This is a genomic window from Janthinobacterium sp. P210006 (assembly GCF_036231885.1).
Taxonomy (GTDB): Bacteria; Pseudomonadota; Gammaproteobacteria; order Burkholderiales; family Burkholderiaceae_D; genus Janthinobacterium; species Janthinobacterium violaceinigrum.
In genome coordinates, this window is sequence record NZ_JAZARD010000001.1 from 455,808 (window position 1) to 513,478 (window position 57,671).

Genomic DNA, 57,671 nt, shown 5'->3' on the forward strand with positions numbered 1-57,671 from the left:
ACGACAACGATGTGCTGATGCACGACCAGACCATCGTCTACGCCGTGCATGACAGCATCGGCCACCTGGGCATCTTCGTCTCGGCCAAGGTGGGGCACAAGGAACACCAGAAATTCGCCAGCAATATCGACCTGATCAATCTGCTGCCGGCCGGCATCTACGAAGCGCGGATCGTCGACAAGACGCCCGACACGCCGAACGCCGACCTGGCCAGCGGCGACTACGTGCTGCAGGTCGAACACCGCGGCATCGAGGACGTGCGCGCCATCGTGCAGCCTAGCGTGGAAAACGACCGCAAGTTCGCCGCCGCCGCGCGCGTGTCCGAAGTGAACCTGGCGCTGTACCGCACGTTTGCGCAGCCGTGGGTGCGCGCCATGGTCACGCCGCAGTCGGCCCGTTTCCTGCAGCTGTCGCATCCGCTGCGCGTATCGTACGAGCGCTGGACCGACCACAATCCGCTGGCCAAGCTGGTGGCCAGGGAGGCGGAAAAAGTGCGCGCCCACCGCCAGCCGGTGGCGCCCGACAATCCGCTGCTGGCCATGCAGGAAGCCATCTCCGGCGCCATCACGGCCGGCTTGAACAGCTGGCGCGACTGGCGCGATACGGTGCAGGAAACCACCTTCGACCTGGTGTACGGCTCGCCCCTGGTGCAGGCGCTGACGGGACAAGCCATCGGCGACACTACGCCGCCGCGCCCCCATCCCGGCATCTCGCCCGAGCATTGCGAATACGTGCGCTGCGAAACGCGCAAGATGGACGAGGACATGCAGCGCGGCGGCCTGGTGGAAGCGGCCGTGCGCGCGCTGTTCTACATCTACCGCTTCCGCATGATCGCCGACGAGCGCCGCGTCAACCTGGCCTTGAAACTGATCAAGCCGCAGTACACGCAGGATTTCAGCATGGAGGAATTCCGCGGCATCGTGCGCCAGCAGGCGCGCTTGATGCTGCATGATTTCGATGCCGCCATCGCTGCCTTGCCGACCTTGCTGTCGCGTGCGGAACCGGATGCCATCGGCGCGCTGGGCGAATGGCTGCAGCAGGTGCTGCAGGTGCCCGAAGCGCCGACGCCGGACGAGGAAGCGAGCCTGCAGCAGATGCTGGAGGTATTCGACCGGGCCATCCAGGCGCAAGGCAAGGCGCTGCCGCCGGCCGCGCGCGCATCCCAGCCGGCATCGCAGCCTGCTTCCCGGGCCAAGGCCAAGGCCAAATCCGCCAAAAACATTACCCCTGCCTAGAAGACCACGATGACTACTATTCAAGACGATGATTTGCATATCGTGCGTAACCGCACCTTCGACCAGATCGCCATCGGCGACAGCGCCAGCATCACCCGCACCCTGAGCATGGACGATATCGCCCTGTTCGCGGTGATGTCGGGCGACGACAATCCGCAGCACCTGGACGCCGAATTTGCCGCCTCCAGCCGCTACCAGGGCGTCATCGCCCACGGCATGTGGGGCGCGGCCCTCATTTCCGCCGTGCTGGGCACGCGCCTGCCCGGCGCCGGCACCGTCTACACGGGCCAGACCCTGCGCTTCCTGCAGCCCGTGCGCGTGGGCGATACCCTGGCCATCAGCGTCACCGTCACGGCCCTCGAGCCGCGCAGCCGCCACGTGACCCTGGCATGCCGCTGCGTCAACCAGCATGGCGCCGTGGTGCTCGACGGCGAGGCGCAGGTGATCGCGCCCGCCGAACAGATCGAACGCCAGCGCGCCACCCTGCCCGAAGTGCGTCTGCACAACGGCGACGGCACGCGGCGCCTGCTGGAACATGCGCGTACCCTGGGCCCCATCAAGGTGGCCGTGATCCATCCTTGCGATGAACTGAGCCTGTCGGGCGCGCTCGACGCGCATGCGGCCGGCCTGATCACGCCCGTGCTGGTGGCGCCCCGCGCGCGCCTGGAGGCGGTGGCGCTGGAAGCTGGCCTGAGTCTGGCCGGCATCGCCATCGAGGACGTCGAGCATAGCCATGCGGCCGCCGCGCGCGGCGCCGAACTGGCGGGCAAGGGCGAAGTGGAGGCGCTGATGAAGGGCAGCCTGCACACGGATGAACTGATGTCGGCCGTGCTAGCCGCCAGCGCCGGCCTGCGTACCAAGCGCCGTATCAGCCACTGCTTCCTGATGCAGACGCCCGCGTATCCGCGTCCTTTCATCATCACCGACGCCGCCATCAATATCGCGCCCAACCTGGCCATGAAGGCCGACATCGTGCGCAACGCCATCGACCTGGCGCACGTGATCGGCGTGGCCCAGCCGCGCGTGGCCATCCTGGCTGCCGTGGAAACGGTGAACGCGGACATGCCGGCCACGCTCGATGCCGCCGCCCTGTGCAAGATGGCCGACCGCGGCCAGATCACGGGCGCCATCCTCGACGGCCCGCTGGCTTTCGATAACGCCGTCTCGATCGCCGCCGCCACCGTCAAGGGCATCGTCTCGGAGGTGGCGGGCCGCGCCGATATCCTGTTGGTGCCCGACCTGGAAAGCGGCAACATGCTGGCCAAGCAGCTCGAATACATGGGCGACGCGGACAGCGCCGGCATCGTGCTGGGCGCGAAGATCCCCGTCATCCTGACCAGCCGCGCCGACTCGCGCGCCAGCCGCATCGCCTCGTGCGCCATCGCCGTGATGCTGGCCAACCATTACCGGAGCACGCCGCCATGAACGCACCCGTGACACATGCAGACGGCACCCTGATCCTGGTGCTCAATTGCGGCTCGTCGAGCATCAAGTTCGCCCTGTTCGAACAGGCGGACGGCGTGCTGCCGCAGCAGGCGCAATGGAGCGGCAAGGTCGAAGGCATCGGCCGCGAACATGCCACTTACCGTGCCGGCGGACTGCCTGCCGTCCCGCTGCAGCTGGACCCGGCGCAGCCGCACCACGCGGCCCTCGAATACATCCGCGCGCAAGTCGTGGCGCAACTGGCCGGACGCCCGTTGCGCGCCGTGGCGCACCGCGTGGTGCACGGCGGCAGCAAGTATTTTGCCCCCGTGCGCATCGATTTTGCCGTGCTGGCGGACCTGAAAAGCTTCGTCCCGCTGGCGCCCCTGCACCAGCCGTTCGCCCTGGAGGCGATCGAGGTGCTGCTCGAATCGCGCCCCGATATCGCCCAGGTGGCGTGCTTCGACACGGCGTTCCACCACACGGTGCCGCAGGTCGAGCAGATGCTGGCCCTGCCGTACGATGCGTGGGAGCGGGGCTTGCGCCGCTACGGCTTCCACGGCCTGTCGTACGAATACCAGTCGCTGGTGCTGGAGCAGCGTTTCGGCCCCGTCGCGCGCGGCAAGGTCATCGTGGCCCACCTGGGCAGCGGCGCCAGCCTGTGCGCGATGGACAATCTGCACAGCGTGGCCACCACCATGGGCTTTTCCGCGCTCGACGGCCTGATGATGGGCACGCGCTGCGGTTCGCTGGACCCGGGCGCCGTCATCTACCTGATGGAAATCGAAAAACTGTCGCTGGAAAAAGTGGCGCACGTGCTGTACCACGAATCGGGCTTGCTGGGCGTGTCCGGCGTGTCGGCCGACCCGCCCGTGCTGCTGGCGCAGCAGGACCGGCAGGATGCCACGGGCGAGCGCATCCGCGCCGCGCTGGCCCTGTACATCCGCCGCATCGTGCGCGAGATCGGCGCCCTGACGGCCGTGCTGGGCGGGCTGGACATGCTGGTGTTTACGGCCGGTATCGGCGAGCACAGCGCGGAGCTGCGCCAGCGCATCTGCGCCGAGCTGGGCTTCATCGGTCCCGTGCTCGACGGCGAAGCGAACGCGCGCAACGCCAGCCGTATTTCCACCGATGCCAGCCGCATCGTGGTGGGCGTGGAACCGGCCAACGAGGAATGGGTGGCCGCCCGCCACGCGGCATTGGCCGTGTGCGCATGAGGTCCTGAACGCCGGCAGCGTGCTCAATGGAAAATTTGCCGAATTGCACATATTTTCCGTTGAGTGCGCTAACGCACTGTGTGGTTGCTGCTTTGTCTTTACTATGAAGTCATGCCATCGAGCTGCTGTCAACCACAGCCCGATGCCTGGCAAATTTGGAACATTTTGCCCGCCTTTAGTAAAAATAACTCGAATCCATATTGAAAGGTCTCATCATGAACAAATTACTCGCCGCTCTGATCGCCACCCTGTTTGCTACCGCTGCCTTCGCTCAAACCGCACCCGCAACGGAAGCGGTCGTGAAAGCCCAGGCTTCCGCACAAAAAGATGTCAACAAGGCTGCCGCTTCGGAAGCCAAGGTCGATGCCAAGGCTGACGCCAATGTCGCCAAGGCAGAAATGAAGGCCGACGAAAAGAAAGCCGACGCCCACCACAAGGCGAATAAAACCAAGGCCAAGGCCCACGACAAAGTCGTCAACGCCGATGCGGAAGACAAGCTGAAAGCGGAAGCCAAGGCAGACAAAACCGATGCCAAGGCCGATGCGAAAGCCACCAAGGCTGCCGTGAAAGCGAACGCCAAGGTCGCCAAGGAAAAAGTGGAAGCGAATGCCGACAAGGCCCTCGCCGCCACCAAGACGGAAGAAGCGAAGGCCAAGGCCGACGCTGAAGTCAAGGCTGCCGCCGCCAAGTAATTCCCCGTTTGCAGGCCCCGGCCTGCATGCCCAAAAAGACAGCTTCGGCTGTCTTTTTTTCGTCCGCGGCTTTTCGCGGCCGCCGCTTGCCAGCCTTGATCTGGCGCAAATGCTCCGCTTTTCGTCATGCCATAGTGAGCTGGCAAATAGACGAAGGAGACATCATGAGCACCGCTAAAACGAAAAAAGCACCGGCTACCGGTTCCGCCGAAGGCATGTCCGCCATGTCTTCCATGCAGGCGATGCCGGTCGAGGGCGACATCCATGCCGGCGTTGCCGCCGGGAGCAGCGACGCCGTGCCGGGGGCGCGCCTGGGCGTGTCATACGCGGACCAGCAGGCCGCCACGCATGCCGCAGCCGCAGCCGGAAGCATGCCTGGCGGTGGCATGCAGCAGGCATCGCAGGGCATGGCCGGCGCCAGTTGCATGCACGTGGGCGATGGCGGCGGCATGGGCGGCGACCGCGATGATGGCGGTGGCGGTGGCGGTGGCGGCATGGGCGGCGGCGGAGGGCAGGGCGGCGGCACGCCGCAGGTGCGCACCTGCGCCACGATGGATGTGCACCGCCGCCTGCTGACGGAAGATCCATCCTATGCGAGCGTACGCGCCGATATCGAAAACCTGGCCGGGCTCTATGAGGGCGGCGGCAGCGTCGCCGGACGTTCCGGCGTGACGCAGATACCGGTGGTGGTGCACGTGGTGTGGAACACGGCCGCGCAGAATATTTCGGATGCGCAGATCGCCAGCCAGATCGACGTATTGAACCGCGATTTCCGGCGCGTCAACCCGGATGTGAACGGCACGCCGGCGCCGTTCCTGCCGCTGACGGCCGATGCGCGCGTGGAGTTCGCGCTGGCCACGACCGATCCTCATGGCGCGGCGACCAGCGGCATCGAGCGGCGCCAGACGACGGTGGCATCCTTCGGCGCGGACGATGCCGTCAAGTCGCAGGCGACGGGCGGCATGGATGCCTGGCCGGCCGACAGCTATCTGAATATCTGGGCTTGCCAGCTGGGCGGCGGCTTGCTGGGCTACGCGCAGTTTCCCGGCGGTCCGGCCGCCACCGATGGGGTGGTGATCCTGCAATCGGCCTTCGGCACGACCGGCACGGCGGCGCCGCCGTTCCACCTGGGCCGCACGGCCACGCATGAAATCGGCCACTGGCTGAACCTGAACCATATCTGGGGAGACGACGGCACGGGCTGCTCGGGCACGGACAATGTGGCCGATACGCCCAACCAGGGCGGGCCGAACACGGGCCAGCCGTCGTTCCCGCATATTTCCTGCAGCAATGGACCGAATGGCGACATGTTCATGAACTACATGGATTACGTCGACGATCCCGCCATGTTCATGTTCACGGCGGGCCAGGTGGCGCGCATGCAGGCTTGCCTCGACGGACCGCGCGCCAGCATCGGTACCGGGACGGGCGGGACTGGCGGCACGGGCGCCACGCCGCGCCAGAGTTCCTCGCCCGTCGTGGCCTGGGGCGCGAACCGCCTCGACGTCTTCGTGCTGGGCACGGACCGCGCGCTCTACCACAAGGCCTGGAATGGCACGGCCTGGACACCCTCCGTGACCGGTTACGAAGGGCAGGGCGGCATCGGCACCAGCGCACCGCAGGCGGTTTCGTGGGCGCAGAACCGGCTGGACGTGTTTGTCACGGGCACCGACAGCGGCCTGTTCCACAAGTGGTGGAATGGCACGGCCTGGGGACCGTCCCTGACCGGTTATGAGGCGCTGGGCGGCTTGTGCGTGGGAGATCCGCGCGCCGTGGCCTGGGGGCCAAACCGCCTCGACGTGTTTGTCGTCGGCACGGACCGCGGCCTGTACCACAAATGGTGGAACGGCAGCGCCTGGGGACCGTCGCTGACGGGGTATGAAGCCATGGGCGGCATTTGCCTGGGCCAGCCGGAAGCCGTGGCGTGGGGAGCGAACCGCCTGGACGTGTTCGTCATCGGCACGGACCATGCCCTGTACCACAAGTGGTGGGACGGCACGGCCTGGGGGCCGTCGCTGACGGGCTACGAGCGCCTGGGCGGCATCTGCACTTCGTCGCCCAAGGCCGTGGCGTGGGGGCCGAATCGCCTCGACGTGTTCGTCACGGGCACCGATGGCGCCCTGTACCACAAGTGGTGGGATGGCGCGAAATGGGGGCCGTCCAACGATGGTTTCGAGCGCCTGGGCGGCATCTGCGTGGGTGAGGTGGAAGCCGTGTCGTGGGCGCCCAACCGACTCGACCTGTTCGTCATCGGCACGGACAGCGCGCTGTATCACAAGGCGTGGAACGGCAGCGCCTGGAGTCCGTCGCTGACGGGATTTGAGAACCTGGGCGGCATCAGCACCTCGCGTCCGCGCGCCACGGCCTGGGCGCCGAACCGCCTGGACGTGTTTGTCACGGGCACGAATGGCGCCCTGTTCCACAAGGCGTGGAACGGTACGGCCTGGTCGCCCTCCGTGAGCGGCTATGAAAGCCTGGGCGGCGTGGTATCGTGTTTCTGACGTTCATGTTTTAAACGGGAGGCGGCATGCACGGCATGACGATGGCTTTGCCCAGCGGTAGCTGGACGCATTCCTTCGAGGAAGATACGGACGGTATCGAGGTGTACCGGCCCACGGCTACATTCCCCTTTCCGCCCAGCCGCAAGGGGCGCAAGGTGCTGGAGTTCGGAAGCGGAACCGGGAACCTGGCAGGCGGGGAGGCGAGCATGACCAGCATGGCGCCCGGCCCCGATGACCGGCCCCGCGCCGGCCCCGTTGCCCGGCTGCGTCCGCTGGGCATGGGCCGCTATGCCGTTGAGGATGCCGCCGGGAAGCAGGACGTGATCGACATCGTCGAAGCGACGCCCGACGTGCTGCGCCTGTCGCGGCGCTAAGGCTCGCTGAGTTCGCCGGGCTCGCCGCGCAGCTTGTATGCGAGCGCCGTGCGGTTGCCCATGCCGAGTTTCTGGTAAATCGCATGCAGCTGGTTGCGGACGGTGGCCGGCGACTTGCCCAGTTCCCTGGCGATGCTTTTATACGGCAAGCCTTCGGCTGCCATGGCCGCGACCAGCCGCTCGGCCGGGGTCAGGCTGCCGCATGGCAGCGTGCCTGAAATATTGTTGCTCATCCCTGTACTCCTGTGTTGGGGCGGCATGCCGATGGCATGCCTGCAGGGATAACGGAGGCGGACGGGGAATATGCAAAATTATTGCAGGGCCGGTGACGCTGGCCGGAGCTGGAGCCGGAGCCGGAAGCCGGGACCGTAGCACGAGCCGAGGCAGGGACCGTGGCAGGGACCGTGGCCAGGGACCGTGGCCAGGGCAGGCGAAAAAAAAGACAGGCGAACCTGTCTTTTTCTGCACTGCGCACGGCCTCGCGGCCGACCCCGTCAGCTTATCAGCCTATCGCCGTCATCGAGACCGGTTTCAGCTTGGCTGCCAGCGCCTTGCCTTTCTTCGCGCGCTTGCCGAAGTGGTCGGCCAGGGCTGTGGCGCCCAGCGATGCATCCTGTGGCTTCGATCCCCGGCCGATGCCCGAGACCACCACGCCGCGCTGGGTGATCGGCTGCACGGCCAGCAGCTTGTCCTTGGCGTCCAGGTCGATCAGCTTGACGCCGGTGCCGCCCTTGGACAGGGTTTTCATTTCATCGAGGCCGAACACCAGCAGGCGCGCGCCTTCCGTCAGGCAGGCCAGGGCGCTGGCCGCCTCGGGGATGACCTTCGGCGCCAGAGGCACGTCGCCGTCATCGAGGGTGATGAAGGCCTTGCCGCCCTTCAGGCGGCTCGTCATGTCACCCGCCTTGGCGATGAAGCCATAGCCGGCGCTCGTCGCCAGCAGCAGGCTGGTGGCGCCATTGCCCGCAAAGTAATGGAGGATGCGCACGGCGTTGCCGGGCGTGCCGCCGCTCAGGTCGCACAAGGTCGTGATCGGCACGCCGTCGCCGCGCGCGTTGGGCAGCGCCGAGACGGGAACCGAGTAAATCTTGCCGTTGTTGCCAAAGCCCAGCAAAGTGTCCACCGTGCGGCACTCGAAGGCGCCATGCAGGCTGTCTCCTGCCTTGAAGGTGAATTGCGCCGTATCGTGGCCGATGCCGGTGCGCGCGCGCACCCAGCCTTTTTCCGAAATGATGACGGTGACCGGTTCATCGACCACCTTCTGTTCGGCCACGGCTTTCTGCGCTTCCTCGATCAGGGTGCGGCGCGCGTCGCCAAACTGCTTGGCGTCCGCTTCGATTTCGCGGATGATGGCGCGCTTCATCGAGCCCGGGTTGTCGAGCAGGTCTTGCAGCGACTTTTCTTCCTTGCGCAGCTCGGCCAGTTCCTGCTGGATCTTGATCGTTTCCAGGCGCGCCAGCTGGCGCAGGCGGATTTCCAGGATGTCGTCGGCCTGGCGTTCGGACAGCTTGAACGCTTCGATCAGGGCCGCTTTCGGTTCATCCGAATTGCGGATGATCTGGATCACCTTGTCGATATTGAGCAGGATCGCTTCGCGCCCTTCCAGGATATGGATGCGGTCCTTGACCTTGCCCAGTTTGTAGCCGGTACGGCGCGTGACGGTCTCGAAGCGGAAATCGATCCACTCGCGCAGGATGTCGCCCAGGCCTTTCTGGCGCGGACGGCCATCGCCGCCTATCATCACCAGGTTGATCGAGGTCGACGATTCCAGCGACGTATGCGCCAGCAGCATCAGCATGAATTCCGTCTGGTCCTGGTTCTTCGATTTCGGTTCGAACACCAGGCGCACGGGCGCGGCGCGGCCCGATTCATCGCGGATGGTGTCGAGCGAATTGAGGATCAGCGCCTTCAGGGCCACCTGGTCCGGCGACAGCGCCTTCTTGCCCAGCTTGATCTTCGGATTGGTCAGTTCTTCGATTTCTTCCAGCACCTTTTGCGACGAGGTGCCGGGCGGCAGTTCCGTCACGACGGCTTGCCACTGGCCGCGCGCCAGCTCTTCGATCTTCCAGCGCGCGCGCACCTTCATGCTGCCACGGCCGCTCGCATACATGTCCTGGATCTGCGAGGGCGGCGTGATGATCTGGCCGCCGCCGGGGAAGTCGGGGCCCGGCATGATGGCCATCAGTTCGGCGTGCGTGATCTTCGGATCGCGGATCATGGCCACCGCTGCCTTGGCCACTTCCGCCAGGTTGTGCGACGGGATTTCCGTGGCCAGGCCCACGGCGATGCCGGAAGCGCCGTTCAGCAGCACCATCGGCAGACGGGCCGGCAGCAGCTTCGGTTCTTCCGTCGAACCGTCGTAGTTGGGCTGGAAGTCCACCGTGCCCATGCCGATTTCATCCATCAGCAGCTTGGCGATCGGCGTCAGGCGTGCTTCCGTGTAGCGCATGGCCGCAGCGCCATCGCCGTCGCGCGAGCCGAAGTTGCCCTGGCCATCGATCAGCGGGTAGCGCAAGGAGAAATCCTGCGCCATGCGCACCAGCGCGTCGTACACGGACTGGTCGCCGTGCGGGTGCAATTTACCCAGCACGTCGCCGACCACGGCCGCCGATTTGCGCGGCTTCGCCGTGGAGTTCAAGCCCAGCTCGTTCATCGCATACAGGATGCGGCGTTGCACGGGCTTCTGGCCATCGCACACGTCGGGCAGGGCGCGGCCCTTGACCACGGAGATGGCGTAGTCGAGATAGGCGCGCTCGGCGAAGGTGGACAGGGTCAGCGCTTCGCCGTCGAATACCGGTTCATCCGGCTCGATCGGCTCAGGCTGGGCATCGTCAAATAAATTGGTTTGTGTGGACATGGCGCTTGTTTCGGTATTAAGTGGTTGCGGTGGAATTCGTGGAGCTGATTATGACAGCCCGGATTTGGAAAAGGACTTGCCGTACGTCAGATACATGTAGCGCAAGGTGAGATACAGCACGGCCACGGCCAGTTCGACGCTGTTATGCATCATGGGCATGGCGCGGACGGACGGCGCCTGGGCGGCCAGCAGAAAACTGCCGATCGATGGCGCCAGTACCAGCGGCCACATCGTCTTCCAGCGGAAATCGCTGGGAGAAAACAGCAAGCCCGCGCACGACCAGACATACAATGCGGCGCCGACGAGGGCGGCCGGCAGCTGCTGCACATGCAACTGCAGCAACAGGCCCGCGCAACCGATCAGCCACGCTGCGCGCAGGCGCGGCAAGAGCGCCTCGGGGAAGCGGCAATCGCCATACAGGCCCGTGGCGCTGCGCAGGGCCAGCGCGGCCAGGCAAAACATCAATGGCATGGCTTCGCCGATGGCCAGCGCCGCCGGACCTCTGCCGCTCATGAACATGCCGACGAACAGCGACAGGCCCAGGGACAGGAGCAGCAGCATGCCATGCAGCAGTTGGCGGTTCATCGCATAGGCAAGCAAGGCCGACGCGCACAAGCCGGCCGAGGCGACGAGGCGCATCGTGTCGCTGCGTTCGGGCAGGAAGAGCAGCAAGGCCAGCAGTACATAGGGCGCGATCCAGCCCAGCTGCCGCAAGCCTGGCCGCGCCCACAGCACGGGCAGGCGTTCCTGCAGCCCTTCCTGCAGCGCGTCCAGGCGCGTGAACAGCGGCGCCGGCCAGCGCAAGGCATGCACGGCCAGCAGGGCAAAGGCCAGCACCTGGAAACCCAGCAGGCTGGCATAGGCGCCGGTGTCGCCCAGCTTGAAACCGCCCGCATCGAGCACGCCGGCCAGCATGAAGTGCAGCACGAAACCCAGGCCGCCCGATGCCAGGGCCGTCTGCTTGAAATAGCGCTTGGAGAATACCGCCTGCTCCCATTGCTCGAACAAATCCATATCGAGCTTGTAGGCCAGCATTTCGGCATGCTGCCAGCGTATCGTCTGCAACAGCTCGCGCAGCTGCTGATTGAATTTTTGGTCGAACAGCTGGCGCGCATAGGCTGATGGCGCTTGCTGCGACATGATGCAGTCCAGGCCCGGATAGCTGTCGCGGTTGTCGCTGAAGTGGGCGAACGAGCGGTCTGCCCGGTAGCGCTGCACGGCAGCGCGTACCAGGTCGCCATGGCTGCGGCCCAGGTAGGCAAAATCGTGTTCCCAGCCCAGCTGCTCGAACAGGGCCTGGCGCAGCGGCAGGTCGTAGCCGGCGCTGGCGCAATAGCGCAGCGCGCACAGGTCGAATTCCTCGCGCACGTCAAGGTTGAGCAGTTCCTCGCGCTCCAGGAAGCCGGGCAGCAGAGCGGCCCCGTTGCGGCGCCGCGTCTGCTCCAGGAATGCCTGCCACAGGCTGGCCGCTTCCTGGACCGGGTCGATGGCGACCACGCCCCATTGTTCCGGCGGTGGCGCCAGTGCTGGCGCGGGTTCTGCTATCACGCCCCACAGTTCGGCGCCCGTGTCTTGCGCGGCGTGGTCGACGATGCCCCACAGATCGGCCGGTTCCGCGGGCGCCGCTTCGGCCTGCTCGGTTTCGACGCGCGCAGATTCGTCCGTCGCTTCAGGCGCCGCCACGGGCGCCGTATGTCCTTGCTCCTGCAGGTCGGCGGCAAACAGGTGCGCGTGGCGCAGCGCATATTCATACGCGTCGCGCAGCTCCTGGAAGGCGGCCGGATCGTCGTCGGGACGCGTCACCTTCAGGCGTTTCGCATACGCACGCTTGAGGGCGCGCTCGTCGCCGGTCGGCTCCGTGTCCAGGATATCCCACAGGCTGCGCTGCTCGTTGTGCATGCCGCCGTCCATCTACAAAAAGCTCTCGCTCTCGACCTGGCGCAGCACGTCATCCAGTGCCTGGCGCGCCTTGCGGATGGTGCTCGGGTCCTGCGTCTCCAGCGCCGCCTGGAAATTGGCCGTATGCGCGGCCAGGTACTGGCGCACGTCGCCCAGCGACTGTTCGTACAGGCGGTCGGCGCGCGTGACCAGGGTGCGGTTTTCCAGCTGCTCGCGCGGGTGGATCTTCAGGTCGGCCAGTTCAAGAAAGCGCTGCTCGATCTGTTCCGGCGTCATCACGCCCGCGTTGTCGCTGATGACCATCTTGTGCTTTTCCTGCGTGGCCAGCACCGTCACTTCCGCTTCCAGCACGCCGCTGATGTCGTAGGTGAAGCGCACGTCGATGCCGATCTCGCCCGCCTTTTTCGCGGGAATCGGGAAGCTGATCTTGCCGAGGAAGACGTTGTCGGCCACCAGGCGCGATTCGCCCTGGAAGATCGCCACGTTGATTTCCTTCTGGTTGTCGTAGATGGTGGTGATGTTTTCCGTGCGCGAGACGGGCACCACGGAATTGCGCTCGATGATGGGCAGGTAATGTCCGCCTTCGTACTGGTTCGCGCCGACCTGGCGTGAAATCGAAATGCCCAGCGAATACGGCGCCACGTCCGTCATGACCACTTCATCGAGGGCGGCGTCGCGCATCTTCAGGCCCGCCTGCACGGCAGCGCCCAGCGCCACGGCTTCGTCCGGGTCCAGGTGGATGGCGGGGAAGCGGCCGAACATGCGCGACACCAGCTTGCGTACCAGCGGCATGCGCGTGGCGCCGCCGGCCAGCACCACTTCATTCAATTCCGCGGCGCGGATGGTGGCGTCGCGCAGCGCCCGTTCGACGGGCAGGCGCAGGCGCGCCAGCAGCGGTTCGCACAGCTGCGCCAGCTTGTCTTCGTTGATCTCCCAGCTGTATTCCTTGTCCTGGTAGCGCGTGGCCATGCGCACGGACGGCTGTTCCGACAGCAGGCGCTTGACGCGCTCCGCTTCATCGCGCAGCAGCTGCTGCTGGCGCGGGTCGAGCAGGCGGCTGCCGACGGCGTCGCGCAGGCCGCTGCCTTCCAAAAAGGCGTCGACCAGCACGGTGACGAAGTCTTCGCCCCCTAAAAAATTGTCGCCGGCCGAGGCGCGCACTTCCATCACGCCTTCGAACAGTTCCAGGATCGACACGTCGAAGGTGCCGCCGCCCAGGTCGAAGACGAGGAATTTGCTTTCCTGTTCCTTGTCGCGGATGCCGTAGGCCAGCGCGGCGGCCGTCGGTTCGTTCAGCAGGCGCTCCACGCGCAAGCCCGCCAGTTGGCCGGCGATGCGCGTGGCCTTGCGCTGCGCATCGCTGAAATACGCGGGCACGGTGATGATGGCTTCCTCGACCTTGTGGCCCAGGAAGGCTTCCGCATCTTCCTTCAGCGCGCGCAGTACCATCGACGACAGCTCTTCCGGACGGAATTGCTGCGTGCCGAGGGTGATTTTCTTTTCGCTGCCCATGTAGCGCTTGAAGACGGCCGCCGTCAGCTGCGGGTGCGTCTGCAGGCGCTCGCGCGCGGCGCGGCCCACCAGCACGGTGCCGTCGTCATCGATGCTCACGCACGACGGCGTCAGGTGTTCGCCCAGCGCATTCGGGATGATGGAAGCCTTGCCGTCGCGCCAGATGGCGACCAGGCTGTTGGTGGTGCCCAGGTCGATGCCGATGATCATCAGATATCCGCCTCCGCCTCATTGCCGTGTTCCTCGATCCAGGCACGGCGTCCTGCGGCCTCGCCCTTGCCCATCAGCATATTGAAGCGGGCGGCGGACGTCATGTGGTCGATTTCACCGAGCGTGACGGGCAGCAGGCGGCGCGTGTCCGGGTTCATCGTCGTTTCCCACAGCTGCTCGGCGTTCATCTCGCCCAGGCCCTTGAAGCGCGAGATCGACCAGGCGCCCTGTTTCACGCCTTCCTTGCGCAGCTTGTCCTCGATGGCCAGCAGTTCGCCGTCGTCGAGCGCGTAGATTTTCTGCATTGGCTTCTTGCCGCGCGCCGGCGCGTCCACGCGGTACAGGGGCGGACGGGCGATGCAGATGTGGCCCTTGTTGATCAGCGCGGGGAAGTGCTTGAAGAACAGGGTCAGCAGCAATACCTGGATGTGCGAGCCGTCCACGTCCGCATCGGACAGGATGCAGATCTTGCCGTAGCGCAGACCGGACAGGTCGGGCGTGTCGCCGATGCTGTGCGGGTCGACGCCGATGGCGACGGCAATATCGTGGATCTCGTTATTGGCGAACAGGCGGTCGCGGTCCGTTTCCCACGAGTTCAGGACCTTGCCGCGCAGGGGCAGGATCGCCTGGAATTCCTTGTCGCGGCCCATCTTGGCCGAGCCGCCCGCCGAGTCGCCCTCGACGAGGAACAGTTCATTGCGCGCGATGTCCGACGATTCGCAGTCCGTCAGCTTGCCGGGCAGGACGGCCACACCCGAGGATTTCTTCTTTTCCACTTTCTGCAGCGAGCGCTGGCGCGATTGCGCCTGCTTGATCACCAGTTCGGCCAGCTTCTTGCCATAGTCGACGTGCTGGTTCAGCCACAGTTCCAGCGGCGGCTTGGCGAAGGTCGAGACCAGGCGCACGGCGTCGCGCGAATTGAGGCGTTCCTTGATCTGGCCCTGGAATTGCGGGTCCAGCACTTTCGCCGACAGCACGAATGAAGCGCGCGCGAACACGTCTTCGGGCAGCAGTTTCACGCCCTTGGGCAGCAGCGAGTGCATTTCGACGAAGTTTTTCACGGCGCCGAACAGGCCGTCGCGCAAGCCCGATTCGTGCGTGCCGCCATTCGAGGTGGGAATCAGGTTGACATACGATTCGCGCACGATGGCGCCTTCTTCCGTCCATGCCACCACCCAGGCGGCGCCTTCGCCTTCGGCAAAGCCTTCCGAGTCCGGGCCCGCATATTGCGCGCCTTCGAACAGGGGAATCAGGGTTTCGCCATTCGAGACCTGCGCCAGCGATTCGGTCAGGTAGCCGCGCAAGCCTTCCGCGTACAGCCAGGTCTGCGTATCGCCCGTTTTCGCGTTGGTGAGCGTGACGGTGACGCCGGGCAGCAGCACGGCTTTCGAGCGCAGCAGGCGTTGCAGCTCGGTTTGCGAGATGTTCGGCGAGTCAAAATACTTCGCGTCGGGCCAGGCCGTCACGCGCGTGCCGGACTTCTTGCCGTCGCGCGGGGCGGGGCGCGAATTCAGCGGTTCGATCACGTCGCCATTGGCAAATACCATGTGGTGCAGGCCGTTGCCGTCGCTTTCCTTGCGCCAGACGGTGATTTCCAGGCGCGTGGACAGCGCATTGGTGACGGACACGCCGACGCCGTGCAGGCCGCCCGAGAACGCGTAGGCGCCGCCCGAACCCTTGTCGAACTTGCCGCCCGCGTGCAGCCGTGTAAACACGATTTCCACCGTCGGCACGCCTTCTTCCGGGTGCAGGCCGACGGGAATGCCGCGGCCATTGTCTTCCACGGTGATGCTGCCATCCGTGTTTTGCGTGACGGCGATATGCGTGCAATGACCGCCCAGCGCCTCGTCGGAGGCATTGTCGATCACTTCCTGAATGATGTGCAGCGGATTTTCAGTGCGGGTGTACATCCCCGGGCGCTGCTTGACGGGTTCCAGTCCTTTCAGGACACGGATGGATGATTCGCTGTAGTCGGATGCTGGTTTTTTAGTGGCCATACGTGTTCAAGCTAATAAAGACAGTGGTTGGAACGCCAGGCCAGGGCACTGCATGGCGCAATGACAGCGGCGGCGATAGCTGTATGAATATACAGTATATCCCGTCCAGCGTCACTGGGGGAGGGCAGTGCGGCAGGCATGGCGTCCTTGTGCGGACGCTCGCGCATTCTATCTTGTCCCGCGAGCAATAGCGCTACTCCAGGGCAACAACAGTGCGCTGCGCGCGTGGTTTGGCGCCAATTGTGATGGATTTTATGCGGTAAAGCCCCCGTTTTTACATCTTGTTTACAGCTGCCTCCCCAGTCTTTACGAATTTTTTAGACCCTTTTGGCTAATCTGCACACTATCAAAACAAACCTGAATGAGGGTGGGAATGGATATCGTGTATCTCGGCTTGATTGCCGTGTTTTTCGTCGTGGCAGCCGGCTTTGCCGTCGCCTGCGACAAATTAGGGAGCGTCAAATGAACGCGTTTTATGTGCTGGGCGCCGTCGTGTCGGCTGGCCTGTTCGTGTACCTGCTGGTGGCGCTGCTGAAGGCGGAGGAACTGTGATGACGACGCAATCGATATTGCTGCTGGTGGCTTTCCTGGCCGTGCTGCTGGCCGCCGGCTATCCGCTGGGCCTGTACATGGCCAAGGTGGCTGGCGATGGCCCCGTGCGCGGCTTGGGCTGGCTTCAGAAGCTGGAAAACCTGCTGTACCGCTGGTCCGGCCTGCCTGCCGACAAGGCCATGGGCTGGAAAAGCTACGCCATCGCCCTGATCGTCTTCAATACCGTGGGCGCCGTCTTCGTGTACGGCCTGCAGCGCCTGCAGGGCTTTTTGCCCTTGAATCCCCAGGGCCTGGGCGCCGTCAGCCCCGATTCCTCGTTCAATACCACCGTCAGCTTCGTCGCCAATACCAACTGGCAGGGCTATGGCGGCGAGCAGACCATGAGCTACCTGACCCAGATGCTGGGCCTGGCGTGCCAGAACTTCTTTTCGGCCGCTACCGGCATTGCCGTGATCTTCGCGCTGGTGCGCGGCTTCGCCTCGCGCTCGGGCAAATCGATCGGCAATTTCTGGGTCGACCTGGTGCGCTCCACCCTGTACATCCTGCTGCCGCTGTCGCTGGCCCTGTCCGTCGTCTTCATGGGCGAAGGCATGATCCAGAATTTTTCCGCCTACAAGGAAGTGACCCTGCTCGACCACGTGGCGTATGAAACGCCGAAAGTGACGGCCGACGGCCAGCCCGTGCTGGACGCCGCCGGCAAGCCCGTGATGGAAGCGCAGGTGGCGACGACGCAGACGATCGCCATGGGCCCCGTCGCGTCGCAGGAATCGATCAAGCTGCTGGGCACGAATGGCGGCGGCTTCTTCAACGCCAACTCTTCGCATCCGTACGAAAACCCCACCGTGCTGTCGAACTTCCTGCAGATGCTGGCCATCTTCATCATTCCCGCCGGCCTGTGCTTCACGTTCGGCCGCATGGTGGGCGACATGCGCCAGGGCTGGGCCGTGCTGGCCGCCATGACCCTGATCTTTGTCGTCATGACGGCCGGCGTGATGAGCGCCGAGCAGCAAGCCAATCCCGCCTTGCAAGCGCTGGGCGTGGACCAGCAGGCCAGCAGCCTGCAATCGGGCGGCAATATGGAAGGCAAGGAAACGCGCTTCGGCATCAGTTCGTCGACCCTGTTCGCGGCGGTGACGACGGCGGCATCGTGCGGCGCCGTCAATTCCATGCACGATTCCTACATGCCCCTGGGCGGCATGGTGCCGCTGCTGCTGATGCAGTTCGGCGAAGTGATTTTCGGCGGCGTGGGCACGGGCCTGTACGGCATGCTGATGTTCGCCATCCTGGCCGTCTTCATCGCCGGCCTGATGATAGGCCGCACGCCTGAATACCTGGGCAAGAAAATCCAGGCCTATGAAATGAAGATGGTGTCGCTGGCCATCCTGGTCACGCCGGCCCTCGTATTGACGGGCACGGCGATTGCCGTGATGGTCGAACCGGGCACGGTGGGCGTGGCCAATCCGGGCGCGCACGGTTTTTCCGAAATCCTGTACGCCTTCACGTCGGCGGCCAACAACAACGGCAGCGCGTTTGCCGGCCTGTCCGCCAACACGCCGTTCTATAACGTGATGCTGGCGATCGCCATGTGGTTCGGCCGTTTCGGCGTAATCGTGCCTGTGCTGGCCGTGGCCGGTTCGCTGGCGGGCAAGCAGCGCCTGTCGGTCAATGCCGGCACCATGCCCACGCACGGCCCCATGTTCATCGGCTTGCTGATCGGCGTGGTGGTGCTGGTCGGCGTGCTCAATTACGTTCCCGCGCTGGCCCTGGGCCCGATCGTGGAACACCTGCAACTTTTCACAAAATAAGAGGCTACCATGTCACGCACAAGCCTGACCTTGTTCGATTCCGCACTGATTGGCCCCGCCATCGTCGATGCGTTCAAAAAACTCGACCCCCGCACGCAGTGGCGCAGCCCCGTGATGTTCGTCGTCTACGTGGGCAGCATCATCACCACCCTGCTGGCCATCCAGGCCCTGAATGGCCAGGGTGAAGCGCCGTTCGGCTTCATCGTCGCCGTCGCCGTCTGGCTGTGGTTCACCGTGCTGTTCGCGAACTTCGCCGAAGCGCTGGCCGAAGGCCGCAGCAAGGCGCAGGCGGCCTCGCTGCGCGCCTTGAAACAGACGGTGATGGCGAAAAAAATGCAGACGCCGAAATACGGCACGCCCTGGCTGCCCACGCCGGCCACCGACCTGCGCAAGGGCATGACGGTGCTGGTCGAGGCGGGCGACGTGATTCCCGCCGACGGCGAAGTGACGGCCGGCGTGGCCTCCGTCGACGAGAGCGCCATCACGGGCGAATCGGCGCCCGTGATCCGCGAATCGGGCGGCGATTTTTCCGCCGTCACGGGCGGCACCCGCGTGCTGTCGGACTGGCTGCTGGTGCGCGTTTCCGTCAATCCGGGCGAAGCGTTCATCGACCGCATGATCGCCATGGTCGAAGGCGCCAAGCGCCAGAAGACACCGAACGAGATCGCCCTGACGATCCTGCTCGTGGCCCTGTCCATCGTCTTCCTGATCGTCACCGTGACCCTGCTGCCGTATTCGCTGTTTTCCGTGGCGGCGGCCGGCAGCGGCACGCCCGTCACGATCACCGTGCTGATCGCGCTGCTCGTGTGCCTGATCCCGACCACCATCGGCGGCCTGCTGTCGGCCATCGGCGTGGCCGGCATGAGCCGCATGATGCAGGCCAATGTGATCGCCACGTCGGGCCGCGCCGTGGAAGCGGCGGGCGACGTGGACGTGCTGCTGCTCGATAAAACCGGCACCATCACCCTGGGCAACCGCCAGGCGTCGAGCTTTGTACCGGCGCCCGGCGTGACGGAGCAGCAACTGGCCGACGCGGCGCAACTGGCTTCCCTGGCCGATGAAACGCCGGAAGGCCGCAGCATCGTCGTGCTGGCCAAGCAGAAGTTCAATATCCGCGAACGCGAGATGGGCAACCTGCACGCCACCTTCGTACCGTTCACGGCGCAAACGCGCATGAGCGGCGTGGATATTCCGGGCGAACAGCAGGTGCGCCAGCTGCGCAAGGGCGCGGCCGATTCCATGAAAAAGTATGTGGAAGCGCTGGGCCAGCCGTATCCGGCCGAGGTGGCGCGCGCCGTCGACGATATCGCGCGCCGCGGCAGCACGCCGCTGGTGGTGGTCGACGACGGCCGCGTCATGGGCGTGGTGGAACTGAAGGATATCGTCAAGGGCGGCATCAAGGAGCGCTTTGCGGAATTGCGCCGCATGGGCATCAAGACGGTGATGATCACGGGCGACAACAAGCTGACGGCAGCGGCCATCGCCGCCGAAGCGGGCGTCGACGATTTCCTCGCCGAAGCGACGCCCGAAGACAAGCTCAAACTGATTCGCAGCTACCAGTCCGAAGGCCGCCTCGTGGCCATGACGGGCGACGGCACCAACGATGCGCCTGCGCTGGCCCAGGCCGACGTGGCCGTGGCCATGAATTCGGGCACGCAGGCGGCCAAGGAGGCGGGCAATATGGTCGATCTGGATTCGAATCCCACCAAGCTGCTGGAAATCGTCGAGATCGGCAAGCAGATGCTGATGACGCGCGGTTCGCTGACGACGTTCTCGATCTCGAACGACATCGCCAAGTACTTCGCCATCATCCCGGCCGCCTTCGTGGGCACGTATCCGCAGCTGAAGGCGCTCGACATCATGCACCTGGCCAGCCCCGCCTCGGCCATCATGTCGGCCGTGATCTTCAATGCGCTGATCATCGTCGTGCTGATCCCGCTGGCCCTGAAGGGCGTGCAATACCGCGCCATCGGCGCGGCCAGCCTGTTGCGCCGCAACCTGCTGATCTACGGCCTGGGCGGCATCATCCTGCCCTTCATCGGGATCAAGCTGATCGACATGCTGCTGTCCGCCCTCAATTTAGTCTAAAGGAACCATCATGAGCACTATCGTACGTCCCGCCCTGGTCCTGTTTGCCGCGCTGACCGTGATCTGCGGCGTCGTCTATCCGTTTGCCACGGCCGGCATCGGCCAGCTGGCTTTCAACGATGAAGTCAACGGCAGCATCGTCGAGCGCGGCGGCAAGCCAGTCGGCTCGAGCCTGATCGGCCAGTCCTTCACCTCGCCCAAGTACTTCTGGGGCCGGCCATCGGCCACCGCGCCGATGGCGAACAATGGCGCCGGTTCGGGCGGCTCCAACCAGGGACCGAGCAATCCGGCCCTGGTGGACGCCGTCAAGGCGCGCATCGCCGCCCTGCAGGCAGCCGATCCCGGCAACCGCAACCCGATCCCCGTCGACCTGGTGACGGCGTCGAGCAGCGGCCTGGATCCGGAAATCAGCCTGGCGGGCGCCCTGTACCAGGCGCCGCGCGTGGCCCGCGTGCGCGCCGTGCCGCTGGCGCAGGTGGAAAACGCCATCGCCAAGGTACAGAAAACCGCGTATATCGGCTTTTTCGGCGAACCGCGGGTCAATGTGCTGGAACTGAATCTGGCATTGGATGCCATGGCAAAGTAAGCTGGCAACGGTGCGCAGGCTGGCGCAGGCCGGCGTAGGTCGGCTTAGCGCAGCGTAAGCCGACATTACCACCGGCGCAGCCAACAATGCCGTCGGATTACGCGCTGGCGCTAATCCGACGTACAAATGCTCCAGGAAGATTAAAATACAATATGCTCCCCAACGACAGCCAACGCCCCGACCCTGATGCCCTGCTGGCGCAGGTGCAGGCGCAGGAAAAGAAAGCCGCGCGCGGCCGGCTGCGCATTTACTTCGGCGCCTCGGCCGGCGTCGGCAAGACCTATGCGATGCTGGCCGCCGCCCGCAAATTGCTGGCCGATGGCCAGGACTTGCTGGTGGGCGTGGTGGAGACGCATGGGCGCCAGGATACGGCGGCCCAGCTTGACGGCTTGCCCGTGCTGCCGCTCAAGGCGATTGAATACCGGGGCAAGACCCTGTTCGAGTTCGACCTGGACGAAGCGCTGCGGCGCGCGCCGCCGCTGATACTGATGGATGAACTGGCGCACTCGAACGTGGCCGGTTCGCGCCATCCGAAGCGCTGGCAGGATGTCGAGGAATTGCTGGCGGCCGGCATCGACGTGCTGTCGACCGTGAATGTGCAGCACCTGGAAAGCCTCAATGACGTGGTGGGCGGGATCACGGGCGTGCGCGTGGCTGAAACCTTGCCTGACACGGTGTTCGACCGCGCCGATGAAGTGGTGCTGGTCGATATTCCCGCCGATGAACTGCTGCGCCGCCTGAAGCAGGGCAAGGTGTACCAGCCGCAGCAGGCCGAGCGGGCGTCGCAGCATTTTTTCCGCAAAGGTAATTTGATCGCCTTGCGCGAACTGGCCCTGCGCCGCACGGCCGACCGGGTGCAGGACGACGTGCAGGCTTACCGCGTCGAGAAATCCATCAACCCCGTGTGGAAGACGGGGGCCGCGCTGCTCGCCTGCGTGGGACCGCACGCGGGAGGCGAACACGTGATCCGCAGCACGGCGCGCCTGGCCAGCCAGCTGAACGCGGAATGGCATGCGCTGTACGTGGAAACGCCGCGCCTGCAGCGCCTGCCGGCGCGCGAGCGCGAACGCATCCTGAAAACCCTGAAACTGGCGCAGGACCTGGGCGCGCGCACGGCCATAGTGCCGTCGGCCGACATTGCCGGTGCCGTGGTCGAGTATGCGCGCAGCGCGAATATCTCGAAAGTCATCGTGGGCCGTGGTCGCGCCGGCGCGCTGGCGCGCCTGTGGCATGCGCCGCCGGCCGCGCGCATGGCCAGCCTGGCGCCCGATATCGACCTGATCGAAGTGGGCTTGCCCGCCGCCGATGCGGCGCCCCGCCGCGCGGCGGGCGACGAGGCGGAGGCGCCGCGCCGGCCGTCGCGCCATTGGCGCTACATACTGGCGGCCGGCGCCAGCCTGGGCACGGCCATCGCCTCCGTGCCGCTGCAGCCTTACCTGGACCTGGCCAATATCGCCATGCTGTCGCTGCTGACGGTGGTGCTGGTGGCCGTGCGCCTGGGGCGCGGGCCGGCGGCGCTGGCCAGCCTGGTGGGCGTGGCCTGCTTCGATTTCATCTTCGTGCCGCCCCGTTTTTCGTTTGCCGTGGGCGATTTCCAGTACGTGATCACGTTTGGCGTGATGCTGGCCGTGGGGCTGATCACGGGCCACCTGACGGCCGGCCTGCGTTTCCAGGCGCGCGTTGCCTCGCACCGCGAGGCGCGCGCCCGCGCCCTGTACGAGTTTTCGCGCGAATTGTCCGGCGTGCTGCAGACGGAGCAGATTTTCGATATCACGAAAAGCGCCATCGAACGGGCTTTCCGCGCGCGCGCCACCTTGCTTTTGCCCGATGACGAGGGCAGCTTGCAGACCCCGAGCGGCGCTCAGCCGCTGGACATGGGCATCGCGCAGTGGGCCTTCGACCATGCGCAGGCGGCCGGTACGGGCACCGATACCTTGCCGGCATCGCCCATTTTCTACCTGCCGCTGATCGCGCCGATGCGTACGCGGGGCGTGCTGGCGCTGCTGCCGCTCGATGGCGCGCACCGCGGACGCTGGCTGCTGGTGCCGGAACAGCGCCAGCACCTCGACACCTTTGCCGCGCTGGCGGCCATCGCCCTCGAGCGCGTGCACTATATCGACGTGGCCCAGGGCGCGCTGCTGCAGATGGAGTCCGAGCGCCTGCGCAATTCGCTGCTGGCGGCCCTGTCGCACGACTTGCGCACGCCATTGACGTCGCTGGTGGGCCTGGCCGAGTCGCTTGCCCTGTCCAGGCCTCCGTTGTCGCCCGCGCAGCTGGACATGGCGCGCTCGCTGCAGTCCGAAACCGTGCGCATGAGCGCCCTGGTGGCGAACCTGCTGGACATGGCGCGCATCGAGAGCGGGCAGGTGCGCCTGAACCTGCAATGGCAGGCGCTGGAAGAAGTGGTGGGCAGCGCATTGCGCGCCAGCGGCCCGCAATTGCAGCAGCATGCCGTGCAGACGCAGCTGGCGCCGGACCTGCCGCTGGTGCGCTACGACGCCGTGCTGATCGAGCGCGTGCTGTGCAACCTGCTGGAAAACGCGGCCAAGTACACGCCGCCCGGCAGCACCATCACCGTCGCGGCAGGAGTGCACGGCCAGTTCCTGCAGGTGACGGTGTGTGACGACGGCCCGGGCCTGCCGCCCGGCCGCGAAGAAGCCATCTTTGAAAAATTCACGCGCGGCGAGCGCGAATCGAACAAGCCGGGCGTCGGCCTGGGGCTGGCCATTTGCCGTGCCATCGTCGAAGCCCACGGTGGCGCCATCCATGCGCAGCCGCACGCGCCGGGACAGGGCGCCGCCCTCGTCTTCAGCCTGCCGCTGGGCACGCCTCCGGCGCCGCCGGAGATCGAGCTCGATGACGCCAACGACCATGAAACAGGAAAACCAACATGAACGAACCTTCCGCCACCGCCCTGCTGGTCGAGGATGAACCGCAAATCCGCCGCTTCGTGCGCGCCGCGCTGGAAGACGAGGGCTGGCAGATTTTCGAGTCCGCCACCATGCAGCGTGGCCTGATCGATGCCGGCACGCGCCGGCCGGACCTGATCGTGCTGGACCTGGGGCTGCCCGACGGCGACGGCATCGATTTCATCGCCGACATCCGCAAATGGTCGGCCGTGCCCATCATCGTGCTGTCGGCGCGGGTCGACGAGCAGGACAAGATCCGCGCGCTGGACGCGGGCGCCGACGACTATCTGACCAAGCCGTTCGGCGTGGGCGAGCTGCTGGCCCGCGTGCGCGCCACCCTGCGCCGCCAGCGCCAGCCCGCCGCCAGCGATGATGGCGTGGTGCAGTTCGGCGACGTGCGCGTCGACCTGAAAGACCGCCTGGTAACGCGCAACAAGCAGCTGGTGCACATGACGCCGACGGAATTCCGTCTGCTGTCGGTACTGGTGAAAAACGCGGGCAGGGTGGTCACCAATCCCCAGCTGCTGCGTGAAGTATGGGGGCCGTCGAACAGCGAGAACGGCCACTACCTGCGCATCTACATGGGCCATCTGCGCCAGAAGCTGGAAGCCGATCCGGCCCAGCCGCAGTACCTGCTGACGGAAACGGCCGTCGGCTACCGCTTGCTGCTGCCGCTCTAAGCCGCATTCCTTCCCCCGTTTGAAAACGGGCGCCGCGCGCGCCAGGGGGACGCTTTACCCAAAATTTTTGCAGCGGCGGGCCAGCTGCGCCATGTTGGCAAAGGCCCATACCACCCATGAAGAAGAAAAAACCATGAATAAAATGCTAGTTGCACTTGCCGTCGCCACCGCCTTTACGGGCAGCCTGGCCCACGCGGAAGAGGCCAAGCCCGACAATGAAGTCAGCTTCAACATGGCCGGCGTGTCCGACTACCGCTACCGCGGCATTTCGCAGACGCGCCTGAAGCCCGCCCTGCAGGGCGGTGCCGACTACGTCAACAACCCGACGGGCCTGTATGCGGGCGCCTGGGCTTCCACCATCAAGTGGACCAAGGACGCGGGCGGCAGCGGCAACGTGGAAGTGGACCTGTATGCGGGCAAGCGGGGCCAGTTGAGCGACGCCATCGGCTACGACGTGGGCGTGCTCGCCTATGTATATGCGGACAACGGCTTGAAGCACGTCGCCGGCCTGGCCGACGCGGATACGCAGGAAGTCTACGGCCAGTTGTCGTACGGCCCTGCCTATGTCAAGTATTCGCACGCCGTCTCGAACCTGTTCGGCATCGTCAACAGCAAGAACAGCGGCTACCTGGACATCGGCGCGAATATCGACCTGGGCAACGGCTGGACCGGCAACCTGCACGCGGGCCACCAGAAGGTCAAAAACAATGATGCGTCGAGCTACACGGACTGGAAGGCGGGCGTCACGCGCGATTTCGGCATGGTGACGGGCGCGCTGGCCGTGATCGGCACGAACGCGGGCAAGTCGGCATATGCCTCGCCCGTGAATGGCAAATTCATGGGCAAGACGGCGCTGCAGCTGACGCTCAGCAAGACGTTTTAATTGATGGGGGAAGAGGCGGCGCATGCGCCGCCTTTTTTTTCCGGGAACGGGCCGGACCCGGCGGGGTGCCTATGCCGCGCGGTGATGGCTGTCGAAAACGGCGCAGTACAGCTGTCCCAGGCCGACCACGCGGGCGGCCGGTATCTGGACGGCCAGGACATGGGCGGCGGCCGCTTGCGTATCCGTTGCCAGCAGCACGCGCAGGCCAGGATTGACGCTGCGCGCGTGCGCGATGCGGCGCGCCAGGCCCGCCTGCGCGGCGGCGTCCGCCACGCCGTCCAGCGGCACCACCAGCACGCGCGCGGCGATCAGGGCCGAACGGCTGCCCATGGAGTCGCGGCCTTCGCTGTCGATGACGATGTCGTGGTAGCAGTTCACCAGGTGTTCGAGCTCCGGCTGCAAGCCCTTGGCGCTGATGGCGCGCGCCATCAGGCGCGGCCGCGTCAGGCTGCCGTGCATGGCGCCGTCGTGCATGTTCCTGGCCTGCGCCATGGCGCCCTGGCGCGGATCGGCATCGAGCAGCAGCACCTTGCGCCCGGCCAGTGCGCGCGAGGCGGCCAGCCGTCCGGCCAGGATGGATTTCTCCATCCCTCCGCGTTCATCCGTGATGGCGATGATCATCTTGGCGCACGGCTGGCATGATGTTGGCGGCGGAGACCAGCTGCAGCAGGCAGCCTTCGCGTAGTTCTTCCTTGTCGCTGGCCGTCCAGACGGGCAGCGCCATCAGCTGCTCCAGCGCGTCGGCCAGCGCGGTCTGGCCGGCGGCCGACATCGGCGTCATCGGCAGGCGCAGTTCCTCGCGCACCTTGCCTTGCATGGCCAGCGCCGCCTTCACGGGAGCGGGATTCGGTTCGGAGAACAGCAGGCGGATGACGGGCAGCAGCGTCTTGAACAGGGCGCCCGCAGCGCCGTGGCGGCCCTGCCTGACCAGGTGGTACAGCTGCGCATACAGGTCGGGGCGCACCTGGGCGGCGGCCGACATGGCGCCGTGGCCGCCCATGGACAGGCTGGCCAGCAGCAGCGCATCGTCGCCGCACAGCACGTCCAGGCGCGTGTCGAGCAGCAGTTCGCCCAGCTGCTGCAGCTTGCCGCCCGCTTCCTTGATGGCGACGAAGTGCGAGTCGCGCGCGAGCAGCGCCGCCGTCTGCGGTTCGATATTGACGCCCGTGCGGGCCGGCACGTTGTACAGCACGATGGAGTGGTCGGTGGCGGCGGCGATGGCCTGGAAGTGGCGCACGATGCCGTCCTGCGAAGGACGTACGTACGACGGCGCCGAAACCAGCAGGCCGGCCAGCGGATGGTCGTGGTAGCGCTGCACGGCGGCGACGACGCTGCGCGTATCGCTGCCGCCGATTCCCATCACGACGGGGAAGCGGGGGCCGACGGCTTCGAGCACGCTGTCGAGCAGCATGGTGTGCTCCGCGGCGCTCAGCATGGCCGCTTCGCCCGTGGTGCCGCATGCCACCAGGCCATCGATGCCGCTGGCGGCCAGTTCGCACGCGAGCTGCTGGGCTGCGTCGAAGTCGATGTCGCCGTCGCGAAATGGCGTGACCATCGGCACCCAGATGCCCTGGAAGTGCGCGGTAATGCGCGATGACGACATTGCCTGCTCGCACGAGTACTGGTTCATAGCGATTTCCCCTGGCTGATGCGGCCAAATTCCGCCGCCGGCAGCAGGCGCATGACGGCGTCCATGGTCAGGCGCAAGGCCGGTTCTGTCACGCACAGCCATACCTTCATGCGCTCGGCGTGGTCGACCGCCTCGACGCGCATGAACGACAGCATGCCGCCGCACGTCTTGACGACCAGCTGGCGCAGCTCGGCCAGGCAGGACTTGTCGACCGTGATATGCATGAGAAAGGTGGGCAGGCGGGGATGGCGGTGGGGCAGTGCTTGATGCGTTGGCAGGCGTGAATGGGGTTCCATGGTGGCTTTGCAGCGGTGGTTGAGGTACGTTCAAGATTAGCAGCGGGGGCGTAAAGATTCTCTAAAAAGCGGGGCCGCCCGCGTAAACGGACTGTATGCGGGCTGTCTGCCGTTTTCCGGTCCGCGTGTTGCGCGGATGCGCCGCACGTGGGCTTTTGTTACAAAATTGAATCGTGCTTTCGGGGGCAGGGGTTTATATTGAAAACGTCTCCGCTTTCAGTCAGCCTTGCCATGTCAGACGAAAAAGATCCCCAGCATCCCCCTTCCCCCGATCCTGCGACGCCGGCGCGGCCTGACCGGGTGGGCCGCCGGGCGCCCGATGATGAGCATCGCGCGCGCGATGCGGCGCCCCGCTACCTGAAGGACAACGACACGCCGCTGGCGCTGGCCTGGCGCGTGATCTCGTCGCGCTACCGCTCCATGCGCGACAAGGCCAGCCGCGATTTCATGCGGCGCACCTTGCGCATCGGTATCTCGGCGCGCATTTTTCACCCCGAACCGGGCGCCACTGGCCTGCGCAGCAAGAACCTGCAATACCTGGAAGAGTCGATTGCGCAGTGGGTCATGTCGCGCGACGTGCTGGTGTTCATGATCCCGACGGTCAATACCAGCGGCCAGCTCCACCCGAGCAACATCACCCTGCGCCACTATGCGCGCCACCTGGACGGTCTGGTGCTGCAGGGCGGTGCCGACGTCTCGCCGCAGACGTATTCCGAGGCGGCCACGCGGCCCGAATGGAATGGCGACCGCGCGCGCGACCTGTACGAACTGGAGCTGCTGCACGAATTCGTCGACGCGGGCAAGCCCGTGCTGGGCATATGCCGCGGCTGCCAACTGATCAACGTGGGCTTTGGCGGCACCCTGTACCAGGACATCGCCTCGGACGTGGAAGGCGCCACCTCGCACGTCAACGACCTGTATGACCGCCATCGCCACACGATCGTCTTCCCGAAAGGCTCGTCCCTGGCGGGCCTGTTCCCGAAGACGGGCGAGGCGCTTGTCAATTCCATCCACCACCAGTCCGTGAAAGACCTGGGGCGCGACATCACCGTGGAAGCGTATTCGCAGGGCGACAACATCGTCGAAGCCATCCGCTACCAGCGGGCCCGCTTCGTCATGGGCTTGCAGTGGCACCCGGAATTCCATTCGGCGGGCGGCGTCGAGCTGCTCGATTGCACGCCCATCCTCGATAACTTTCTGCGCGCGGCGCGGGAGACGCGGTTTTGAGCGCGCACCTGATGCGCCGGCGCACTGTGCTGGCCGGCTTGCTGGCGCTGCCACTGGCGGGATTGCGCGCGGCGCCGCACCCGCATGAGGGCGTGGCGCCGTTTGCGCTGACGTCCGCCGCGCGCGCCCGCACGCTCAAGGCGCGGGTGGCGCCGGCCATCGCCGAACAGGTGGTCAAGGCGGCGCGCAAGGATGCGGCGCGGCCCGTGCACCTGATGGCCGAGGTGCGCACGGGCGGCTTGCTGAAAGGCGAAGGCGGGCGCGAGACCAGCCAGCAGGCGCAGGAAGACTGGCGCCAGGTGCGGCTGCAGGCGCTGGCCTGGCGGCTGTCGGGCGAGATGGCGCATTTCGAGGCGGCGCGCCAGCTGCTGCTGGCCTGGAGCGGCGCCTATCGGCCGTCGTTCAGCCCTGTCGACGAGACGGAGCTGGCCAGCCTGCTGATGGGCTATGACCTGGTGCAGGAGCGCCTCAATGGCGTGGAGCGCGAGCAGGTACGGGTCTTTTGTCGCACCCTGGCGCAGGGCTATCTGAGCGATCCGATCAAGGTGGGCGGCCCGTCCACGGCGCGCAACAACTGGCATAGCCACCGCATCAAGATCGGCACGGCCGCCGCGTATGTCACGGGCGACGCCTTGCTGATTGCGCGCGCGAAGGAGCGCTTCCTGGCGCACGTGCCGCGCAATATCGGCGCCGGCGGCGTGCCCTTCGATTTCGAGCAGCGCGACGCCCTGCATTACACCACCTACAGCCTGGAACCGCTGCTGACGACGGCCCTGATGGCGCAGGCGCATGGCGACGACTGGTATGGCGCGCCGGAAGCGCAGCGCCTGGCCGAGGCGCTGGCCTGGCTGGCGCCGTATGCGCAGGGCAGAAAGACGCACGAGGAGTTCGCGAAAAGCGCCGTGCCCTTCGACCGCAAGCGCGTGGCGGCCGGCGAAAAGGGCTTTACGGGAAACTGGGAGCCCAAGGGCGCCGCCAATGTGTACCTGCTGGCGGCGCGCTTAGCCCCCGCTTACCTGCCGCTGGCGCTGGAGCTGCGCCCGCCAGCCTGGGCGCTGGCGCTGTACGGCGCTTAGTTGCGCTTAGTTGCGCTCAGTTGCGCCTAGTTGGAGCGTCGCGTTAAAACTTCGTGCGCACAGTGAACATCACATTGCGCGGTTCGCCGTAAAAGCCCGTCTGGAACAGGCCCAGTCCCGTGAAGTACTTCTTGTCGAGCAGGTTGTTCACGTTCAGGCTGGCCGTGACGTTCTTGCTGATCTCGTAGCGGGCCAGCAAGTTGGCCAGCGCGTAGCTGCCCTGCTTGATGCGCGAATAATCGTCGATGGCGGGGTTCCAGATATTGCCGTAGTAGCTGCTTTGCCAGTTGATGCCGCCACCGACGGTCAGCTTGTCCAGGCTGGCCGGCAGGCGCCACGTGCCCTGCACGCGCACCAGGTGGGCGGGCTGCGTGGTTTGCAGCATGGTGGAAAAGACGTCCTTGCCATCCGCGTCGCGCACGTGGGTGTAGGTGTAGCCGGCGCTCAGCTTCACGTCCTTCATCACTTCGCCCGTCACTTCCATTTCCAGGCCGCGGCTGGTGACGCCGTCGATGGCCTTGTACGCTTCCTCGCCATTGACCTCGCCCACGGAGCTGGCCACATTGCTCTGGCGGATCTGGAACAGGGCGGCGCTGGCATTGACCTTGCCGTCCAAATATTCTGCCTTCACGCCCGCTTCCAAACCCTTGCCGCGCACGGGCGACAGAAAGTTGCGGTTGACGTCGCGGTTGCTCTGCGGCGCGAAGATGCTGGTGTAGCTGCCGAACACGGAATAGGTCTTGTCGATGTCATACACGACGCCCGCATATGGCGTGACGACCTTGTTTTCCTCGATGCGCGAGCGGATGCGCGCCGTGCCGGCGTCGAAGAAGCTGCGGTCCTGCTCTTGCAGGTAGTTGCTCATGCGGGCGCCGAGAATCACCGACAGCGCGTCGACGGGATGCAGGCGCACGGCGCCATACAGGCCGCTCTGGCGCGTGCGGTCGTTATCGTTGCCCAGGCGCTTGAAGGCCGGTTCCGCGTATTGGCCGCGCCAGTCGAAATAGCTGCCATCGAGGGGCGGATAGACCGATTCGTAGACGGGGCCATCCTGCTTTGCCGTCGAGGTGGAATAGCCGAACATCGCTTCATGCTGGCGGCCGAAGGCCGTGAATGGTCCGCTGGCGTCGACGTTGATGGTGGTCTGGCGGCGGTCGCCCTTGTATTTGCCCATGAAGAAATACGTGCCTTCGCCCGTGTCGGGAGCGGGATTGCCGCCGCTGGCCGAACCGAGCACGCTGTCATGCTTGCTGCGCAGCTGGCTGGCGCTCAATTTCACCTTCCATTCGTTGGCGAACGTATGTTCCAGCGACGTGAACAGCGTGGTGTTCTGCATGTCGCGGCGGCTCCAGTCCGTGGCCGGGTTCCACGAGGTGGGCAGAGCGGTGCGCGTGCCGTCCGAGAACAGCACGGGGAACCCCGTCCAGGTCGAGCCGCGCGGCTTGTAATCCTGGTGCGTGAAGCCGGCCGTCAGCAGCGTGACGGGCGTCAGGTCCGCCTCGACGATGCCGTAGGCGACGGCTTTCTGCTGCGTGTAGCGGTCCAGGTAGGAATGCTTGTCCTGGTAGGCGCCCACGAGGCGGCCGCGCACCGTGCGGCTGTCGTTCAGGGGGCCGGAGACGTCGGCTTCGCCGCGGTAGTTGTCCCACGAGCCGGCGCCCAGAGTGGCCGAGCCCTCGAAGCTGGCGGTGGGGCGCTTGCGCACCATGTTGACGGTGGCCGACGGGTCGCCCGAACCGCTCATCAGGCCCGTCGCGCCCTTCAGCACTTCGATGCGGTCGTAGATGGCCATGTCGCTGTTGGTCGTGCCCCAGTCGTACACGCCGTCGTAGATGGCCGACACGCCGTCGTACTGGAAATTGGTGACGGCGAAGCCGCGCGCCTGGAAGCTCCAGCGGTCGCTGTCGTAGTTTTGCACGCTCACGCCGTTGACGTTCTTCATGACGTCCGAGACGGCGTTGCTGTTCTGGTCATCCATCTGCTGGCGCGTGACGATGGTCAGCGACTGCGGCGTCTCGCGCTGCGTCAGGACCAGGCCCGTGGCGCCGTTGGCGGGGCCGCCCGTATAGCTGCCCGTGCCACCCGTGACGGCGCTGCGCTCGGCTGCCGCCACCACGGTGACGCCGCTCATGACGGCCACGCCGCGGCTGTCCGCCGTTGGGGCGTTGGCGCCAGCGGGGATCTTTTGCAGCAGGTAGCCGCCATTCGGCTGCGGCACGGCTTGCAGGCCGCTGCCGGCCAGCAGCACGCGGAAACCATCGTGCACGCCATAGCTGCCTTGCAGGCCGGCGCTGCGCAAGCCTTGCGTGGTCTCGCTGGAGAACGACAATAAAATGGCGCTGTCGCTGCCGAAGCGCGTGAGCACGTCGCCCAGCGCGCCGGCGGGAATGCTGTAGACGCGCACTTGCTGGCTTTGTGCCTGGGCCAGCGCGGGCAGGGTGAGGGCCAGGCCAATCTGCGACAGGGCGCAGGCGAGGACGGTGCGGGTCAGGAGGGAACGCGAAGCGTGATGCATGGAATAAAACCTTTCGTGGATGCGCAAGATGGAGACTGCCTGTCTTCCAAGTCACGCGAGCACGGCGAAACAGCTCACTTTGCGGAAAATATCGTTAGCGCGCCGCCAGTTCGATGCGCACCACCTGATGTCCCCAGAAGCGCGTGACGGTATTGCGCCGCAGCTGCAGGCTGGCGCTGACGGCGTCGAGGATGGCATCCACGTCGGCCAGCGGGTAGGAGCCGGACACGCGCAGGCCGGCGATGGCGGGCGTGCAGGCCAGCGGCTGCTCGCTGTAGCGCGACAGCTCGGCGAGGAAATCGGCCAGGCGCATGTCGCGCGCCACCAACATGCCGTTCAGCCAGGCGCCGCCATAGGGGGCCAGCGCCTGGCGGTGCAGGCCCGCGCTGTCGAAATGGGCACCTTCGCCGGGATGCAGCACCAGGCGCTGTCCGCCATCACCGGCCAGCACGGCGACGGCGCCTTCGAGCACACCGGCGCTGGTATAGCCATCGTGCAGGCGTACCGTGAAACGCGTGCCCAGCGCCTGCAGCTGGCCGTGCGGCGTGTCGACGAAGAAGGGACGCTGCGCCGCATCCTTGCCGGTGGCGATGAAGATTTCGCCGGACAGCAGCGCGATGCGCCGCTGTTCGCCGCTGTAATCGATGTCGATGGCGCTATGCGTGTTGAGCGTGAGCTGCGTGCCATCGCGCAGAGTCACGACGCGGCGCTGGTTGATGCCCGTGCGGTAATCGGCCGTCCAGCTGCGCCACGGACTGCGGCGCTCGAACGCGTACAGCGAGGCGCCGCAAGCCAGCAGCAGGGCCAGGGTCTTGACGGCGTGGCGGCGCGGCGCATTCGCTTGCGCGCAGGCCCGCAGCAGCGTCGCATGCGTCCCGGGCGGCAGGTGTTCATGCTGGATTTGCAGCTGCTGCCACGCCTGCGTGGCGCTGCCGGCCCGCTGCAAATGGCGTTTCACCGTGGCCAGCGAGATGCCCAGCCGGCGCGCGATATCGTCCTGCGGCAGCTCGTCGAGCTGGCGCAGCAGGAAGGCGCGCTTGACGGGCGGCGGCAAGCCGTCGAGCATGCGGTCCAGTTCGAACAGCGTGGAGAGCAGCAGCGCCCGTTCCTCGGGCGACGGCGTGTGCGGGGGCGGCAGTTGCGCCAGCACGTCCAGGTAGGCTTGCTCCAGCTTTTGGCGGCGGTAATGGTTGAACAGCACGCGCTGGGCCACGGTGGCGAGAAAGGCGCGCGGCTCGCGCGCGGCGACGGCGTCTTCGCGGTCGAGCAGGCGCATGAACGTGTCCTGCGCCATATCGGCCGCGCAGGCCGTGCTGCCCAGCTTTTTGCGCAGCCAGCCCTGCAGCCAGCCGTGGTGCTCGGCATACAGTGTGGCGATGTCCTGGCGTTGTAGCGGCTCTGCCAGCGGCATCGCGTTCCCCTTGCATGGCCCATCCAGCGGGGCTGGGTCCTTGGTTTAAACAATAATAAGAATCATTCTCACTTATTGTAACAAGCGGGGGCGGGGGCTGTAAATGACGGGGGCGGCGGGTGTGGTTTTTTGGGTTGGCGTTGCTGAATGCCGGGGGCTGACCCGGCGGGGCAGACCCCATGGATGCGACGTCGCTTAGGCCAGACTGTAGGTCGGATTAGCGCGCAAGCGCGTAATCCGACGCCGCCACTGGCGCTAACAATATTGTCGGATTACGCCCTATGGGCTAATCCGACCTACGCTACCGGCGCGTGCAGCGTCAATAATTCATCGGTTCGCCCCGGAAGCAGCGGATGGCCGAATCCACCATCCCCTCGGCGCTGCCCTGCAAGCTATGCTGCTTGCGCAGGTATTGCGCATCGCTCCACTGCTTGGCCACGTCCGACAGGTGTTTCAGGGCCGGCGTGCTGCCCAGCGCTTCGGCGTGCGGTTCCATCTTGCGCAGGGTGGTCATGATGTCTTCGCGCAGCGACATCGTTTCGTAGGTTTTCGGATGCGTGATGGCGCCGTCGAGGCCGAAGCGGCAGGCCTGGAAGCGGTTGTAGTTATACACGAGGTAATCGTCTTCCACTGGCGGCGCTTCCTTGCGTTCGAGCAGGTAGCGGCATAGCGCTTGCAGGTAGGCGGCCAGCGCGGCGGCGCGCTCCACCGTCAGCGGCGTGTCGCACACGCGCAGCTCGATGGTGCCGAATTCCGGCTTGGGGCGGATATCCCAGTAAAAATCCTTCATGCTCTTGATGATGCCCGTGTTCTCCATCTTGGCGAAATACTCGTTGGAGAACTGGTCCCAGCTCAGGGTGAACGGCGCGCGCCCGCTCATGGGAAACGCAAACACGGAATTGAGGCGCGCCGAGTCGAACAGGGTGTCGCGTCCCTGCACGTAAGGCGAGGATGCCGACAGGGCGATGAAGTGGGGGATGTAGCGGTTCAGCGAATGCAGCAAAAACATGGCGTCGTCGCCCGAGGCGCAGCCGATGTGCACGTGCTGGCCGAAGATGGTGAATTGCTTGGCCAGGTAGCCGTACAGTTCCGAAATCTCCTGGAAGCGTGGCTTGGAAAAGATCTTTTGCGACGACCATTGCTGGAATGGGTGGGTGCCGCCGCCCGCGATGCCGATATTGAGCTTGTCGCCGGCCGTGATCAAGGTGTCGCGGATTTCCTGCAGCTGCTCCAGCAGGGGGCCGTGATGCGTGTGCACGCTCGAGTTGATCTCGATCATGCTCTCGGTGATTTCCGGCGTGACGTTGCCGGGGAACGGTTTTTTGTTCAGCAGATGCAGCAGGTCGGGGCTGGCGGCCGTCAAGTCGTAGTCCGACAGGTTCACCAGCTGCAGTTCGAGTTCGACGCCGAAAGTCAGCGCGGCCGATTGGCCAAAGGGTTCCAGCGGCATTTAGCGCTCCTTGATTTCGTGGGTTTCTTTGGCCAGCATCAGCACGCGCTGCACCAGCACGGGACCGACCAGTTCCAGGCCCAGGGTGACGGCGGCCAGGGCGTTCAATTCGTCGCCGAAGTTCACGCCATGCTGGCGCGCGTGTTCGAGCAGCAGGATGATGAAGACGGAGACGGGCGTGAGCGCCACGCCCGTCAGCACGCCCTTGCGCCAGGAAATGCCGCTGACATGCGAAAACGCGGCCACGCCGACGACTTTGGTCAGCAAACGCCCGCCGACGACGGCCAGGGCCAGGCCTGCGCCGGCCGTCACGCTGGCCCATTCCAGGGTCGAGGCGGCATACACGAACAGCAGCACCGTCAGCAGCTCGCCCAGCGCGCCGAAATTGCGCTGCGCCTGGCTGAAGGCGACGCGGCGGTGGCGCGCCACCAGGCCGAAAGTGAGCGTCGCCAGCAGCGGCGACAGGCTGGTGGTGTAGGTGAGGGCGACGAGCAGCATCACCGACAGCGCAAAGGCGACGGTGGCATCCTGCGCCATATTGCCCAGGCGGCGCAGCATGGCCGGCACGACGATGCCGAAGACGGTGCCGGCGGCCACGGAGGCGGCCAGCACGGCGGCGCTGCTGCTGCTCGCCTCGATCAGGTCGGTGGAACTCTGGAACATCCAGAAACCGACGATGATGTTGAACGTGAAGACGGCCAGCACGCAGTTGAGCGCCGTCAGGTGGACGATGCGCTCCGTGACCTGGCCCGAGCTGCGTTCCTCGTTAATCACGCGCATGATGGTGGCGGGCGAAGTGGACATGGCCAGGGACGCCAGCAGCAGCGCCGTCATCGAGGTGGAACCGAATTCGATGCCGATGAAGTAGACGACGGCAAAGGTCAGCAAGGACTCGACCAGGCCCGTGACGGCGATCCAAGGGTTGTTCTTCAGCCAGCGCAGGTTGATGCGGTAGCCGACTTCGAAGAGGATCAGGCCGAAGGCCACGTCGGCCAGTACCAGCATGGGGCCCGCGTCCGTCTGCGGCAGCACGCCCACTTGCGTCTGCGCCAGGATGAAGCCGATCACGCCATAAAAACTGATGCGCGGCAGGCCTGTCCAGCGGTGGCCGAATTCGCCCACCACCCAGGCCAGGGTGATGGCGAACGGCCAGGACAGGTCGGCGGCGATCGAGAGGAGACTTTGCATGCTCATTCCTTTGAAAATGGCGCTGGCACCGGCCGGCAGCACGGGGGCTGGCGCGGCAATGTCGTGGTGCAGCGATGGTGCATTGTTTGCGCAGAGCGATGCGCCGATTCTACCGGAGCAGAAGGCGCGCACGATGTGCGCAATCGAACAGTGTCGCGGCCATGGCGGCCGCGCACAGGATGCAGCAGGGTGGGGCAGGGCTGGTATCAGCGTATGCTACCCGCCCGCAGCGGAGATGCTCCGCACGGTAGTTCCGTGTTGCAGTGTACGACATGGCGGCCCCCTGCCGCCATGGACTTTTTGTCGTGAGTCTTTATTTACTAAGCAGACGCATGCCCCGTTCCAGCCCGTCGATCGACAGGGGGAACATGCGGTTGTTCATCAATTGCCGCATGACGCCGATGGACTGGCGGTATTGCCACAAGCCCTCGGACTCGGGATTGAGCCAGATGAATTTCGGGAATGCCTGGGTAAAGCGCGCCAGCCACGTCGATCCCGCTTCCTCGTTGTTGTACTCGACGCTGCCGCCCGGCTGCAGGATTTCATAGGGGCTCATGGTGGCGTCGCCGACGAAGATCAGCTTGGTATCGGGCGGATACTTGCGCAGCACGTCCCAGGTGGGAAAACGCTCGGCGTTGCGGCGCCGGTTGTTCTTCCACAGGTAGTCGTAGACGCAGTTATGGAAGTAAAAGAACTCCATGTTCTTGAATTCCGTCTTCGCCGCCGAAAACAGTTCCTCGGTGCGCTCGATATGGTCGTCCATGCTGCCGCCCACGTCGAGCAGCATCAGTACCTTGATGCGGTTCTTGCGCTCGGGGCGCATCCTGATATCCAGATAGCCCGCGTTATTGGCCGTGGCGGCGATGGTGGCGTCGAGCGCCAATTCGTCTTCCGCCCCTTCGCGCGCGAACTTGCGCAGGCGGCGCAGGGCCACCTTGATGTTGCGCGTGCCCAGTTCGCGTTCGCCGTCGTAGTCCTTGTAGCTGCGCGCTTCCCACACTTTCACGGCCGTGCGGTTGCCGCCCTTGCCGCCGATGCGGATGCCTTCCGGATTCGTGCCGCCATTGCCGAACGGCGAGGTGCCGCCCGTGCCTATCCACTTGCTGCCGCCTTCGTGGCGTTCCTTCTGTTCCTTCAGCAGCTCGTTGAGGCGGTCCATCAGCTTGTCGTAGCCGAATTTTTCCAGCTGCGCCTTCTGCTCCTCGGACAGCTCGCGCTGCATGCGCTTGAGCAGCCAGTCGAGGGGAATCGCCGCATTCGTGTCGAAGGCGGCGTTGACGCCCTTGAAGTACTGGGCAAACGCGCGGTCGAACTTGTCGAAATGGGCTTCATCCTTGACCAGGGTCAGGCGCGCCAGATAGTAAAAATCGTCCATCGAGGCGTCGATGACGTTTTGCTGCAGCGCTTCGAGCAGGGTCAGGAATTCCTTGATCGAGACGGGAATCTTCGCATCCTTGAGCGTGAAGAAGAAATCGATCAGCATGGCACTTCCTCTGTCCCTGCGCCGCCCGCGCGGGGCAGCGCGGCGATCGGACGCTGCGCCAGCTTGTAGCGCAGATGGGCCGCGATCTCGGGCCACTCGCCCCGCGTGATGCTGTACATGACCGTGTCGCGCACGGTGCCGTCGCGGCGCAGCGCATGGTGGCGCAGCACGCCATCCTTTTTCGCGCCCAGGCGTTCGATGGCCGCCTGCGAGGCATGGTTGAAATTATCGGTGCGAAAACCCACCAGCGCGCAGCCGAGGGTGTCGAAGGCGTGCGCCAGCAGCAGCAATTTGCAGGTAGTGTTGACGTGGCTGCGCTGGCAGCGTTTCGCATACCAGGTGTAGCCGATTTCCAGGCGGCCGATGGCTGGCGCCACGTCGTGGTAGCTGGTGGTGCCGAGCACTTCGCCGCTGGCCGCATCGACGACGGCAAAGGCGAAGCGCGCGGGGCGCATCTCGATGCCCTTGAAGATGTACTGGTCCACCTGGTCCGGCTCGGGCACGGAAGTGACGCGCAGGTTCCACAGCGCGCCGTCCGCGGCTGCCGCGCGCAAGCCGGGCGCATGGTGCGGCGCCAGCGCTTCGAGGCGGATGCCGTGCAGTTCCAGGGGCGCGAAGACCTTGTCCGGGCTGATGTCGTTCACCGGCGCTCCTTAGCGGTTGGTGCGCGACATGAACATCAGGCGCTCGAACAGGTGCACGTCCTGCTCGTTTTTCAGCAGCGCGCCGTGCAGCGGCGGCACGACGGCCTTGTTGTCCTTGCTGCGCAAGGCTTCGGCCGGAATGTCTTCGGCCAGCAGGAGCTTGAGCCAGTCGAGGAATTCCGACGTCGACGGCTTTTTCTTCAGGCCCGGCACGTCGCGCACTTCATAGAAGGTTTGCAGCGCCTGGGCCAGCAATTCCTGTTTCAGGTGCGGGTAGTGGACGGCGACGATCTGCTCCATCGTGTCCTTGTCCGGGAATTTGATGTAATGGAAGAAGCAGCGGCGCAGGAAGGCATCCGGCAATTCCTTCTCGTTGTTCGAGGTGATGATGACGAGCGGACGGTGGCGCGCCGTGACCATTTCGCGCGTTTCGTACACATAGAATTCCATGCGGTCCAGTTCGCGCAGCAGGTCGTTCGGGAATTCGATGTCGGCCTTGTCGATCTCGTCGATCAGGAGCACCACCGGCTCGGGTGCCGTGAACGCCTGCCACAGTACGCCCTTGACGATGTAGTTCTGGATGTCGCGCACGCGCTCGTCGCCCAGCTGCGAATCGCGCAGGCGCGAGACGGCGTCGTATTCGTACAGGCCCTGCTGCGCCTTGGTGGTCGATTTGATATGCCATTGCATCAGCGGCATGTTCAGCGCGGCAGCCACTTCCTCGGCCAGCATGGTCTTGCCCGTACCCGGCTCGCCCTTGATCAGCAGCGGGCGCTGCAGGGTCAGCGCCGCATTCACGGCCAGTTTCAGGTCGGCGGTGGCGACGTAGCTGTCGGAACCTTCGAAGCGTAGGCCTTGCTGGGGGTGCTTTGCTTGCATGAGCGGTCTGCCAAAGTAGGGAAACGGTGAGTATAAACAGAACTGTGGCGCACTGCCACGCGGACGGCCTGTGCCTGCCTGCCTACAATGCGGGTTTTATAGGTGGACTTGCAAGAATATCTTGGCTAGAATCGGCAAGTAGCAGCTTAATTGGCAACCTTAATTGTCAATACATAAGATCAAAAAAAACCAGCTCTGGCGTTTCTCCGATTACCTCTGTTCACTTTGCCACTATGAAAAAAATATTTGCACTTCTCGTGCTTGCCGGCATAGCAAATGCCGTCACAGCGGCTGACATTGTAGGAAACGCCAAGGCAGCCGCTGCCAAGGTGGAAATGTGTATCGGTTGCCACGGCATCCCCGGTTACAAGGCAACCTTCCCCGAAGTGTTCCAGGTGCCGATGATCGGCGGCCAGCCGGCAAAATATATCGAGAATGCGCTGCAAGCCTACAAGAAGGGCGATCGCAAGCACCCCAGCATGAAGGGCATCGCCAGCAGCCTGTCGGACCAGGATATCGCCGATGTCGCCGCGTACTATGCGCAACAAGCCAAGCCGAACTGAGGATCAGCCAGATGAAAACATTACTCGCCGCCCTCGTTTGCGCCACCGTCTCGTTCGGCGCCAGCGCCGCCGGCAATATCAACACGGGCAAGGCCCTGGCTGAAAAATACAGCTGCGCCACCTGCCACGGCAAGGATTACGGTTCGCCCATCGACCCTTCCTACCCCAAGCTGGCGGGCCAGCACCGGGACTATCTGGAACATGCCTTGACGGCGTATAAACGGGGCGACAAGGCCAACGGCCGCAACAACGCCATCATGACGGGCCAGGTAAAACCGCTGAGCAACCAGGACATCAAGGACCTGGCCGCCTACCTGCACAGCCTGCCGACGACCCTGGTCATCCACCGCTGAGCGGTTTCGCAGGGTCTATTAGTTGTTGTGACACCTGACAAAACCGTAGCGAGCGGAAGGGAGAGGCGGCCGAGACGCGGAACTGTGCTGAAGCACAGTGAGCATCGCAGCTTGCCTATACCGACGCGCAGTAGGTTTGGTCAGGTGTTCTTCAGCCCCACCCGGCGCGCCAGCTTGTGCAAATTGCTGGCGTCCAGCCCCAGCTGCCGCGCGGCAGCGGCCCAGTTATCTTGATGCAGCAGCAGCGCTTGCCGGATGGCCTGGCGCTGGCTCGCTTCCACGATCTGATGCATGGACAGCAGCGGCGCTGCCGGCGTGCCGCACGCTGCCGGTTCCGGCAGTAGCGCGCCTGCGCCGGCCGGCGTCTCCAGCGCATCGAGGTCGAGCATATCCGTTTCCAGGGTCACGATGTCCTTGCGGTCCGCGCCGCGGATCACGGCTTTCAGCGCGGCCCGGCTGATCACATGTTCGAGTTCGCGCACATTGCCCGGCCAGCGGTATTGGCACAGGGCGTTTTCCGCCGCGGCGGACAGGCGCAGGCTGCGCAGGCCCAGGCGCGCGCGGTTGAGCTCAAGAAAACCGCCCGCCAGCAGCAGCACGTCATTGCCCCGCTCGCGCAGCGGCGGAATCGGCACGGGATACACGGACAAGCGGTGGTACAGGTCGGCGCGGAACGTGCCGTCGCGCACATGCTCGCGCAAGCTGCGGTTGGTGGCGGCGATCACGCGCACATTGACCCGGCGCGGCCGGTCCGCGCCCAGGCGCTGGATTTCGCCATTTTGCAGGGTGCGCAGCAGCTTGGCCTGTATCGACAGCGGCAGCTCGCCCACTTCATCGAGGAACAGGGTGCCCCCTTCGGCCGCCTCGAAGCGCCCGGGCCGGTCGCTGACGGCGCCGGAAAACGCGCCCCGCACATGGCCGAACAATTCGCTCTCGGCCAGCGATTCCGGCAAGGCCGCGCAATTGACATGGATCAGGGGCTTGCCCGCGCGGCGCGACAGGCGGTGCAGGCGGTGCGCGCACAGCTCCTTGCCCACGCCCGTTTCGCCCAGCAGCAGCACGGGCAGTTCGGAATCGGCCACCACCTGCAGCTCGTGCAGCAGCTGCGTGATGGCGCTGCTCTGGCCCACGAAGTCGTGTTCCTCGCGCGGCGCCTGCGCATCGGCCAGCATGGCGCCGCCCGACAGGCGCAGCGCGCGGATTTCCGTTTCCAGCCGCGTCACGCGCACGGCTGCCTCGATGGCGCAGGCCAGTTCGCCCAGCTCGCGCTGCGCCTGCCCGTCGAAGGTGCCCACCTGCAGCGCGTCGAGCGTGATGACGCCCCAGCGTTCGCCCTCCAGGTCCAGCGCCATGCCCATGCAGTCGTGCACGGGCAGCGGCTCGCCGGCCCGCTCGGCGATCAGGCCGTCATACGGATCGGGCAGGGAACTGTCGTGATGGAAGCACAGCACGCCGCGCCGCCGCAGGATGGCGGCCAGGCGCGGATGGTCGGCGACGGCGAAGCGGCGCCCCAGCGCATCGCTGGCCAGGCCGGCCATCGCCACGGGACGCAGATGCTCGCCATCGAGCTTGAGCAAGGCCACGGCCTCGCAGCCGAAATGGGCGCGCAGGCTGCCCACCAGCCGTTGCAGGCGCACGGCCACGGGCAGGTCGGCAACCAGGTCGGTGAGCAGCAGCAGGTGGATGGCGGTGACGGTCATAAGTACCATGCAGGGTACAACGGACCACGGCCAACCACGGTCATTACGACCGTGCATTTTTCAAATCGTTGATTTAAAACAAGTTTTTCCTGGCACACGGTTTGCCTAGGTAAGGGTGCCGAACCGGCATACAAGACCAAGGAAAGCTTGATGAAAACGACTCCCTCCCTCCGCGCCATTGCCGCCGCCGTCTGCGTCCTGGCATTCCCCCTGTCCGTGCAAGCCCAGGCCAGCCTGCCGGCCAGCGCTGCCGCCACTGCCGCCAAACCTGCTGCTGCCGCGCTCAAGCGCTATGAGCTGCAAACCAATATCGTCGACGGCAAGATGGTGTTCATCGACGCCAAGGGCCAGGTCAATCCCGTGCTGGCGGCGAACGTGGGCGACACGGTCGAACTCGTACTGAAAAGCGGCGAAGGCGCCGAACACGATTTGCTGATCCCGGAGCTGAACGTGGCGTCCGCCAAGTTCAGCGCCAATAGCGGCAGCACCAGCGTGCGCTTCAAGGTGACGCGCGCCGGCACGTTTACCTATTACTGCTCGATTCCCGGCCACCGCCAGATCGGCATGGAAGGCAAGCTGCTCGTGGGCGGCACTTCGCTGGCCGAAGCGGGAGCGCCGAAGGCTGCTGGGGCCGGCGCGGTCAGCGAATCGGGCCAGGCCGCCGCGCTGGCCCTGTACACGCCCGCACCATCGCCGATGCGCGGCCCCGATCCGTCGGCCGTCAGTGTGGCGGCCAATCCGGCCTCCGTGCCGAGTGCCATCGGCACGCGCGCGCCGCAAACCCTGAAATACCGCATGGAGACGGTGGAACTGCCGGGCAAGCTCGATGACGGCACCAGTTTTACGTACTGGACCTTCAACCGGCAAGTGCCCGGCCCCATGCTGCGCGCGAAGGTGGGCGACACGGTGGAACTGACACTGTTCAACGCGAAGGACAGCAAGATGATCCACTCGATCGACCTGCACGCCGTGACGGGCGGCCATGGCGGCGGACAGCACACGCAGGTGGCGCCGGGGCAGGAAAAAACCGTCACCTTCAAGGCGCTCAATCCGGGCCTGTTCGTGTACCACTGCGCCACGCCGCTGGTGCCGCAGCATATCGCGGCCGGCATGTACGGCATGATCCTGGTCGAACCGGAAGGCGGCTTGTCGAAGGTGGACCGCGAGTATTACGTGATGCAGGGCGAGATGTACACGGGCCGTCCGCACGGCGCGCCCGTGCACCAGGAACCGAACCTGGAAAAGATGGCCAACGAGCTGCCCGATTACTACGTCTTCAACGGCGAAGTGGGCGCCCTGAGCAAGACGCACAAATTGCAGGCGAAGGTCGGGGAGACGGTGCGCATCTATTTCGGCGTGGGCGGTCCGAACAAGATTTCATCGTTCCACATCATCGGCGAGATCTTCGACAAGGTGTACAGCGAAGGCTCGATCAGCAGCCCGAAACACGATGTGCAAACGACGCTCGTGGCGCCGGGCGGCGCAACCATCGTCGAACTCAAGGTGCAGCACCCGGGCAGCTATCTGCTGGTCGACCATGCGCTGTCGCGCGCGGGCAAGGGCGCCGTGGGCGTGCTGGAAGTGACGGGCGAACCCGTGCCCGGCGTCTACCACGCGGGCGCCGTGCAATAAATTTATCTATTCATCCTCAAGGAACTGTTATGGAAATGATCGACCTGTCCCTGGGCCAGCTGGCCCGCCGCATCCCTGGCGCCACGCGCCTGTTCGATGCGCACCGCCTGGATTTCTGCTGCGGCGGCAACAAGACCCTGCGCGCGGCGGCCGAAGCGGCCGGCGTGGATACGGCCCCCATCGTCGAAGAATTGCGGCTGCTGGAAGGGCGCGCGGATGCCAGCGGCGAGCGCGACTGGCAGGAAGCTTCGGCCACGGAGCTGGTGGAACACCTGCTGGCGCGCTACCACGCCGTGCACCGCGAGCAGCTGCCCGAGCTGATACGCCTGGCACGCAAGGTCGAGCAGGTGCATGGCGGCCGCGCCGACTGTCCGCACGGGCTGGCGGAACACCTGTCGGCCATGGCGCAGGAACTGGAAAGCCATATGCGCAAGGAAGAAGACGTGCTGTTCCCCATGATCGTGCGCGGCCAGGGCCCGCGGGCGGGCGCGCCCATCAATGTGATGCGCATGGAGCATGACGACCATGGCGTGGCCCTGCGCGCGCTGGAAGACATGACGAACGGGATCACTGCGCCGGCCGGCGCCTGCACCACCTGGCGCGCACTGTACACGGGACTGCGCACCTTCCGCGAAGACCTGATGGCGCATATCCATACCGAAAACAATATCCTGTTCGAGCGCTTTGCGCCGGCCGCGGTGCACTGACAAAGGAAAGACCCATGGGTCCCTACAAAAAACTCTGGTTCACCCTGATCGGTGTGCTGATCGTGACGTTTTCGCTGCTCGGCTACTACGGCACGGAAGTGTATCGGCAGGCGCCGCCCATCCCCGCGCAAGTGCTGGCGCCCGATGGCCGGCAGCTGTTCGACCGCGAGGGCATCCTCGACGGCCAGACGGCCTGGCAATCCGTGGGCGGCATGCAGCTGGGCTCCATCTGGGGCCACGGCGCCTACCAGGCGCCCGACTGGACGGCCGACTGGCTGCACCGCGAACTGACGGCCTGGCTGGAACTGGCCGCGCAGGAGCAGCATGGCAAGGCGTACGGGGCGCTCGACGGCCCCGCGCAGGCGGCGCTGCGCGAAGCGCTCAAGCTGGAATACCGGGGCAACCGGACCGACGAGGCGCAAGTGCTGCGCCTGTCGCCGCGCCGCGTGCAGGCGATCGCCGGCACGGCGCACTATTACGACCAGCTGTTCTCCGACGCGCCGGCCCTGCAAAAAAGTCGCGAGCATTTCGCCATGAAGGAAAACACCCTGCCCAGCGCCGAGCGGCGCGCGCAGATGACGCAGTTCTTCTTCTGGACGGCATGGGCCGCCGCCACCGAGCGTCCGGGCCAGCAGGTCACGTACACGAACAACTGGCCGCATGAACCGCTGATCGGCAACCAGCCCAGCGGCGAAAACCTCGTCTGGTCGGTTGCCAGCGTGGTGGTGCTGCTGGCGGGTGTGGGCTTCCTCGTGTGGGGCTGGGCCTTTTTGCGCGACCACGACGACGCGCTGCCGGCCGCCGGTCCACGCGATCCGCTGACGACGTTTGCCCTCACGCCTTCGCAGCGGGGATTGGGCAAATACCTGTTCCTGGTGGTGGCCCTGTTCATCTTCCAGGTCTTCATCGGCGGCTTTACGGCGCACTACACGGTGGAAGGGCAGCAGTTCTATGGCATCGACGTGTCGCGCTGGTTCCCGTATGCGCTCACGCGCACCTGGCATATCCAGGCCGCGCTGTTCTGGATCGCCACGGGCTTCCTGGCCGCCGGCCTGTTCCTGGCGCCCCTGATCAATGGCGGCAAGGACCCGAAGTGGCAGCGATTGGGCGTCGACGTGCTGTTCTGGGCGCTGGTGCTCGTCGTCGTCGGCTCGTTCATCGGCAACTACCTGGCGATTGCGCAAGTGATGCCGCCCGAGTGGAATTTCTGGCTCGGTCATCAGGGCTATGAATATGTGGACCTGGGCCGTCTGTGGCAGATCGGCAAATTCGCCGGCATCCTGCTGTGGCTGGTGTTGATGCTGCGCGGCGTGGTGCCGGCCTTGCGCCAGCCGGGCGGCGACAAGAACCTGCTGGCGCTGCTGACGGCGTCCGTGGGCGCCATCGGCCTGTTCTATGGCGCCGGCCTGTTCTACGGCGAACGCACGCATTTGTCGGTGATGGAATACTGGCGCTGGTGGGTGGTGCACCTGTGGGTGGAAGGCTTCTTTGAAGTGTTCGCCACCACGGCGCTGGCCTTCATCTTCTCGACCCTGGGCCTGGTGTCGGTGCGCATGGCCACGACGGCCAGCCTGGCGTCGGCCTCGCTGTTCATGCTGGGCGGCATCCCTGGCACCTTCCACCACCTGTATTTTGCCGGCACCACCACGCCCGTGATGGCCATCGGCGCCAGCTTCAGCGCGCTGGAAGTGGTGCCGCTGATCGTGCTGGGCCATGAAGCGTGGGAAAACTGGCGCCTGAAGGAGCGCGCGCCATGGATGGAAAACCTGCGCTGGCCGCTGATGTGCTTTGTCGCCGTCGCCTTCTGGAACATGCTGGGCGCGGGTGTGCTGGGCTTCATGATCAATCCGCCCGTGGCCCTGTACTATATCCAGGGCCTCAACACGACCCCCGTGCATGCGCATGCGGCGCTGTTCGGCGTGTACGGCTTTCTGGCGCTGGGCTTTACCTTGCTGGTGCTGCGTTATCTGCGGCCGGATTGCCGCTTCAATCCTGCGTTGATGAAGACGGCGTTCTGGGGCTTGAACGGGGGGCTGGCGCTGATGATCTTTACCAGCTTGCTGCCGATTGGCATCATCCAGTTCCATGCCAGCGTGACGGAAGGCCTGTGGCACGCGCGCAGCGAGGCGTTCATGCAGCAGCCGCTGCTGCAGAACCTGCGCTGGATACGCACCTTCGGCGACGTGGTGTTCATCGCCGGCGCCGTCGCCATGGCGCTGCAGGTGGTGCTGGGATTGATGGGAAGACGGCCTGCACAGGCCTTGCCTCAGCGCATGAAGGAGGCAGTAAAACCGATGTGAGGTAGTACCGGTATAACACCTGGCAAAACCGTAGCGAGCGGCAGCGATTTGTGGCCAAGAAGCGCAACCGTACTCTAGTACGGTGAGCATCGCAGGCCGCAAAGCGCGACGCGCAACAGGTGTTGACAGGTGTTCCTACCGGCGGCGCACGCAGTCGATATACGCATCCGTATCGGGCGGCAAACCCGAACGCTGCGAAGCCCAGATCATCTGGCCAAGGCATTCCATCACTTCGTGCTGGGCGGCATGGGCCGAATCGAGGCGCTGCGTCAGTTGCTGCACGGCGGGGCGGATGCCGCGCGGCTGGTCGACCTGTACCTGCTCCGTGATCGACAGATGCATGGACAGGTGCAAAAACGGGTTCGCCTGGCCCCCTTCGACGGAGTAGTCGCGCGCCAGCGCCGCGTCGACGTCGGAGAGCTCGCTTTCATATTCGGGGTGTTCGAGGATCCAGTCGAGCGCGATCGCTTCCATCGGCGTGAGGATTTCATGGGCGCGATGCTTGCGTAATGTTTCACAAAAGAAACGGCGCACATCGTCGGAAGAGGGGTTGAACATGGCTGAATGACTATGGCTAAAGGGCAGCCGGCATTGTACCGCGTACGTCGGCGAAGGGCATCGGGGATGCCCTTTTTGCCGTCTGGCGCCCGCTTGCATAACCCGATAGTCACCGTCATTTAATACCCTGCAGTAAGTATTATCCACTACCGCCGCAGCCCGGCAGCGCCAAATAACGGTGATAAAATCGCCGTTCTTGATATTTGCACTGGACATGACGGCGATTTCATTGCCGGTTTTTCAGCCGACAACGATGTCCGCGCTGTCCATTGCCCGCACCTTTGCCACCAGATCTTGCTCTCGGGATATCCCGGAGCGCGGCAGCATGCCTATCACCATCGACATGGACCTGTCCGGCCGCCCTGGCGTGCCGGAGGCCAGGCTGTTTTTCGTCCGATATGCCGGTAGCCGCGATGGTCCGCCACGGTGGCGTGCAAGAATCACCCTTCAGTATCCAAACATGGAGTTACGAATGCGTAAATCGCTATTACTTTTGATGTCGTGCCTGATCCTGGCGGCATGTGACAAGACCCCTCCGGCCTCGTCCGAAAAACCGGTCGACGTGCTGCTGGTCGGCGCCGGCACCATGAGCGCCACCCTGGGCAGCATGCTCAAGGAACTCGACCCGTCGCTGACGATGGAAATGTACGAGCGCCTCGATTCCGTGGCCGCTGAAAGCTCGGACGCGATGAACAACGCGGGCACGGGCCACTCGGCATTTGCCGAACTGAACTACACGCCGGAAGCGGCCGATGGCAGCATCGAGACCAAGAAAGCCGTTGAAATCAACGAGCAGTTCGAAATTTCCAAGCAATTCTGGGCTTACCAGGTGGCCAACAAGCACCTGGGCGCGCCGCAAACGTTCATCAACAACGTGCCGCACATGAGCTTTGTGTGGGGCGATGCCAATATTGCTTTCCTGCATAAGCGCTATGAAGCGCTGCAAAAGCAAAACTTGTTCAAAGGCATGCTGTACTCGGAAGACCAGGCGCAGATCGCGCAATGGGCGCCGCTGGTCATGCAAGGCCGCGACAAGGGCCAGAAAGTGGCGGCAACGCGCATGGAAATCGGTACCGACGTCAATTTCGGCAACCTCACGCGCGGCCTCGTCAAATACCTGACGGACAGCCATGGCATGGCTTTGCACCTGCGTCACCAGGTGGAAGACATCCAGCGCGGCGCCGATGGCGTGTGGAACGTCAAGGTGAAAAACCTGGCCGATGGCAAGGAAAAGAATGTGCGCGCCAAGTTCGTCTTCATCGGCGCGGGTGGCGGTTCGCTGCCGCTGCTGGAAAAATCGGGCATTCCGGAAGCCAAGGGCTACGGCGGCGTGCCGGTCGGCGGCCAATGGCTGGTGACGACCAACCCGGAACTGGTGGCAGCGCATGCTGCCAAAGTGTACGGCAAGGCGTCCGTCGGTTCGCCGCCGATGTCCGTGCCGCATCTGGACACGCGCATCATCGATGGCAAGAAAGCCCTGCTGTTTGGCCCGTTTGCCACGTTCTCGACCAAGTTCCTGAAAAACGGTTCGTGGATCGACTTGCCAGCCTCGATCGGCAGCGGCAACGTCAAGCCCATGCTGCAGGCAGGCTATGACAATATTCCACTGACGAAATATCTGGTCCAGCAAGTGATGAACACGCCGGAAGACCGCCTGGCAACGTTGCGCGAATACCTGCCGAACGCCAAGATGGAAGACTGGACCTTGCAGAATGCGGGTCAGCGCGTGCAGATCGTCAAGGATGACCCTGTCAAAGGCGGCTTGCTGCAGTTCGGCACGGAAGTCGTCGGCGCCGCCGATGGCAGCATCGTTGCCTTGCTGGGCGCTTCGCCAGGCGCCTCGACTGCGCCGCCGATCATGATCAAGGTGCTGCAGACGGCATTCAAGAGCCGCCTGGCGACGCCGGAATGGCAAGCGAAGATGGTGGAAATGGTGCCGTCGTACGGCCAAAAGCTGAACAGCGATCCGGCCCTGGCCAACAAGATCCGCCACTACAGCAGCGACATCCTGGGCTTGAAAGCGTTCACGCTCGACGTACCGCCTGCGCCTGCGGCAAACTAAGCAAGACTGACCGGCAGGGGAGTTTCCTGTCGGAATGAAAAAAGGGGCAGCCTGTTCAGGCTGCCCCTTTTGCGTGGGAGAGTGCGTTCATGGTACGGCGGACTACTCCTTGCCCGGCACGATCAGCTCGGGCGTGCGTCCTTCGGCGGCGGTGCCGTCGCAAGGCTTGGCCGCCGCGACGCCATCCTGTGCCCGTGGCGCATGGGGCTGGCGCAGGTAGCGCGCCGTATGGCGGTGCTGCTGCTGTGCGTTGCCATGCACGGGCCAGGTCAGGAAGCGGGACAGCTCCTGCAAGGCGCGCTGGTACACATCGCGTTTAAATTCAATGACGACATCGAGCGGGACCCAGTACTCATGCCAGCGCCAGGCGTCGAACTCGGGATGGTCGGTCAGGCGCAGATTGACGTCGTTATCGCGCGCGCACATTCTCAGCAGAAACCAAATCTGCTTCTGGCCACGGTAATGGCCGCGAATCTCGCGCTTGATGAAGTGATCTGGCACTTCATAGCGTAGCCAGTCGCGGGTGCGGCCGACAATTTTGACGTGTTCCTGTCTGAGTCCGATTTCCTCTTCAAGTTCGCGAAACATGGCTTGTTCCGGTGTTTCGCCATATTTGATACCGCCTTGCGGAAACTGCCATGAGTGCTCGCGCACCCGCTTGCCCCACCACACCTCGTTCTGGGCGTTTAGCAGGATGATGCCGACGTTGGGCCGAAACCCTTCACGGTCGAGCATAATGCACCTCAAACTTTCTGCGACAGTGCGTCTTTTTTTACATAATTACCCACAACTTCGCAAGCCGGTCACCTTTTCGGGGTGCGAAAAGCGCCGGAATCGCACCAATTGAGCGCATTTGTGTAAAGTATGGACGCATCAGCCAGCTAATCCTTTAAAATTAGGTTGATTATAACCCTCTCTTTTTAAAAAGAATTCACCGTTATGCGCGCCTCCCGTTTTTTTATTTCCACACTTAAAGATGCACCTTCTGACGCGGAAATCGTCAGCCACCAATTGATGATGCGTGCAGGCATGATCAAACGCCTCGGTTCCGGCATCTATACCTACATGCCGATGGGCTTGCGCGTGATCCGCAAGGTGGAAGCCATCATCCGTGACGAGATGAACAAAGCCGCCGGCATCGAACTGCTGATGCCGCTCGTGCAGCCGGCCGAACTGTGGCAGGAGACGGGCCGCTGGACCAAGATGGGCGACGAACTGATGCGCGTGAAAGACCGCCACGGCCGCGAATACGCGATCCAGCCCACGTCGGAAGAAGTCATCACGGACGTCGTGCGCACGGAAATCAAGTCCTACCGCCAGCTGCCGCTGAACTTTTATCATATCCAGACCAAGTTCCGCGATGAGCGCCGCCCCCGTTTCGGCCTGATGCGCGGCCGCGAATTCACCATGAAGGACGCGTACTCGTTCGACCGCGACCTGGCCGGCATGCAAGCGTCGTACAAGGTCATGTTTGACGCCTACACGCGCATCTTCACGCGCTTCGGCCTGAAATTCCGCGCCGTGGCAGCCGACAACGGCGCCATCGGCGGTTCCGGTTCGCACGAATTCCACGTCATCGCCCACACGGGCGAAGACGCGCTCGTGTACTGCCCGACGTCCGATTACGCGGCCAACATGGAAGCGGCCGAAGCGCTGCCGCCAGCGGGCGAGCGCCCGGCCGCCGCCCAGGCACTGACGAAAACGGCCACGCCGGATACCGTCAAGTGCGAAACCGTGGCTGCCCTGCTCGGTATCGAACTGGCGCAGACCGTGAAAACCATCGCCCTGACGGTGGAAACGACGGGCAAGGACGAGAAAGTCACGAAACAGCACTTCATGCTGCTGCTGCGCGGCGACCATGAACTGAACGACATCAAGGTGGGCAAGGTTGCCGGCCTGGCCGGTCACCGTTTCTCGACGGAAGCGGAAATCCTGGAAGTCTACGGCACCATCCCTGGCTACCTGGGCCCGATTGGCACCCGCGCCCCCGTCACCGTGGTGGCGGACCGCACGGTCGCCCACATGAGCGACTTCGTCTGCGGCGCGAATGATGCCGGTTTCCACTACACGGGTGCCAACTGGGGCCGTGACGTGGCCGAGCCTGCCATCGTGGCCGACCTGCGCAATGTCGTCGCCGGCGACGCGTCGCCGGACGGCCAGGGCGCGCTGGCCATCGAGCGCGGCATCGAAGTGGGCCACGTGTTCCAGCTGGGGACGGCGTACTCGGAAAGCATGAAAGCCACCTTCCTCGACGAAAACGGCAAGCCGGCGCCGCTGCAGATGGGCTGCTACGGTATCGGCGTGACGCGCATCCTGGGCGCCGCCATCGAACAGAACTTCGATGACAAGGGCATCATCTGGCCCGCATCGATCGCGCCGTTTGAAGTCGTGCTGTGCCCGATGGGCATGGACCGCAGCGAACTGGTCAAGGAAGAGACGGAGAAGCTGTACGCGGCCCTGCAAGGCGCCGGCGTCGATGTCATCGTCGACGACCGCGGCTTGCGTCCAGGCGCCATGTTCGCGGACTGGGAACTGATTGGCGTGCCGCACCGCATCGTCATCGGCGAGCGTGGCCTGAAAGAAGGCAAGCTGGAATACCAGGGCCGCCGCGACGCGGAAGCGACCGGCGTGGCGCCGGACGCGATCGTCGCCTTCATCCAGGGCCAAATGGCGCAGTGAAGCGCCTATCGGTAAGCAAGGCGGCTGGCGCGCTCGCGCTGGCCGCCGGCCTGGCCTGCGTCTCCCCGGCGCAGGCCGGCAACCAGAAAGAGGAGGCGCTGGCCGACTCCGTCCGCCTGGCCCTGTCGCACGCGATCCGCGACGAGCGCCCGCCGCAACCCAAGTTTGCCACTCCCATCGAGCTGCAGCGCTACCACCAATGGCTGGCGCAGATGTCGCAACGCCTGCAGCGCAAGCTGCCGGACGCGCAGCTGCGCACGGAATTCCTGGAAACCGTCTGGTACGAAGCGCGCCGCGCAGGGCTGGAACCGGCCCTGGTGCTGGGCCTGATTCAGGTCGAGTCGGCCTACCGCAAATATGCCGTCTCGCTGGCCGGCGCGCGCGGCTACATGCAGGTGATGCCGTTCTGGACGGGCGTCATCGGCGACAGCGACCGCAGCAAGCTGTTCCACATGCAGACGAATCTGCGCTATGGCTGCGCCATCTTGCGCATGTACCTGGATATGGAAAAGGGCGATTTGTACCTGGCGCTGGGGCGGTATAACGGCAGCCGGGGAAGGCCCGAGTATCCGAATGCCGTGCGGGCGGCGTGGCGTAGTTGGGAATTCAAATGAGGGCCGGGGTCAGACCCCCTCGACCGTTAGCGCAAGCCCCTGAGTTGGCGGCATAGAGGGTCTGACCCCAGCTGTCGAGTTTGGGGGCAAGGTAACGTTACCTTGGACCACGGGTAAGGGCCGGGGTCAGACCCGACAGGGTCTGACCCCAAAAAAAATGCCCCGCTCGCAGTGATGCGGCGGGGCACTCGCTCGGTGTTAGCCGGCGCATAGCTGCTTATTTCAAATGATCGGAGATCAGTTTCGTCATTTCAAACATGGAGACTTGGGCTTTGCCGCCGAAAACAGCTTTCAGCTTGTCGTCCGCATTGATCATGCGGCGGTTGGCCGGATCTTGCAGATCGAGTTTTTTGATGTAATCCCATACCTTTTTGGTCACTTCCGTGCGCGGCAGTGGTGCTGCGCCAACAACGGCGGCCAGATCTTTCGATGGCGTCATTGCTTTCATGAATGCTGCGTTTGGTTTGCGTGGTGTTGCCGGTGCTGCCGCTTTCTTCGCCGCTGCTGGTTTAGCTGCTGCTTTGGCTGCGGGTGCTGCTTTCTTGGCGGCTGCAGGCTTGGCTGCTGCTGCTTTGGCTGGCGCTGCTACTGGGGTTTTTTTGGCTGTTGCCATCTTCGAGCCTCCTTAACAAACACATGGGAAATTGCGCAATTAATCGCACGGCTAATATTGGTGTGGATTTACCTTGTATGCAAGTGTTTTTCACGTTTTCACGAGGAAAAAGCAGGGAAATCACGCGCCTGTCGCCCGGGCGCACCGCTTGGGGGCGCGGAACGGCGTTTTTGCCCGTAAATGGCATGCTTGCTGACTATGCGGGGAGGGGCACTGCGGGGGAGGGAAGAAATGATGCCGGACACATGAAAATGCAATCCGGCATTATTTTATAACGGTGTTTCTTGACTTGAACTACGTCTCACGCGGCGTAAAAAAGGCCTTCAAAATCACAGCGAGCGGATGGTATTTGTGGCCGAGAAGCGCAACCGTACTTTAGTACGGTGAGCATCGCCGGCCGCAAAGACCACCGCGCAGCGGATTTTGAAGCCTTCCACTACCTCATGCCGGGCATCATGCCCTTCATGGAGCGCATCATCTTCATCATGCCGCCGCCCGACAATTTCTTCATCATCGTCTGCATTTGCTCGAATTGCGTCAGCATGCGGTTCACTTCCTGCACTTGCACGCCGGCGCCGGCGGCGATGCGGCGCTTGCGCGTGGCCTTGATCAGTTCAGGCTTGGCGCGTTCCTGCGGCGTCATCGAATCGATGATGCCGCACATGCGGCGCACCTGTTTATCGGCCTGATCCATGTTCTTGCCGCCTGCCGCCTGCTGGAACTGGGCCGGCAGCTTGTCCATCAGGTTGGCCATGCCGCCCATTTTCTTCATCTGCCCCAACTGCGCCTTGAAGTCGTTCATGTCGAACTTGCCGCCGACCTTGATTTTCTGCGCCAGGTCGGCCGCCGCCTTGCTGTCGACGCCCTTGCGCGCCTCTTCCACCAGGGCGAGGATGTCGCCCATGCCGAGGATGCGGTTGGCCATGCGGGTCGGGTCGAACGCTTCGAGGCCGTCGAGTTTTTCCGACACGCCGGCAAACTTGATCGGTTTGCCCGTGATGTGGCGCACGGACAGGGCCGCACCGCCGCGCGCGTCACCGTCGAGCTTGGTCAGCACGATACCCGTCAGCGGCAGCGCATCATTGAAGGCCTTGGCCGTATTGATGGCATCCTGGCCCAGCATGGCGTCGACGACAAATAGGGTTTCGATCGGTTTCACGGCGCCGTGGACGGCGGCGATTTCGCGCATCATCTCTTCATCGATACCGAGACGGCCCGCCGTATCGATGATCAGCACGTCGTGGTAATGCTTTTTCGCCCAGTCCAGCGCGGCCAGCGCGATATCGACGGGCTTGTCCGTGCTGGCGGACGGGAAGAAGTCGGCGCCTACCTGGGCCGTGACCGATTGCAGCTGGGCGATCGCGGCAGGGCGGTACACGTCGGCCGAGACGGTCAATACTTTCTTCTTCTTTTCTTCCTTCAGATACTTTGCCAGCTTGCCGACGGTGGTGGTTTTACCCACACCCTGCAGACCGGCCATCAGGATGATGGCGGGCGGCTGCTGGGCAAAGCTGATCTGCGACGCTTCCGGTCCCAGGTCGGCGCCCATCAGGGCGGCCAGCTCGCGCTGCACCACGCCCACCAGGGCCTGGCCTGGCGTGAGCGAGGAAATGACATCCTCGCCCATGGCTTTTTCTTTGACTTTGGCGATGAATTCGCGCACGGCGGGCAGGGCGACGTCGGCTTCGAGCAGCGCCAGGCGCACTTCGCGCAGCATGTCGGCGGTGTTCGCTTCGGTCAGGCGCGCCTCGCCGCGCATGGTCTTGACGACTTTGGCAAGCCGTTGGGTGAGATTATCTAGCATGATGAACCTGCAATGAAAAGCTTGGGAGTGGGCGGCGCTAAGAGTCTACGCCAGCAGGAGATGCCTGCATCTGCTGGGGGAGGCCCTAAACCGGACGATGGGCGCCATTTTACCCCATCGCGGGGCCCTGGCGGTCCCACGCTGCACAGCCTGGCGGTTGGCCTGCTTTTGAATTAGTTGGTATTTCTGGCAATGCCACGATTGCACGAAAGCCAAAAACACGGTTAAAATGAGAATAATTCTTATTTACATTCGCAGGCGCGCCGCGCCTGACGGGAAAGGGATGCCATGTCGGCCGCCGATTTTGCCCAGCAACAGGACTTGCACGCGCTCTACAGCAGCCATCACGGCTGGCTGCAGGGCTGGCTGCGGCATAAGCTGGGCAATGCGGGCGAAGCGGCGGACCTGGCGCAAGACACTTTTATCAGCGTGCTGAGCAACGGCACGGCGCCGCAGATCCGCGAAGCGCGGCCTTTCCTGGCCACCATCGCGCGGCGGCTGGTGGCGCACCGCTACCGCCGGCAAGTGCTGGAAGACGCGTATCTGGCGGCGCTGTCCTGCCTGCCGCCCGAGGCGGCGCCCGCGCCGGAAACGCGTTTATTGGCGCTGGAAGCCTTGCAGGAAATCGACACGGCCCTCGACGGCTTGCCGGGCCCCGTGCGCACGGCGTTCTTGCTGGCGCAGCTCGAAGGCCTCAGCTATGCCGAGATCGCCGCGCGCCTGCAGGTGTCGGCCAGCTCGGTCAAGCAGTACCTGACGCGCGCCAACCGCCAGGTATTTTTCTCCCTGCCGGCATGAGCACGGCGGGCGGACCTGCGGCCCCGGCGGCCATCCGCGACGAGGTGCAGCAGCAGGCGGCCGAGTGGCTGACCATATTGATGTCGGGCGAGGCCAGCGAAGCGGAATACGCCGCCTGGCAGCGCTGGCGCGGCGCCGACCCTGAACATGAACGGGCCTGGCAGCATATCGAAGCCGTCACGCAGCGCTACAAAGGCGTGTACCGCGACGGCGCGCAGCGCACGGCGGCCGCGCAGGCGCTGGCCAGTGCCGGGCCGCCCGCCAGCGGCAAGCGGCGCCAGTTGCTGGCGTGGCTGGGCGTGGCGGCTGGCGGCGGCCTGCTGGCCGCGCAGACGGATGCCTGGCAGGGTGTGCGCGCCCTGCGCGCCGACTACCGCACGGCCACGGGCGAGCGGCGCGAGGTGGCGCTGGACGATGGCAGCGTGCTCAATCTGAATACGGGATCGGCCGTGAACGTGCGCTTCGACGGCGAGCGCCGCCTGATCGAACTGCTGGCCGGCGAAATCCTCGTCGTCAGCGGCCGGGGCGCCGGCAGCGCCGCGCCGCTGGAAGTGGCCACGCGCGAAGGCCTGGTGCGCGCGCTGGGCACGCGCTTTGCCGTGCGCCAGCAGGAGGGCTACAGCACCGTGGACGTGTTTGAAAGCGCCGTCGAAATCCGTCCCCGCGACGGCGGCGGCACGCCTCTGCTGCTGGCGGCCGGGCGCGGCGTGGCCTTTTCCCGCCATGCGCCGGATGCGCCGCACGCCATCGATGCATATGCCGATGCCTGGTCGCGCGGGCAGCTGATCGTCGATGACGTGACCCTGGGCGATTTCCTGGCCGACCTGGCCCGCTATCGTCCCGGCGTGATCGACTGCGCGCCGGCAGTGGCGCAGCTGCGCCTGTCGGGCGTGTTCCCGCTGGCCGACACGCAGCGCATCCTGAGCATGCTGCCCCATTCGCTGCCGGTGCAGGTGCGCAGCCGCACGCGCTATTGGGTGACGGTCGAACCGGCGCCATAGCGCCTCCGCAAAAAATATCGGCCGTCCGGCTGCCCGTTTTTCGTTTTCGCGGCACCTACAGAGTAGGGCGCCTGTTTTTAGCGTCCCATGACGCCATTTTTCAGGATTTTCATGCAACAGGTTTCGCATATTGTCAATTTCGCATCGATCCGTCCTCAGCGGCATCCGCTGGCGCTGGCCGTGGCGGCCTTGTGCCTGGCCGCCGGCACCCAGGCGCTGGCTCAGCAGGCGGCCCCCGTCGCTCCTGCCGCCGAGCAAACCATGGGCGGCGTGTCCGTCACGGCGGGACGCGATGCGGCGACGGAAGGCAGCGGCTCCTACACGACGGGCGTGAGCAATACGGCAACCAAACTGAACCTGTCGCTGCGCGAGACGCCGCAGTCGGTCAGCGTGCTGACGCGCCAGCAGATCGACGACTTGGGCATCACCACGCTGGACGACGCCGTGCAGTCGATCACGGGCCTGGTCATGCAGAAGGGTAACTTTACAGGCGATTCGGGCAGCTTCAGCGCACGGGGTTTTCCAATTGATAACATCCTGTTCGATGGCTTGCCCACCAGCCTGGGCGCGAATGGCACCTTCAATGGCGACAACGACGACCTGGCCATCTATGACCGCATCGAGGTGGTGCGCGGCGCCACGGGCTTGACGACGGGCAGCGGCACGCCCAGCGCGGCCATCAACCTGGTGCGCAAGCGCCCGACGGCCACGCCGCAGGCGTCATTCTCGGCCAGTATCGGCAGCTGGAGCAACTACCGGCTGGAAGCTGACGCGGCCAACGCGCTCAACGAAGCGAAGACGCTGCGCGGGCGCATCGTCGCGACGCTGCAGGACAAGCAGGACTACGTCGATGTGCTGCATGGCCGCAATCACCAGCTGTACGGCATCATCGAAGCGGACCTGCGCCCCGACACCACCCTGACCGTGGGCGCGCATTACCGCAAGACCGATAACGACGGCGTCACGACGGGCGTGGTCACGGCCGCCGACGGCAGCTTCCTGAACCTGCCCCGCTCCACCTACCTGGGCACGGACTTCGACGGCTGGCGCCAGACCGATCAAACCATCT

At 64.8% G+C, this 57,671-nt stretch carries 46 protein-coding genes and 1 pseudogene (2 of these 47 cut by a window edge); 26 read left to right on the top strand and 21 right to left on the bottom strand.

From position 1 onward, the window contains the following. The 6 genes from VPH41_RS02040 to VPH41_RS02065 all read left to right on the top strand — a co-directional run. Window positions 1–1,235, top strand: partial view of a DUF3141 domain-containing protein gene (locus tag VPH41_RS02040; protein ID WP_442906212.1) — the 3' portion only. 1,054 nt of this gene lie to the left of the window's left edge; 1,235 of the gene's 2,289 nt are visible here — the last part of the coding sequence; its start codon lies beyond the left edge, outside the window; it ends in the stop codon at window positions 1,233–1,235. Window positions 1,236–1,244: 9 nt separating this feature from the next. Next, a complete protein-coding gene (locus VPH41_RS02045; protein WP_328568805.1) occupies window positions 1,245–2,660 on the top strand; it encodes a bifunctional enoyl-CoA hydratase/phosphate acetyltransferase in 1,416 nt (471 codons plus the stop codon). Further along, window positions 2,657–3,874, top strand: coding sequence for an acetate/propionate family kinase (locus VPH41_RS02050; RefSeq protein WP_328568806.1), 1,218 nt, complete (start codon window positions 2,657–2,659; stop codon window positions 3,872–3,874). Before VPH41_RS02045 ends, VPH41_RS02050 begins: the two co-directional genes overlap by 4 nt. A 215-nt stretch (window positions 3,875–4,089) precedes the next feature. Further along, complete coding sequence (locus VPH41_RS02055) at window positions 4,090–4,566, top strand: hypothetical protein (RefSeq protein ID WP_070224288.1); 477 nt, start codon at window positions 4,090–4,092, stop codon at window positions 4,564–4,566. A 164-nt stretch (window positions 4,567–4,730) separates the two neighbouring features. Beyond that, window positions 4,731–7,067 carry a M43 family zinc metalloprotease gene (locus tag VPH41_RS02060; RefSeq protein WP_328568807.1) on the top strand — a complete coding sequence of 779 codons (2,337 nt, stop codon included), beginning with the start codon at window positions 4,731–4,733 and terminating at the stop codon, window positions 7,065–7,067. A 206-nt stretch (window positions 7,068–7,273) separates the two neighbouring features. Continuing rightward, window positions 7,274–7,441 (top strand): hypothetical protein, encoded by a 168-nt coding sequence (locus VPH41_RS02065; RefSeq protein ID WP_328568808.1) that lies wholly within the window; start codon window positions 7,274–7,276, stop codon window positions 7,439–7,441. Here the strand turns inward: VPH41_RS02065 and VPH41_RS02070 are convergent. The 5 genes from VPH41_RS02070 to VPH41_RS02090 all read right to left on the bottom strand — a co-directional run bounded on the left by VPH41_RS02070 (window position 7,438) and on the right by VPH41_RS02090 (window position 15,916). Then, window positions 7,438–7,674: a helix-turn-helix domain-containing protein gene (locus VPH41_RS02070; protein ID WP_328568809.1), complete on the bottom strand. Its 237-nt coding sequence runs from the start codon at window positions 7,672–7,674 to the stop codon at window positions 7,438–7,440. The genes VPH41_RS02065 and VPH41_RS02070 overlap by 4 nt on opposite strands. Window positions 7,675–7,943: 269 nt before the next feature. Further along, entirely contained in the window at window positions 7,944–10,298 is a 2,355-nt protein-coding gene (gene parC / locus VPH41_RS02075) for a DNA topoisomerase IV subunit A (protein ID WP_328568810.1), read from the bottom strand. 48 nt (window positions 10,299–10,346) lie between these two features. Continuing rightward, on the bottom strand, window positions 10,347–12,197 hold the full coding sequence (locus VPH41_RS02080) for a J domain-containing protein (RefSeq protein ID WP_328568811.1): 1,851 nt from the start codon (window positions 12,195–12,197) through the stop codon (window positions 10,347–10,349). A gap of 12 nt (window positions 12,198–12,209) precedes the next feature. Further along, window positions 12,210–13,919, bottom strand: coding sequence for a molecular chaperone HscC (locus VPH41_RS02085; RefSeq protein ID WP_152282798.1), 1,710 nt, complete (start codon window positions 13,917–13,919; stop codon window positions 12,210–12,212). Continuing rightward, window positions 13,919–15,916 carry a DNA topoisomerase IV subunit B gene (locus VPH41_RS02090; protein ID WP_152282797.1) on the bottom strand — a complete coding sequence of 666 codons (1,998 nt, stop codon included), beginning with the start codon at window positions 15,914–15,916 and terminating at the stop codon, window positions 13,919–13,921. The genes VPH41_RS02085 and VPH41_RS02090 overlap by 1 nt, the downstream gene beginning before the upstream one ends. Before the next feature lie 462 nt (window positions 15,917–16,378). Between VPH41_RS02090 and kdpF the strand changes: the two genes are divergently transcribed. The 7 genes from kdpF to VPH41_RS02125 all read left to right on the top strand — a co-directional run bounded on the left by kdpF (window position 16,379) and on the right by VPH41_RS02125 (window position 25,419). Further along, window positions 16,379–16,468 (top strand): K(+)-transporting ATPase subunit F, encoded by a 90-nt coding sequence (gene kdpF, locus VPH41_RS02095; protein ID WP_152255096.1) that lies wholly within the window; start codon window positions 16,379–16,381, stop codon window positions 16,466–16,468. Then, a complete protein-coding gene (gene kdpA / locus VPH41_RS02100) occupies window positions 16,468–18,273 on the top strand; it encodes a potassium-transporting ATPase subunit KdpA (RefSeq protein ID WP_287775524.1) in 1,806 nt (601 codons plus the stop codon). The genes kdpF and kdpA overlap by 1 nt, the downstream gene beginning before the upstream one ends. Before the next feature lie 9 nt (window positions 18,274–18,282). Continuing rightward, window positions 18,283–20,361 (top strand): potassium-transporting ATPase subunit KdpB, encoded by a 2,079-nt coding sequence (gene kdpB / locus VPH41_RS02105; RefSeq protein ID WP_328568812.1) that lies wholly within the window; start codon window positions 18,283–18,285, stop codon window positions 20,359–20,361. Window positions 20,362–20,371: 10 nt separating this feature from the next. Then, complete coding sequence (gene kdpC, locus VPH41_RS02110; RefSeq protein ID WP_328568813.1) at window positions 20,372–20,947, top strand: potassium-transporting ATPase subunit KdpC; 576 nt, start codon at window positions 20,372–20,374, stop codon at window positions 20,945–20,947. Between the two features lie 152 nt (window positions 20,948–21,099). After that, a complete protein-coding gene (locus VPH41_RS02115) occupies window positions 21,100–23,841 on the top strand; it encodes a DUF4118 domain-containing protein (protein ID WP_328568814.1) in 2,742 nt (913 codons plus the stop codon). Beyond that, complete coding sequence (kdpE, locus tag VPH41_RS02120; RefSeq protein ID WP_034746496.1) at window positions 23,838–24,536, top strand: two-component system response regulator KdpE; 699 nt, start codon at window positions 23,838–23,840, stop codon at window positions 24,534–24,536. The genes VPH41_RS02115 and kdpE overlap by 4 nt, the downstream gene beginning before the upstream one ends. Before the next feature lie 133 nt (window positions 24,537–24,669). Continuing rightward, entirely contained in the window at window positions 24,670–25,419 is a 750-nt protein-coding gene (locus tag VPH41_RS02125; RefSeq protein WP_328568815.1) for a TorF family putative porin, read from the top strand. Window positions 25,420–25,488: 69 nt separating this feature from the next. Here the strand turns inward: VPH41_RS02125 and VPH41_RS02130 are convergent, their stop codons facing one another. From VPH41_RS02130 to VPH41_RS02140, 3 genes are read right to left on the bottom strand one after another with little or no spacing between them, the layout of a single operon-like run. Continuing rightward, on the bottom strand, window positions 25,489–26,007 hold the full coding sequence (locus tag VPH41_RS02130) for a cobyrinic acid ac-diamide synthase (protein ID WP_287775529.1): 519 nt from the start codon (window positions 26,005–26,007) through the stop codon (window positions 25,489–25,491). A 10-nt stretch (window positions 26,008–26,017) separates the two neighbouring features. Beyond that, window positions 26,018–27,049 (bottom strand): 4-hydroxy-tetrahydrodipicolinate synthase, encoded by a 1,032-nt coding sequence (gene dapA / locus VPH41_RS02135; protein ID WP_328568816.1) that lies wholly within the window; start codon window positions 27,047–27,049, stop codon window positions 26,018–26,020. Then, a complete protein-coding gene (locus VPH41_RS02140; protein WP_226938816.1) occupies window positions 27,046–27,345 on the bottom strand; it encodes a hypothetical protein in 300 nt (99 codons plus the stop codon). The genes dapA and VPH41_RS02140 overlap by 4 nt, the downstream gene beginning before the upstream one ends. 231 nt (window positions 27,346–27,576) lie before the next feature. On the opposite strand from VPH41_RS02140, the gene VPH41_RS02145 reads away from it, so the two are divergent. Together VPH41_RS02145 and VPH41_RS02150 are read left to right on the top strand one after the other, a co-directional pair. Beyond that, window positions 27,577–28,572, top strand: a complete 996-nt coding sequence (locus VPH41_RS02145) for a gamma-glutamyl-gamma-aminobutyrate hydrolase family protein (RefSeq protein WP_193317676.1) — start codon at window positions 27,577–27,579, stop codon at window positions 28,570–28,572. Between the two features lie 11 nt (window positions 28,573–28,583). Beyond that, complete coding sequence (locus VPH41_RS02150) at window positions 28,584–29,648, top strand: alginate lyase family protein (RefSeq protein ID WP_328568817.1); 1,065 nt, start codon at window positions 28,584–28,586, stop codon at window positions 29,646–29,648. Window positions 29,649–29,691: 43 nt separating this feature from the next. On the opposite strand, the gene VPH41_RS02155 is transcribed toward VPH41_RS02150, so the two are convergent. The 8 genes and pseudogenes from VPH41_RS02155 to VPH41_RS02190 form a co-directional block, all read right to left on the bottom strand. Continuing rightward, window positions 29,692–32,163, bottom strand: a complete 2,472-nt coding sequence (locus tag VPH41_RS02155; protein ID WP_328568818.1) for a TonB-dependent siderophore receptor — start codon at window positions 32,161–32,163, stop codon at window positions 29,692–29,694. Window positions 32,164–32,257: 94 nt separating this feature from the next. After that, the gene (locus VPH41_RS02160; RefSeq protein ID WP_328569604.1) at window positions 32,258–33,109 is read right to left on the bottom strand and encodes a FecR family protein; all 852 of its coding nucleotides are present in this window, start codon (window positions 33,107–33,109) and stop codon (window positions 32,258–32,260) included. Beyond that, window positions 33,092–33,574, bottom strand: a pseudogene (locus VPH41_RS02165) (sigma-70 family RNA polymerase sigma factor); the annotation flags it as partial. The gene VPH41_RS02160 and the pseudogene VPH41_RS02165, both read right to left, overlap by 18 nt. A 319-nt stretch (window positions 33,575–33,893) precedes the next feature. Further along, window positions 33,894–35,024 carry a YbdK family carboxylate-amine ligase gene (locus tag VPH41_RS02170; protein WP_101482803.1) on the bottom strand — a complete coding sequence of 377 codons (1,131 nt, stop codon included), beginning with the start codon at window positions 35,022–35,024 and terminating at the stop codon, window positions 33,894–33,896. Next, a complete protein-coding gene (locus VPH41_RS02175; protein WP_193316932.1) occupies window positions 35,025–36,212 on the bottom strand; it encodes a cation:proton antiporter in 1,188 nt (395 codons plus the stop codon). It abuts the gene before it with no gap. Between the two features lie 313 nt (window positions 36,213–36,525). Further along, window positions 36,526–37,695: a vWA domain-containing protein gene (locus tag VPH41_RS02180; RefSeq protein WP_152255107.1), complete on the bottom strand. Its 1,170-nt coding sequence runs from the start codon at window positions 37,693–37,695 to the stop codon at window positions 36,526–36,528. Continuing rightward, the gene (locus VPH41_RS02185) at window positions 37,689–38,339 is read right to left on the bottom strand and encodes a GNAT family N-acetyltransferase (protein ID WP_328568819.1); all 651 of its coding nucleotides are present in this window, start codon (window positions 38,337–38,339) and stop codon (window positions 37,689–37,691) included. Before VPH41_RS02185 ends, VPH41_RS02180 begins: the two co-directional genes overlap by 7 nt. Before the next feature lie 9 nt (window positions 38,340–38,348). Then, window positions 38,349–39,218, bottom strand: a complete 870-nt coding sequence (locus VPH41_RS02190) for an AAA family ATPase (protein ID WP_328568820.1) — start codon at window positions 39,216–39,218, stop codon at window positions 38,349–38,351. Window positions 39,219–39,451: 233 nt separating this feature from the next. Between VPH41_RS02190 and VPH41_RS02195 the strand changes: the two genes are divergently transcribed. Continuing rightward, entirely contained in the window at window positions 39,452–39,781 is a 330-nt protein-coding gene (locus VPH41_RS02195) for a c-type cytochrome (protein ID WP_077408527.1), read from the top strand. 11 nt (window positions 39,782–39,792) lie between these two features. Then, the gene (locus tag VPH41_RS02200; RefSeq protein ID WP_152255110.1) at window positions 39,793–40,134 is read left to right on the top strand and encodes a c-type cytochrome; all 342 of its coding nucleotides are present in this window, start codon (window positions 39,793–39,795) and stop codon (window positions 40,132–40,134) included. 140 nt (window positions 40,135–40,274) lie between these two features. Here the strand turns inward: VPH41_RS02200 and norR are convergent, their stop codons facing one another. After that, complete coding sequence (gene norR, locus VPH41_RS02205) at window positions 40,275–41,834, bottom strand: nitric oxide reductase transcriptional regulator NorR (RefSeq protein ID WP_328568821.1); 1,560 nt, start codon at window positions 41,832–41,834, stop codon at window positions 40,275–40,277. A 150-nt stretch (window positions 41,835–41,984) separates the two neighbouring features. Between norR and nirK the strand changes: the two genes are divergently transcribed. From nirK to VPH41_RS02220, 3 genes are read left to right on the top strand one after another with little or no spacing between them, the layout of a single operon-like run. Further along, window positions 41,985–43,466, top strand: coding sequence for a copper-containing nitrite reductase (nirK, locus tag VPH41_RS02210; protein WP_328568822.1), 1,482 nt, complete (start codon window positions 41,985–41,987; stop codon window positions 43,464–43,466). Between the two features lie 29 nt (window positions 43,467–43,495). Further along, complete coding sequence (ytfE, locus tag VPH41_RS02215; protein ID WP_152285095.1) at window positions 43,496–44,173, top strand: iron-sulfur cluster repair protein YtfE; 678 nt, start codon at window positions 43,496–43,498, stop codon at window positions 44,171–44,173. A 14-nt stretch (window positions 44,174–44,187) separates the two neighbouring features. Continuing rightward, window positions 44,188–46,473 (top strand): nitric-oxide reductase large subunit, encoded by a 2,286-nt coding sequence (locus VPH41_RS02220; RefSeq protein WP_328568823.1) that lies wholly within the window; start codon window positions 44,188–44,190, stop codon window positions 46,471–46,473. A 135-nt stretch (window positions 46,474–46,608) separates the two neighbouring features. Here VPH41_RS02220 and VPH41_RS02225 read toward each other — a convergent pair whose 3' ends face one another. Beyond that, a complete protein-coding gene (locus VPH41_RS02225; protein WP_152285093.1) occupies window positions 46,609–47,031 on the bottom strand; it encodes a DUF1841 family protein in 423 nt (140 codons plus the stop codon). A gap of 472 nt (window positions 47,032–47,503) precedes the next feature. Between VPH41_RS02225 and mqo the strand changes: the two genes are divergently transcribed. Next, window positions 47,504–49,093, top strand: coding sequence for a malate dehydrogenase (quinone) (gene mqo / locus VPH41_RS02230; protein ID WP_328568824.1), 1,590 nt, complete (start codon window positions 47,504–47,506; stop codon window positions 49,091–49,093). Window positions 49,094–49,195: 102 nt separating this feature from the next. On the opposite strand, the gene VPH41_RS02235 is transcribed toward mqo, so the two are convergent. Continuing rightward, the gene (locus VPH41_RS02235) at window positions 49,196–49,828 is read right to left on the bottom strand and encodes an RNA pyrophosphohydrolase (protein ID WP_328568825.1); all 633 of its coding nucleotides are present in this window, start codon (window positions 49,826–49,828) and stop codon (window positions 49,196–49,198) included. Between the two features lie 204 nt (window positions 49,829–50,032). Between VPH41_RS02235 and VPH41_RS02240 the strand changes: the two genes are divergently transcribed. Together VPH41_RS02240 and VPH41_RS02245 are read left to right on the top strand one after the other, a co-directional pair. Beyond that, window positions 50,033–51,772 carry a proline--tRNA ligase gene (locus VPH41_RS02240; protein ID WP_328568826.1) on the top strand — a complete coding sequence of 580 codons (1,740 nt, stop codon included), beginning with the start codon at window positions 50,033–50,035 and terminating at the stop codon, window positions 51,770–51,772. Then, window positions 51,769–52,386 (top strand): lytic transglycosylase domain-containing protein, encoded by a 618-nt coding sequence (locus VPH41_RS02245; protein WP_328568827.1) that lies wholly within the window; start codon window positions 51,769–51,771, stop codon window positions 52,384–52,386. The genes VPH41_RS02240 and VPH41_RS02245 overlap by 4 nt, the downstream gene beginning before the upstream one ends. Before the next feature lie 217 nt (window positions 52,387–52,603). On the opposite strand, the gene VPH41_RS02250 is transcribed toward VPH41_RS02245, so the two are convergent. Together VPH41_RS02250 and ffh are read right to left on the bottom strand one after the other, a co-directional pair. Continuing rightward, complete coding sequence (locus VPH41_RS02250) at window positions 52,604–52,999, bottom strand: SWIB/MDM2 domain-containing protein (RefSeq protein ID WP_071650146.1); 396 nt, start codon at window positions 52,997–52,999, stop codon at window positions 52,604–52,606. A 436-nt stretch (window positions 53,000–53,435) separates the two neighbouring features. Further along, complete coding sequence (ffh, locus tag VPH41_RS02255) at window positions 53,436–54,803, bottom strand: signal recognition particle protein (RefSeq protein WP_099401615.1); 1,368 nt, start codon at window positions 54,801–54,803, stop codon at window positions 53,436–53,438. A gap of 288 nt (window positions 54,804–55,091) precedes the next feature. Between ffh and VPH41_RS02260 the strand changes: the two genes are divergently transcribed. From VPH41_RS02260 to VPH41_RS02270, 3 genes are all read left to right on the top strand, one after another. After that, a complete protein-coding gene (locus VPH41_RS02260; RefSeq protein ID WP_152285089.1) occupies window positions 55,092–55,601 on the top strand; it encodes a sigma-70 family RNA polymerase sigma factor in 510 nt (169 codons plus the stop codon). After that, window positions 55,598–56,602 (top strand): FecR domain-containing protein, encoded by a 1,005-nt coding sequence (locus VPH41_RS02265; protein WP_328568828.1) that lies wholly within the window; start codon window positions 55,598–55,600, stop codon window positions 56,600–56,602. Before VPH41_RS02260 ends, VPH41_RS02265 begins: the two co-directional genes overlap by 4 nt. A 111-nt stretch (window positions 56,603–56,713) precedes the next feature. After that, window positions 56,714–57,671, top strand: the 5' end (the start) of a protein-coding gene (locus VPH41_RS02270) for a TonB-dependent siderophore receptor (protein WP_328568829.1). 1,244 nt of this gene lie beyond the right edge of the window; 958 of the gene's 2,202 nt are visible here — the first part of the coding sequence; it begins with the start codon at window positions 56,714–56,716; its stop codon lies beyond the right edge, outside the window.

Excerpts from the sequence above, each read along its gene's own strand:
- VPH41_RS02045 (WP_328568805.1), top strand. The coding sequence starts at position 1,245 with ATGACTACTATTCAAGACGATGATTTGCATATCGTGCGTAACCGCACC.
- VPH41_RS02050 (WP_328568806.1), top strand. The coding sequence starts at position 2,657 with ATGAACGCACCCGTGACACATGCAGACGGCACCCTGATCCTGGTGCTC.
- VPH41_RS02055 (WP_070224288.1), top strand. The coding sequence starts at position 4,090 with ATGAACAAATTACTCGCCGCTCTGATCGCCACCCTGTTTGCTACCGCT.
- VPH41_RS02060 (WP_328568807.1), top strand. The coding sequence starts at position 4,731 with ATGAGCACCGCTAAAACGAAAAAAGCACCGGCTACCGGTTCCGCCGAA.
- VPH41_RS02065 (WP_328568808.1), top strand. The coding sequence starts at position 7,274 with ATGACCAGCATGGCGCCCGGCCCCGATGACCGGCCCCGCGCCGGCCCC.
- VPH41_RS02070 (WP_328568809.1), bottom strand. The coding sequence starts at position 7,674 with ATGAGCAACAATATTTCAGGCACGCTGCCATGCGGCAGCCTGACCCCG.
- parC (WP_328568810.1), bottom strand. The coding sequence starts at position 10,298 with ATGTCCACACAAACCAATTTATTTGACGATGCCCAGCCTGAGCCGATC.
- VPH41_RS02080 (WP_328568811.1), bottom strand. The coding sequence starts at position 12,197 with ATGCACAACGAGCAGCGCAGCCTGTGGGATATCCTGGACACGGAGCCG.
- VPH41_RS02085 (WP_152282798.1), bottom strand. The coding sequence starts at position 13,919 with ATGATCATCGGCATCGACCTGGGCACCACCAACAGCCTGGTCGCCATC.
- VPH41_RS02090 (WP_152282797.1), bottom strand. The coding sequence starts at position 15,916 with ATGGCCACTAAAAAACCAGCATCCGACTACAGCGAATCATCCATCCGT.
- kdpF (WP_152255096.1), top strand. The coding sequence starts at position 16,379 with ATGAACGCGTTTTATGTGCTGGGCGCCGTCGTGTCGGCTGGCCTGTTC.
- kdpA (WP_287775524.1), top strand. The coding sequence starts at position 16,468 with ATGACGACGCAATCGATATTGCTGCTGGTGGCTTTCCTGGCCGTGCTG.
- kdpB (WP_328568812.1), top strand. The coding sequence starts at position 18,283 with ATGTCACGCACAAGCCTGACCTTGTTCGATTCCGCACTGATTGGCCCC.
- kdpC (WP_328568813.1), top strand. The coding sequence starts at position 20,372 with ATGAGCACTATCGTACGTCCCGCCCTGGTCCTGTTTGCCGCGCTGACC.
- VPH41_RS02115 (WP_328568814.1), top strand. The coding sequence starts at position 21,100 with ATGCTCCCCAACGACAGCCAACGCCCCGACCCTGATGCCCTGCTGGCG.
- kdpE (WP_034746496.1), top strand. The coding sequence starts at position 23,838 with ATGAACGAACCTTCCGCCACCGCCCTGCTGGTCGAGGATGAACCGCAA.
- VPH41_RS02125 (WP_328568815.1), top strand. The coding sequence starts at position 24,670 with ATGAATAAAATGCTAGTTGCACTTGCCGTCGCCACCGCCTTTACGGGC.
- VPH41_RS02130 (WP_287775529.1), bottom strand. The coding sequence starts at position 26,007 with ATGGAGAAATCCATCCTGGCCGGACGGCTGGCCGCCTCGCGCGCACTG.
- dapA (WP_328568816.1), bottom strand. The coding sequence starts at position 27,049 with ATGAACCAGTACTCGTGCGAGCAGGCAATGTCGTCATCGCGCATTACC.
- VPH41_RS02140 (WP_226938816.1), bottom strand. The coding sequence starts at position 27,345 with ATGGAACCCCATTCACGCCTGCCAACGCATCAAGCACTGCCCCACCGC.
- VPH41_RS02145 (WP_193317676.1), top strand. The coding sequence starts at position 27,577 with ATGTCAGACGAAAAAGATCCCCAGCATCCCCCTTCCCCCGATCCTGCG.
- VPH41_RS02150 (WP_328568817.1), top strand. The coding sequence starts at position 28,584 with ATGCGCCGGCGCACTGTGCTGGCCGGCTTGCTGGCGCTGCCACTGGCG.
- VPH41_RS02155 (WP_328568818.1), bottom strand. The coding sequence starts at position 32,163 with ATGCATCACGCTTCGCGTTCCCTCCTGACCCGCACCGTCCTCGCCTGC.
- VPH41_RS02170 (WP_101482803.1), bottom strand. The coding sequence starts at position 35,024 with ATGCCGCTGGAACCCTTTGGCCAATCGGCCGCGCTGACTTTCGGCGTC.
- VPH41_RS02175 (WP_193316932.1), bottom strand. The coding sequence starts at position 36,212 with ATGCAAAGTCTCCTCTCGATCGCCGCCGACCTGTCCTGGCCGTTCGCC.
- VPH41_RS02180 (WP_152255107.1), bottom strand. The coding sequence starts at position 37,695 with ATGCTGATCGATTTCTTCTTCACGCTCAAGGATGCGAAGATTCCCGTC.
- VPH41_RS02190 (WP_328568820.1), bottom strand. The coding sequence starts at position 39,218 with ATGCAAGCAAAGCACCCCCAGCAAGGCCTACGCTTCGAAGGTTCCGAC.
- VPH41_RS02195 (WP_077408527.1), top strand. The coding sequence starts at position 39,452 with ATGAAAAAAATATTTGCACTTCTCGTGCTTGCCGGCATAGCAAATGCC.
- VPH41_RS02200 (WP_152255110.1), top strand. The coding sequence starts at position 39,793 with ATGAAAACATTACTCGCCGCCCTCGTTTGCGCCACCGTCTCGTTCGGC.
- norR (WP_328568821.1), bottom strand. The coding sequence starts at position 41,834 with ATGACCGTCACCGCCATCCACCTGCTGCTGCTCACCGACCTGGTTGCC.
- nirK (WP_328568822.1), top strand. The coding sequence starts at position 41,985 with ATGAAAACGACTCCCTCCCTCCGCGCCATTGCCGCCGCCGTCTGCGTC.
- ytfE (WP_152285095.1), top strand. The coding sequence starts at position 43,496 with ATGGAAATGATCGACCTGTCCCTGGGCCAGCTGGCCCGCCGCATCCCT.
- VPH41_RS02220 (WP_328568823.1), top strand. The coding sequence starts at position 44,188 with ATGGGTCCCTACAAAAAACTCTGGTTCACCCTGATCGGTGTGCTGATC.
- VPH41_RS02225 (WP_152285093.1), bottom strand. The coding sequence starts at position 47,031 with ATGTTCAACCCCTCTTCCGACGATGTGCGCCGTTTCTTTTGTGAAACA.
- mqo (WP_328568824.1), top strand. The coding sequence starts at position 47,504 with ATGCGTAAATCGCTATTACTTTTGATGTCGTGCCTGATCCTGGCGGCA.
- VPH41_RS02235 (WP_328568825.1), bottom strand. The coding sequence starts at position 49,828 with ATGCTCGACCGTGAAGGGTTTCGGCCCAACGTCGGCATCATCCTGCTA.
- VPH41_RS02240 (WP_328568826.1), top strand. The coding sequence starts at position 50,033 with ATGCGCGCCTCCCGTTTTTTTATTTCCACACTTAAAGATGCACCTTCT.
- VPH41_RS02250 (WP_071650146.1), bottom strand. The coding sequence starts at position 52,999 with ATGGCAACAGCCAAAAAAACCCCAGTAGCAGCGCCAGCCAAAGCAGCA.
- ffh (WP_099401615.1), bottom strand. The coding sequence starts at position 54,803 with ATGCTAGATAATCTCACCCAACGGCTTGCCAAAGTCGTCAAGACCATG.
- VPH41_RS02260 (WP_152285089.1), top strand. The coding sequence starts at position 55,092 with ATGTCGGCCGCCGATTTTGCCCAGCAACAGGACTTGCACGCGCTCTAC.
- VPH41_RS02265 (WP_328568828.1), top strand. The coding sequence starts at position 55,598 with ATGAGCACGGCGGGCGGACCTGCGGCCCCGGCGGCCATCCGCGACGAG.